52 protein-coding genes (2 of these 52 only partly in view) are annotated in these 56,255 nt (G+C 69.7%); 28 read left to right on the forward strand and 24 right to left on the reverse strand.

What is annotated here, in order from left to right:
• The 4 genes from rmuC to AAFN86_RS04395 all read left to right on the forward strand — a co-directional run.
• Positions 1 to 787, forward strand: partial view of a DNA recombination protein RmuC gene (gene rmuC / locus AAFN86_RS04380; RefSeq protein WP_347542003.1) — the 3' portion only. Its footprint begins 719 nt before the window's first position; 787 of the gene's 1,506 nt are visible here — the last part of the coding sequence; its start codon lies beyond the left edge, outside the window; the stop codon is at positions 785 to 787.
• Complete coding sequence (locus AAFN86_RS04385; RefSeq protein WP_347542004.1) at positions 784 to 2,034, forward strand: nucleoside transporter C-terminal domain-containing protein; 1,251 nt, start codon at positions 784 to 786, stop codon at positions 2,032 to 2,034. Before rmuC ends, AAFN86_RS04385 begins: the two co-directional genes overlap by 4 nt.
• A 36-nt stretch (positions 2,035 to 2,070) precedes the next feature.
• On the forward strand, positions 2,071 to 3,402 hold the full coding sequence (locus tag AAFN86_RS04390; protein ID WP_347542005.1) for an aspartate aminotransferase family protein: 1,332 nt from the start codon (positions 2,071 to 2,073) through the stop codon (positions 3,400 to 3,402).
• Positions 3,403 to 3,465: 63 nt separating this feature from the next.
• Positions 3,466 to 4,635, forward strand: a complete 1,170-nt coding sequence (locus AAFN86_RS04395) for a M20 aminoacylase family protein (RefSeq protein ID WP_347542006.1) — start codon at positions 3,466 to 3,468, stop codon at positions 4,633 to 4,635.
• Between the two features lie 211 nt (positions 4,636 to 4,846).
• Here AAFN86_RS04395 and AAFN86_RS04400 read toward each other — a convergent pair whose 3' ends face one another.
• Positions 4,847 to 5,956 (reverse strand): hypothetical protein, encoded by a 1,110-nt coding sequence (locus tag AAFN86_RS04400; protein ID WP_347542007.1) that lies wholly within the window; start codon positions 5,954 to 5,956, stop codon positions 4,847 to 4,849.
• A 44-nt stretch (positions 5,957 to 6,000) separates the two neighbouring features.
• On the opposite strand from AAFN86_RS04400, the gene leuS reads away from it, so the two are divergent.
• From leuS to holA, 3 genes are read left to right on the forward strand one after another with little or no spacing between them, the layout of a single operon-like run.
• The gene (leuS, locus tag AAFN86_RS04405) at positions 6,001 to 8,622 is read left to right on the forward strand and encodes a leucine--tRNA ligase (protein ID WP_347542008.1); all 2,622 of its coding nucleotides are present in this window, start codon (positions 6,001 to 6,003) and stop codon (positions 8,620 to 8,622) included.
• Entirely contained in the window at positions 8,612 to 9,121 is a 510-nt protein-coding gene (gene lptE, locus AAFN86_RS04410; protein ID WP_347542009.1) for an LPS assembly lipoprotein LptE, read from the forward strand. Before leuS ends, lptE begins: the two co-directional genes overlap by 11 nt.
• Positions 9,122 to 9,127: 6 nt before the next feature.
• Positions 9,128 to 10,153 carry a DNA polymerase III subunit delta gene (gene holA / locus AAFN86_RS04415; RefSeq protein ID WP_347542010.1) on the forward strand — a complete coding sequence of 342 codons (1,026 nt, stop codon included), beginning with the start codon at positions 9,128 to 9,130 and terminating at the stop codon, positions 10,151 to 10,153.
• Positions 10,154 to 10,231: 78 nt separating this feature from the next.
• On the opposite strand, the gene AAFN86_RS04420 is transcribed toward holA, so the two are convergent.
• The 7 genes from AAFN86_RS04420 to AAFN86_RS04450 all read right to left on the reverse strand — a co-directional run bounded on the left by AAFN86_RS04420 (position 10,232) and on the right by AAFN86_RS04450 (position 16,704).
• On the reverse strand, positions 10,232 to 10,693 hold the full coding sequence (locus tag AAFN86_RS04420; RefSeq protein ID WP_347542011.1) for a hypothetical protein: 462 nt from the start codon (positions 10,691 to 10,693) through the stop codon (positions 10,232 to 10,234).
• An 81-nt stretch (positions 10,694 to 10,774) separates the two neighbouring features.
• Positions 10,775 to 11,632 (reverse strand): ParB/RepB/Spo0J family partition protein, encoded by an 858-nt coding sequence (locus AAFN86_RS04425; protein ID WP_347542012.1) that lies wholly within the window; start codon positions 11,630 to 11,632, stop codon positions 10,775 to 10,777.
• Positions 11,629 to 12,444, reverse strand: a complete 816-nt coding sequence (locus AAFN86_RS04430; RefSeq protein WP_347542013.1) for an AAA family ATPase — start codon at positions 12,442 to 12,444, stop codon at positions 11,629 to 11,631. Before AAFN86_RS04430 ends, AAFN86_RS04425 begins: the two co-directional genes overlap by 4 nt.
• Complete coding sequence (gene rsmG, locus AAFN86_RS04435; protein WP_347542014.1) at positions 12,428 to 13,039, reverse strand: 16S rRNA (guanine(527)-N(7))-methyltransferase RsmG; 612 nt, start codon at positions 13,037 to 13,039, stop codon at positions 12,428 to 12,430. The genes AAFN86_RS04430 and rsmG overlap by 17 nt, the downstream gene beginning before the upstream one ends.
• Entirely contained in the window at positions 13,036 to 14,904 is a 1,869-nt protein-coding gene (gene mnmG, locus AAFN86_RS04440; RefSeq protein WP_347542015.1) for a tRNA uridine-5-carboxymethylaminomethyl(34) synthesis enzyme MnmG, read from the reverse strand. The genes rsmG and mnmG overlap by 4 nt, the downstream gene beginning before the upstream one ends.
• 88 nt (positions 14,905 to 14,992) lie before the next feature.
• Positions 14,993 to 16,315: a tRNA uridine-5-carboxymethylaminomethyl(34) synthesis GTPase MnmE gene (gene mnmE / locus AAFN86_RS04445; protein WP_408906586.1), complete on the reverse strand. Its 1,323-nt coding sequence runs from the start codon at positions 16,313 to 16,315 to the stop codon at positions 14,993 to 14,995.
• Between the two features lie 35 nt (positions 16,316 to 16,350).
• Entirely contained in the window at positions 16,351 to 16,704 is a 354-nt protein-coding gene (locus AAFN86_RS04450; RefSeq protein ID WP_347542017.1) for a (2Fe-2S) ferredoxin domain-containing protein, read from the reverse strand.
• A gap of 118 nt (positions 16,705 to 16,822) precedes the next feature.
• Between AAFN86_RS04450 and AAFN86_RS04455 the strand changes: the two genes are divergently transcribed.
• Both AAFN86_RS04455 and AAFN86_RS04460 read left to right on the forward strand, forming a co-directional pair.
• Positions 16,823 to 17,332: a methylated-DNA--[protein]-cysteine S-methyltransferase gene (locus AAFN86_RS04455; protein WP_347542018.1), complete on the forward strand. Its 510-nt coding sequence runs from the start codon at positions 16,823 to 16,825 to the stop codon at positions 17,330 to 17,332.
• The gene (locus tag AAFN86_RS04460; RefSeq protein WP_347542019.1) at positions 17,332 to 18,306 is read left to right on the forward strand and encodes a quinone oxidoreductase; all 975 of its coding nucleotides are present in this window, start codon (positions 17,332 to 17,334) and stop codon (positions 18,304 to 18,306) included. The genes AAFN86_RS04455 and AAFN86_RS04460 overlap by 1 nt, the downstream gene beginning before the upstream one ends.
• Positions 18,307 to 18,520: 214 nt before the next feature.
• Here AAFN86_RS04460 and AAFN86_RS04465 read toward each other — a convergent pair whose 3' ends face one another.
• Positions 18,521 to 19,771: an MFS transporter gene (locus AAFN86_RS04465; protein ID WP_347542020.1), complete on the reverse strand. Its 1,251-nt coding sequence runs from the start codon at positions 19,769 to 19,771 to the stop codon at positions 18,521 to 18,523.
• A gap of 56 nt (positions 19,772 to 19,827) precedes the next feature.
• Here AAFN86_RS04465 and AAFN86_RS04470 point away from each other — a divergent pair, with 56 nt between their 5' ends.
• The 3 genes from AAFN86_RS04470 to AAFN86_RS04480 are packed head-to-tail and all read left to right on the forward strand — an operon-like array spanning position 19,828 to position 21,712.
• Entirely contained in the window at positions 19,828 to 20,658 is an 831-nt protein-coding gene (locus tag AAFN86_RS04470; protein ID WP_347542021.1) for a helix-turn-helix domain-containing protein, read from the forward strand.
• Between the two features lie 42 nt (positions 20,659 to 20,700).
• Positions 20,701 to 21,405 (forward strand): AzlC family ABC transporter permease, encoded by a 705-nt coding sequence (locus AAFN86_RS04475; RefSeq protein ID WP_347542022.1) that lies wholly within the window; start codon positions 20,701 to 20,703, stop codon positions 21,403 to 21,405.
• Positions 21,392 to 21,712, forward strand: coding sequence for an AzlD domain-containing protein (locus AAFN86_RS04480; protein WP_347542023.1), 321 nt, complete (start codon positions 21,392 to 21,394; stop codon positions 21,710 to 21,712). The genes AAFN86_RS04475 and AAFN86_RS04480 overlap by 14 nt, the downstream gene beginning before the upstream one ends.
• 204 nt (positions 21,713 to 21,916) lie before the next feature.
• On the opposite strand, the gene hemE is transcribed toward AAFN86_RS04480, so the two are convergent.
• A complete protein-coding gene (gene hemE / locus AAFN86_RS04485; RefSeq protein WP_347542024.1) occupies positions 21,917 to 22,975 on the reverse strand; it encodes a uroporphyrinogen decarboxylase in 1,059 nt (352 codons plus the stop codon).
• Between the two features lie 299 nt (positions 22,976 to 23,274).
• Between hemE and AAFN86_RS04490 the strand changes: the two genes are divergently transcribed.
• Both AAFN86_RS04490 and AAFN86_RS04495 read left to right on the forward strand, forming a co-directional pair.
• A complete protein-coding gene (locus AAFN86_RS04490) occupies positions 23,275 to 24,177 on the forward strand; it encodes a pyruvate, water dikinase regulatory protein (RefSeq protein ID WP_347542389.1) in 903 nt (300 codons plus the stop codon).
• Between the two features lie 29 nt (positions 24,178 to 24,206).
• The gene (locus tag AAFN86_RS04495; RefSeq protein ID WP_347542025.1) at positions 24,207 to 24,791 is read left to right on the forward strand and encodes a Maf family protein; all 585 of its coding nucleotides are present in this window, start codon (positions 24,207 to 24,209) and stop codon (positions 24,789 to 24,791) included.
• A 331-nt stretch (positions 24,792 to 25,122) separates the two neighbouring features.
• Here AAFN86_RS04495 and AAFN86_RS04500 read toward each other — a convergent pair whose 3' ends face one another.
• The 6 genes from AAFN86_RS04500 to AAFN86_RS04525 are packed head-to-tail and all read right to left on the reverse strand — an operon-like array spanning position 25,123 to position 29,261.
• Positions 25,123 to 25,341: a hypothetical protein gene (locus AAFN86_RS04500; RefSeq protein WP_347542026.1), complete on the reverse strand. Its 219-nt coding sequence runs from the start codon at positions 25,339 to 25,341 to the stop codon at positions 25,123 to 25,125.
• Positions 25,338 to 26,042, reverse strand: a complete 705-nt coding sequence (dnaQ, locus tag AAFN86_RS04505; RefSeq protein WP_347542027.1) for a DNA polymerase III subunit epsilon — start codon at positions 26,040 to 26,042, stop codon at positions 25,338 to 25,340. Before dnaQ ends, AAFN86_RS04500 begins: the two co-directional genes overlap by 4 nt.
• A gap of 19 nt (positions 26,043 to 26,061) precedes the next feature.
• Positions 26,062 to 26,649 carry a dephospho-CoA kinase gene (gene coaE / locus AAFN86_RS04510; RefSeq protein ID WP_347542028.1) on the reverse strand — a complete coding sequence of 196 codons (588 nt, stop codon included), beginning with the start codon at positions 26,647 to 26,649 and terminating at the stop codon, positions 26,062 to 26,064.
• Positions 26,646 to 27,479, reverse strand: coding sequence for a shikimate dehydrogenase (locus tag AAFN86_RS04515; RefSeq protein ID WP_347542390.1), 834 nt, complete (start codon positions 27,477 to 27,479; stop codon positions 26,646 to 26,648). The genes coaE and AAFN86_RS04515 overlap by 4 nt, the downstream gene beginning before the upstream one ends.
• Positions 27,480 to 27,528: 49 nt before the next feature.
• Positions 27,529 to 28,302, reverse strand: coding sequence for a GNAT family N-acetyltransferase (locus AAFN86_RS04520; RefSeq protein ID WP_347542029.1), 774 nt, complete (start codon positions 28,300 to 28,302; stop codon positions 27,529 to 27,531).
• A complete protein-coding gene (locus tag AAFN86_RS04525; protein WP_347542030.1) occupies positions 28,299 to 29,261 on the reverse strand; it encodes a tripartite tricarboxylate transporter substrate binding protein in 963 nt (320 codons plus the stop codon). The genes AAFN86_RS04520 and AAFN86_RS04525 overlap by 4 nt, the downstream gene beginning before the upstream one ends.
• A gap of 142 nt (positions 29,262 to 29,403) precedes the next feature.
• On the opposite strand from AAFN86_RS04525, the gene murJ reads away from it, so the two are divergent.
• The 4 genes from murJ to AAFN86_RS04545 all read left to right on the forward strand — a co-directional run bounded on the left by murJ (position 29,404) and on the right by AAFN86_RS04545 (position 34,829).
• A complete protein-coding gene (gene murJ, locus AAFN86_RS04530; protein WP_347542031.1) occupies positions 29,404 to 30,966 on the forward strand; it encodes a murein biosynthesis integral membrane protein MurJ in 1,563 nt (520 codons plus the stop codon).
• Between the two features lie 698 nt (positions 30,967 to 31,664).
• Positions 31,665 to 33,104, forward strand: a complete 1,440-nt coding sequence (locus tag AAFN86_RS04535; RefSeq protein WP_347542032.1) for a Hint domain-containing protein — start codon at positions 31,665 to 31,667, stop codon at positions 33,102 to 33,104.
• 327 nt (positions 33,105 to 33,431) lie between these two features.
• Entirely contained in the window at positions 33,432 to 34,208 is a 777-nt protein-coding gene (locus AAFN86_RS04540; RefSeq protein ID WP_347542033.1) for a calcium-binding protein, read from the forward strand.
• A 12-nt stretch (positions 34,209 to 34,220) separates the two neighbouring features.
• Positions 34,221 to 34,829: a Hint domain-containing protein gene (locus AAFN86_RS04545; RefSeq protein ID WP_347542391.1), complete on the forward strand. Its 609-nt coding sequence runs from the start codon at positions 34,221 to 34,223 to the stop codon at positions 34,827 to 34,829.
• 92 nt (positions 34,830 to 34,921) lie between these two features.
• On the opposite strand, the gene AAFN86_RS04550 is transcribed toward AAFN86_RS04545, so the two are convergent.
• The 4 genes from AAFN86_RS04550 to AAFN86_RS04565 all read right to left on the reverse strand — a co-directional run bounded on the left by AAFN86_RS04550 (position 34,922) and on the right by AAFN86_RS04565 (position 40,267).
• Positions 34,922 to 35,506 carry a DUF3576 domain-containing protein gene (locus AAFN86_RS04550; RefSeq protein WP_347542034.1) on the reverse strand — a complete coding sequence of 195 codons (585 nt, stop codon included), beginning with the start codon at positions 35,504 to 35,506 and terminating at the stop codon, positions 34,922 to 34,924.
• A 58-nt stretch (positions 35,507 to 35,564) separates the two neighbouring features.
• Positions 35,565 to 37,868, reverse strand: coding sequence for a tetratricopeptide repeat protein (locus AAFN86_RS04555; protein WP_347542035.1), 2,304 nt, complete (start codon positions 37,866 to 37,868; stop codon positions 35,565 to 35,567).
• Between the two features lie 109 nt (positions 37,869 to 37,977).
• The gene (locus AAFN86_RS04560) at positions 37,978 to 39,459 is read right to left on the reverse strand and encodes a porin (RefSeq protein WP_347542036.1); all 1,482 of its coding nucleotides are present in this window, start codon (positions 39,457 to 39,459) and stop codon (positions 37,978 to 37,980) included.
• 175 nt (positions 39,460 to 39,634) lie between these two features.
• Positions 39,635 to 40,267 carry a thiamine phosphate synthase gene (locus tag AAFN86_RS04565; RefSeq protein ID WP_347542037.1) on the reverse strand — a complete coding sequence of 211 codons (633 nt, stop codon included), beginning with the start codon at positions 40,265 to 40,267 and terminating at the stop codon, positions 39,635 to 39,637.
• Positions 40,268 to 40,313: 46 nt separating this feature from the next.
• Here AAFN86_RS04565 and AAFN86_RS04570 point away from each other — a divergent pair, with 46 nt between their 5' ends.
• The 3 genes from AAFN86_RS04570 to trpS all read left to right on the forward strand — a co-directional run bounded on the left by AAFN86_RS04570 (position 40,314) and on the right by trpS (position 42,754).
• Positions 40,314 to 40,997 (forward strand): YggS family pyridoxal phosphate-dependent enzyme, encoded by a 684-nt coding sequence (locus AAFN86_RS04570; RefSeq protein ID WP_347542038.1) that lies wholly within the window; start codon positions 40,314 to 40,316, stop codon positions 40,995 to 40,997.
• A gap of 62 nt (positions 40,998 to 41,059) precedes the next feature.
• Positions 41,060 to 41,695, forward strand: a complete 636-nt coding sequence (locus AAFN86_RS04575) for an isochorismatase family protein (RefSeq protein WP_347542039.1) — start codon at positions 41,060 to 41,062, stop codon at positions 41,693 to 41,695.
• A 57-nt stretch (positions 41,696 to 41,752) separates the two neighbouring features.
• Positions 41,753 to 42,754, forward strand: a complete 1,002-nt coding sequence (gene trpS / locus AAFN86_RS04580; RefSeq protein ID WP_347542040.1) for a tryptophan--tRNA ligase — start codon at positions 41,753 to 41,755, stop codon at positions 42,752 to 42,754.
• A gap of 278 nt (positions 42,755 to 43,032) precedes the next feature.
• Here the strand turns inward: trpS and AAFN86_RS04585 are convergent, their stop codons facing one another.
• Positions 43,033 to 45,852, reverse strand: coding sequence for a [protein-PII] uridylyltransferase (locus AAFN86_RS04585; RefSeq protein ID WP_408906587.1), 2,820 nt, complete (start codon positions 45,850 to 45,852; stop codon positions 43,033 to 43,035).
• A 15-nt stretch (positions 45,853 to 45,867) separates the two neighbouring features.
• Positions 45,868 to 48,573 (reverse strand): DNA mismatch repair protein MutS, encoded by a 2,706-nt coding sequence (gene mutS, locus AAFN86_RS04590; RefSeq protein WP_347542042.1) that lies wholly within the window; start codon positions 48,571 to 48,573, stop codon positions 45,868 to 45,870.
• Between the two features lie 43 nt (positions 48,574 to 48,616).
• Here mutS and AAFN86_RS04595 point away from each other — a divergent pair, with 43 nt between their 5' ends.
• Positions 48,617 to 49,021 (forward strand): VOC family protein, encoded by a 405-nt coding sequence (locus AAFN86_RS04595; RefSeq protein WP_347542043.1) that lies wholly within the window; start codon positions 48,617 to 48,619, stop codon positions 49,019 to 49,021.
• 256 nt (positions 49,022 to 49,277) lie between these two features.
• On the opposite strand, the gene AAFN86_RS04600 is transcribed toward AAFN86_RS04595, so the two are convergent.
• A complete protein-coding gene (locus AAFN86_RS04600; RefSeq protein ID WP_347542044.1) occupies positions 49,278 to 49,925 on the reverse strand; it encodes a glutathione S-transferase family protein in 648 nt (215 codons plus the stop codon).
• A 239-nt stretch (positions 49,926 to 50,164) separates the two neighbouring features.
• On the opposite strand from AAFN86_RS04600, the gene AAFN86_RS04605 reads away from it, so the two are divergent.
• A complete protein-coding gene (locus tag AAFN86_RS04605) occupies positions 50,165 to 51,742 on the forward strand; it encodes an ABC transporter substrate-binding protein (protein WP_347542045.1) in 1,578 nt (525 codons plus the stop codon).
• Between the two features lie 222 nt (positions 51,743 to 51,964).
• On the opposite strand, the gene AAFN86_RS04610 is transcribed toward AAFN86_RS04605, so the two are convergent.
• Complete coding sequence (locus AAFN86_RS04610) at positions 51,965 to 52,939, reverse strand: threonine/serine dehydratase (RefSeq protein ID WP_347542046.1); 975 nt, start codon at positions 52,937 to 52,939, stop codon at positions 51,965 to 51,967.
• Between the two features lie 80 nt (positions 52,940 to 53,019).
• Here AAFN86_RS04610 and AAFN86_RS04615 point away from each other — a divergent pair, with 80 nt between their 5' ends.
• The 5 genes in view from AAFN86_RS04615 to ptsP are tightly spaced (each overlapping or abutting the next) and all read left to right on the forward strand, a layout consistent with a single transcriptional unit that may run on beyond the window.
• A complete protein-coding gene (locus AAFN86_RS04615; protein WP_347542047.1) occupies positions 53,020 to 53,451 on the forward strand; it encodes an aldolase in 432 nt (143 codons plus the stop codon).
• Complete coding sequence (rapZ, locus tag AAFN86_RS04620) at positions 53,451 to 54,431, forward strand: RNase adapter RapZ (protein WP_347542392.1); 981 nt, start codon at positions 53,451 to 53,453, stop codon at positions 54,429 to 54,431. The genes AAFN86_RS04615 and rapZ overlap by 1 nt, the downstream gene beginning before the upstream one ends.
• On the forward strand, positions 54,428 to 54,871 hold the full coding sequence (locus tag AAFN86_RS04625; protein WP_347542048.1) for a PTS sugar transporter subunit IIA: 444 nt from the start codon (positions 54,428 to 54,430) through the stop codon (positions 54,869 to 54,871). The genes rapZ and AAFN86_RS04625 overlap by 4 nt, the downstream gene beginning before the upstream one ends.
• Entirely contained in the window at positions 54,868 to 55,230 is a 363-nt protein-coding gene (locus AAFN86_RS04630; RefSeq protein ID WP_408906579.1) for an HPr family phosphocarrier protein, read from the forward strand. Before AAFN86_RS04625 ends, AAFN86_RS04630 begins: the two co-directional genes overlap by 4 nt.
• On the forward strand, positions 55,220 to 56,255 hold the 5' portion of the coding sequence (gene ptsP, locus AAFN86_RS04635) for a phosphoenolpyruvate--protein phosphotransferase (RefSeq protein WP_347542049.1). It continues 791 nt past the right edge of the window; 1,036 of the gene's 1,827 nt are visible here — the first part of the coding sequence; the start codon lies at positions 55,220 to 55,222; the stop codon falls past the right edge of the window. The genes AAFN86_RS04630 and ptsP overlap by 11 nt, the downstream gene beginning before the upstream one ends.

The raw sequence follows: 56,255 nt of genomic DNA on the forward strand, positions 1-56,255 counted from the left end.
GACGACGCAGATCGTCGACATCAAGCGCCTGTTCTCGAACGTGAAGACGCGCGGCGGCTGGGGGGAGGCGCAACTGCGCGGCCTGATCGAGGATATCCTTCCGGCCGGGACCTACGAGGCCAACAAGAAGCTCTCGGAAGAAAGTGGCGACTTGGTGGAGTTCGCGATCCGTATGCCTGGTGATCGCGGGCGCGAGGTGTTCCTGCCGGTGGATGCCAAGTTCCCGACCGAGGATTGGGACAGGCTCGTGCTGGCCGGTGAAGCGGGCGATGCCGAGGCCGAACGCATCGCCCGCCGCGCGCTGGAGCAGCGCGTGCGCGGTGAAGCGGCAAAGATCGCGGCCAAATACATCCGTCCGCCCCTGACCGTCGAATTCGGCGTGCTGTTCGTGCCGACGGAAGGGCTCTACGGCGAGATCGCACGCATGCCCGGGGTGATCGAGGACATACATCGGGCACACCGCGTTCTGGTCATGGGACCGTCCCTGCTGCCGGCCATGCTGCGCAGCATCCAGATGGGCCATGTCACCATCGCGCTGAACGAGAAGGCCGAGGCGGTCCGCGAATTGCTTGGGGCGACCAAGGCGGAGATGCGGCAGATGGATGAGGTGCTGCGCAAACTGGCGGGGCAGGTGCGGACCATGGGCAACACCATCGAGAAGGCGCAGGTCCGCACGCGTGCCGTGGACCGCAAGCTGCGCAGCATCGACGTCATCGAGGGCAGCCGCGCTGCCGCGCTCCTGGATATCGAGGCAGCCGAGGTCCTCGGCGAAGGCGACGAAGCATGAGCCTGCTCCAACTCCAATCCGCCATCGGCCTGCTGCTGCTGGCGGCGCTCGCATGGGCCCTGGGCGGGTTCCGCCGAGGTGTCGCGCCGCGCGTCATCGTCGCGGGCATCGCCTTGCAGATCGTGCTCGCGGCGATCCTGCTGAACATCCCCCCGGTCCGCGCCACCTTCTTCCTGCTGGGTGACGCGGTCGATGCGCTGGCGACCGCGACGCGGGCCGGCACCTCGCTGGTCTTCGGCTATCTCGGCGGCGGGGCGCTGCCCTTCACCGAGAACCGGCCCGGTTCCTCCTTCATCCTGTTCTTCCAGGCGCTGCCGTTGGTCCTCGTCGTCGGCGCGCTGTCGGCGGTGCTGTTCCATTGGGGCGTGCTGCCGGCCATCGTGCGCGCGATGGCGGGCGTGCTGACACGGCTGTTCGGCATCGGCGGCGCGACCGGCTTTTCCGTCGCGGCCAATGTCTTCGTCGGCATGGTCGAGGCACCGCTGATGATCCGCGCCTGGCTCGCCCGGCTGACGCGATCCGAGATGTTCGTAGTGATGACCGCGGGCCTCGCGACCATCAGCGGCAATACGCTGGTGGTCTATGCGCTGATCATCTCCCCCGTCGTGCCCGATGCGGCGGGGCAGCTGATGACGGCAAGCCTGATCGCGGCGCCCGCATCGATCCTCGCCGCACTACTGATGATGCCGCCCGCGCCCGGCGACGCCATGACCGAGGGTGGCGAGGGCATCCCCGAGAAGCTCTACGACAGCACCATGGATGCGCTGGTACAGGGCACCAAGGATGGGCTCGACCTGCTGCTCGGCATCATGGCGGCGCTGATCGTCTTCGTGTCGATCGTCGCACTGATCAACCTGGCGCTGGAACCGCTGGCCGGCTTCACGCTGCAGAAGCTCGCCGGCTGGGTGCTGTGGCCGGTCGCCTGGGCGATGGGCATCCCGGTGGCGGAATCGGCGACGGTGGCGTCTTCCCTCGGCGTGAAGATGATCATCAACGAGTTCGTGTCGTATCTGGAACTCGCGGCCTCGGGCGGGGCGGGGCTGTCGGACCGGTCCCGGCTGATCCTGACCTATGCGCTGTGCGGGTTCACCAACCTGGGGTCGGTCGGGATCATGGTGGGCGGGATGTCCGCGATGTGCCCGGAACGACGTACCGATATCGTGAAGCTCGGGCTGCCGTCGCTGATCTCGGGGACCATCGCCTGCTGCATGACAGGGGCGGTGGTGGGGGTGCTGACTCCGCCCTGATCAGGGGGCAGGATGGCCCCGCCAAGGAGCCGCCCTATGACCCACATCGTCCACCGCAACCTCCGCGAAGCCCCGCCGATCGCCGTTTCCGGCCGCGGCATCTGGCTGCGCGATGCCTCGGGGCATGAGGTCATCGACGGCTCGGGCGGCGCCGCCGTCGCCTGCCTCGGGCACGGCCACCCGCATGTGGTCCAGGCGATGAAGGACCAGATCGACCGGCTGTGCTACGCGCATACCGCGCTGTACAGCGCCGGCAGCGCCGAACAATTGGCCGAGATGCTGGTCGGCCACGCCCCGGGCGGGCTGACCCATGCCTATTTCGTGTCGTCGGGTAGCGAAGGCATGGAAGCAGCGCTGAAGATGGCTCGGCAATGGGCACTGGAAGCCGGCCAGCCGCAGCGCACGAAGTTCATCGCGCGGCGGCAATCCTATCACGGCAACACGCTCGGTGCGCTGGCGGCCGGCGGCAATGCGATGCGCCGCGCGCCCTATGCGCCGATCCTGTCGGATGCCTTCAGCCATGTCTCGCCCTGCTTCGCCTATCGCGACCGGCGGGATGATGAGACCGACGCCGACTACGTCGCGCGGCTGGCGGCGGAGCTGGAGGCGGAGTTCCAGCGCCTCGGCCCGCAGAACGTCATCGCCTTCTGCGCGGAGACCATCGTGGGCGCCACGCTCGGCTGCGCCACCGCTCTCCCGGGATACTTCCCGGCGATGAAGGCGGTGTGCGAACGGCACGGCGCGCTGCTGATCCTCGATGAGGTGATGTCGGGCATGGGCCGTTCCGGCACGCTGCATGCCTGGGAACAGGAAGGCATCACGCCGGACATCCAGGTGATCGCCAAGGGCCTCGGCGGCGGCTACCAGCCGATCGGCGGCATCCTGGTGCATGGCCGTGTCATCGAGGCGCTGACGAAGGGCTCCGGCACCTTCAAGCACGGCCATACCTACCAGGCGCATCCGGTCGCCTGCGCCGCCGCGCTGGCCGTGCAGGAAGTGATCCGCGACGAGAAGCTGCTCGACAACACGAAGGCGATGGGCGCGCTGCTGGAACAGGGGCTGATCGAACGGCTGGGCAACCACGCGAAGGTCGGCGACATCCGCGGCCGCGGCCTGTTCTGGGCGATCGAGCTGGTGCAGGACCGCGCGACCAAGGCGGTGTTCGACCCCGCGTTGGCGATGAACGAGCGCGTCAAGAAGGAAGCCTTCGCGCGCGGCCTCGCCTGCTATCCGATGGGTGGCACCATCGACGGCAAGCATGGCGACCATGTGATCCTCGCACCGCCCTATGTCGTGACGGACAAGGAAATCGCCATGATCGTCGAGCGCTTCGGCGACGCGGTGGAAGCCGCCATCGCCAGCGTGTGACACGCGCCCCGGCCGCGTCCGGTCCGCCACCATCCTGACGTCCTCAATACGGGAGGAACCCTCGTGCCCATCTTCAACCGCATCGCCGACTTCCACGCCGACCTGACAGCCACGCGCCGCGACATCCACGCGCATCCGGAACTCGGCTTCCAGGAACAGCGCACCTCCGACATCGTCGCGCAGCAGCTCGAATCCTGGGGCATCGAGGTGCATCGCGGCATCGCCGGCACCGGCCTGGTCGGCGTGCTGCGCAACGGCAATTCCGGCCGCTCGATCGGCTTCCGTGCCGACATGGACTGCCTGCCGATGACCGAGACCAACGATTTCGGCTATCGGTCCACCACGCCGGGGAAGATGCACGCCTGCGGGCATGACGGGCACACCACCATGCTGCTTGGTGCCGCGCGCTACCTGGCGGAGACGAAGAACTTCGACGGCACCGTCCACTTCATCTTCCAGCCGGCCGAGGAAGGCGGCGGCGGCGGCCGCGTGATGGTGGAAGAAGGGCTGTTCGACCGCTTCCCCTGCGATGCGGTCTACGCCATGCACAACTCGCCGGAATTGCCGCTGGGCGAGGCGCGCGTCATGCCAGGCCCGGTCCTCGCCGCGGCGGACCGCATCACCATCACCATCCACGGCAAGGGCGGCCATGCCTCCCGCCCTTATCAGTGCATCGACCCGGTGCTGGTGGGCTCGCAGATCGTGGTGGCGGCGCAGTCGATCGTGTCGCGGTCAATGGACGCGCTGGATGCGGCCGTGGTCAGCATCTGCATGTTCAACGCCGGTGAGGCGTCCAACGTCATCCCCGAGACCGCCGAACTGCGCGGCACCGTCCGCACCTTCAAGCCCGCCATCCAGGACAAGGTCGAGGAACGGCTCGGCCAGATCGTGCGCGCCACGGCCGAGGCCTATGGCGCCACCGCCGAACTGTCGTACCAGCGCGGCTATCCGCCCACGGTGAACCATGCCGCGCAGGCCGAACGCGCTGCGGTCGCCGCGGATGCCGTGCTAGGGTCGGGCAAGGTGCATCGCACCGGGTCCCCGCGCATGGGGGCGGAGGATTTCTCCTACATGCTGCTCGCGCGCCCCGGGGCATTCATCAATATCGGCCAGGGCGATGGCGGGCGGCACTCGGTGTCGGTGCACAACCCGCGCTACGACTTCAACGACGAGGTGATCCCGATGGGGTCGTCGCTGTTTGCAAGGCTGGCCGAACAGGAAATGCCGCGCTGAAGGGACGGGGCGGCGCGATCCCATGGGCGTGACGATGGCGCGCCGGGCTGGCGGGGGCAAAGTCCCTTCCGTGGCCCCGCGCCACCCCCTGGCGGGGCGCGACCCGGGCTTGCGAGCCCAATCCGGCCTTTGACGCCGTGGCGACGCGGCGTGCCCCATCGGCCGCCTGCCGGGGGTCGGGTGGCAGCACGCCCCTGCGGTCTTGGCCGCGTCACCCCCCGCCGCAGGGGCTACGCCGCACGCCGCGGGGTGCCGCGGTCGCCGGCGCCTGCACCAGCGTCAGCAGGCAGGGCCCCTGGCTGCGGGTGAAGCGCCAATCGGTGACGCCGCCATGGCCGCGGATCGGTGGCTCCGGATACAGCGCCAGCGTCGGGACGCTGCGCCGGGCGGCGGTCTCTCGCACCATCACCGCGCGGGCGGCCGGGTCGGGATCGAAGGGATCGTCAACGAAGACCACGACCGCCAGGCGCGGGCCGTCCGCCGGCAACCCGGCCAGAAGGCGGCGGAAATCCTCGCTGGCCGCTGCCAGGTTGTTGGGGCGGGCGGCCTCCCCATGCGCGGCGGGGGCGATGGCGATCGCGGCATGGACCCATTCGGGCCGCTCGGCCGCCGCCATGATGGATTGCCAGCCGCCGCGCGACTGTCCGGCCAGCACGATGCGGCGATACCCGGCCTCGCGCAGCAGCGGCAGGCCGCGGCGCAGGGTGCCGAGCGCCGCCGGCAGGTCATCCTCGGCCGGATCGCGGTCGAAGCGCAGCACATCCCAGCCGGCATCGTTCAGCAGCGCCATCGCCCCCGGCACGTTGCGCTGGCGCTGGTCGGCGGCCGGCCCGCCATAGCCATGCGACCAGACCACGGCGCCTTCGGCCGCCGCCGGGCCATGGCGGAACATCAGCGGTGCCGCGCGGAACGGCCCGATCGTGGCCTCCACGGGGCGGAAGGCGGGCCTGTCGAGCGACGGCACCGCGCCATCCTGGGCCACGACCCGGCATGCCTGCCCGGCGCCGAATGCCGCCGCGGCATCGCGGTCGCAGGCCGCCTGCAGGGTGGTGCGCGCGACCTCGGAGCCCGGCTGGCCGCCGACGAAGCGCCAGATCGCCCGGCCATCGGGCAGGGATGCCAGGGCGAAGGCGGAACTCGGCATGGCGCCGCGATAATGCAGCGTATAGCCGGTCACCGTCGCGGCCCCGCGCGCCCCGCCCAGGGCGGCGACGGAGAACAGCGCGCGGTAGGCGGTGAAATCGGTATTGGGGTCCTGCGCCCATGCGGGGGCTGCCAGCACCGCCAACCCTAGGAATCCGGCGCGCCAGCGCTTATGCATCCGTCTCCCTTTCCGCCCCGCATGGCACGAGACGCGCGCGCGCAATGAACGACAGCATCCCATCCCCCGACAAGGCGGCGCACGAACCGGTTGCGCCCCGCTACAACTTCCGCGCCGCCGAGCCGCGCTGGCAGAAGGCGTGGGACGACCGCGCCTGCTTCGCCGTGCCGGACGTGCCGCCGCCCGGTGCCGCCAAGTACTACGTTCTGGAGATGTTTCCCTACCCCTCCGGCAAGATCCACATGGGGCATGTGCGCAACTATACGCTGGGCGACGTGGTCGCGCGGTACAAGCGGGCGCGCGGCCATCTGGTGATGCACCCGATGGGCTGGGATGCCTTCGGCCTGCCGGCGGAAAATGCGGCGCGCGAGCGCGGCGTGCATCCCGCGGCGTGGACCTACGCCAACATCGCCAATATGCGCGATGAGCTGAAGCGCATGGGCCTGTCGCTGGAATGGGCGCGGGAATTCGCCACCTGCGATGCGGAATACTACGGCCAGCAGCAGAAGCTGCTGCTGGATTTCTGGAAGGCGGGCCTGGTCGAACGCAAGGAATCCTGGGTGAACTGGGACCCGGTGGACAACACCGTGCTGGCCAACGAGCAGGTGATCGATGGGCGCGGCTGGCGATCCGGCGCGCAGGTCGAGAAGAAGAAGTTGTCCCAGTGGGTCCTGGCGATCACGAAGTATGCGCCGGATCTGCTGCAGGCGCTGGGTGGACTTGATCGCTGGCCCGAGCGCGTGAAGCTGATGCAGTCCAACTGGATCGGCCGCAGCGAGGGCGCGCGGGTACGCTTCGCGCTGTCCCAGCCGGTGGATGGCATCGCCGATGTCGAGGTGTTCACGACCCGTCCGGACACGCTGTTCGGCATGTCCTTCCTCGCCGTCGCCGCCGAGCATCCGCTGGCCGCGGCTGCCGCCGCGCGTGATGCGAAGGCTGCCGAATTCGTCGCCGAATGCCGCAGCATGGGCACGTCCGAAGCGGTGATCGAGCAGGCCGAGAAGAAGGGCTTCGACACCGGCTTCCGCGTGAAGCATCCCTTCACCGGGGAAGAATATCCGGTGTGGATCGCCAATTTCGTGCTGATGGAATACGGCACGGGGGCGATCTTCGGCTGCCCGGCGCATGACCAGCGCGACCTGGATTTCGCGCGGAAATACGCCCTGTCGGTGGTGCCCGTGGTGCTGCCCAAGGGCGCGGATGCCGCGACCTTCGCCGTCGGCACCGAGGCCTTCACCGATGATGGCGTTGCCTTCAATTCCGGCTTTCTCGACGGGCTGGACGTCGCCGCCGCCAAGCGCGGCGCGATCGAGGCCCTGGAAAAGCAGGGTACCGGCACCGGCGTGGTGAATTGGCGCCTGCGCGACTGGGGCGTGTCCCGCCAGCGCTATTGGGGCTGCCCGATCCCCTTCATCCATTGCGACGATTGCGGCGTGGTGGCGGTCCCGGACGATCAGCTGCCGGTGCGGCTGCCGGAGGATGTGGATTTCTCGAAGCCCGGTAATCCCCTGGATCATCATCCGACGTGGAAGCATGTCGGTTGCCCGACATGCGGCAGGCCGGCGCGGCGCGAGACCGACACCTGCGACACCTTCGTCGATTCATCCTGGTATTTCGCGCGCTTCTGCTCGCCGCGCGCCAAGGTTCCGGTCATCAAGGCCGCGGTCGATGGCTGGCTGCCGGTGGACCAGTATATCGGCGGCATCGAGCACGCGATCCTGCACCTGCTGTATTCGCGCTTCTTCTCCCGCGCCATGAGCGCGACGGGGCACCTGTCGGTCGCCGAGCCCTTCGCCGGGCTGTTCACCCAGGGCATGGTGCAGCACGAATCCTACAAGGGTGCCGATGGCCGCTGGCTCTACCCCGAGGAGATCGATTTCTCCGCAACGCCCGAGGGCGTGCGCACAGCGACCGTGAAGGGCGGCAATGAGCCCGTGACGATCGGCCGCGTCGAGGCGATGTCGAAGTCCAAGCGCAACACCGTCGATCCCGGCGCGATCATCGCGAAATACGGGGCGGACACGGCGCGCTGGTTCATCCTGTCGGACAACCCGCCCGACCGCGACATGGAATGGACGGAATCGGGCGTCGCCGGCGCCTATCGCTTCACCCAACGCGTATTCCGCATGGTCGAGACGGCGCTGCCGTCCCTGCCGCCGCCGGGCACCACCCCGGAAGCCGAAGGCCGCGCACTGCGCCGCGCGACGCATCGCTGCATCGCCGCGGTGACCGACGCGCTCGAAACCTTCGCCTTCAACGTCGCCGTGGCGCGGCTGTACGAATTCGCCAATGCCATCGAGGCGGCGAAGGACGCACCGGGCGGCGCGAAGCGCGAGGCGCTGGAGATCCTCGCGCGGTTGTCCGCGCCGATGATGCCGCACCTGGCCGAGGAAGCCTGGTCCCTCCTGTGCCCGGGCCATGCCGACCTGGTGGCGCTGCTGCCCTGGCCGGAGCCCGACCCGGCGCTGCTGGTGGCCGAGAGCATCACGCTCGCCGTGCAGGTGCTGGGCAAGCTGCGCGCGACGATCGAGGTGCCGGTGGGCGCCAGCGAGGAGGCCATCTTCGCCGCCGCCGAGGCGGAGGAGAACGTGCAGCGCGCCGTCGCCGGCAAACCCATCCGCAAGCGGATCCATGTGCCTGGGCGGGTGGTGAACCTTGTCGTCTAGGCGCGCGATCCTCCGTTTGGCACCGCTGTTCGGCCTGGCCGGCTGCGGCTTCCGCCCGATGTACGGCCCGCGCCCGGATACGATGACCGCCGGGCTGGAGACGGTGCGTGTCGGACTGATCACCGAGCGCAACGGGCAATTGCTGCGGCGACACCTGGAACAGCGGCTCGGCCGTGGCGGCGCGCCGGCGCGCTACGACCTGCGCGTCGGCCTGTCCTACGGCATCGAGGTGCAGGGCTTCGAACGCGACGGCACGCCATCGCGCGTGCGCATCACAGCGACGGCGAATTGGTTCCTCTACGACACCAACCTGCCGCCGCGCCTGGTCGCCCAGGGCACCGATCGCACCTTCGATGCCTACAACGTGCCGGAGAATCAGTTCTTCGCGGCCGACACCGCGCGCAGCGCGGCTGAACAGCGGCTGATGGAGCAGTTGGCCAGCGACGTTGTCCAGAATCTGGCCGTGCGTTTCGAATCCGGGCCGCCGCGGGCGGGCTGAGGCGGCATGGCGAAGCTCGACGCGCGCCGTATCCAGGCCTTCCTGGCCGATCCGGGTGCCGCGCGGGTCGTGCTGTTGTTCGGCGAGGATACCGGCCTGGTGCGCGAGCGCGGCGATATGCTGACGCGCGCGATTGCGGGCGATGATCCGTTCCGCCTGGTCGAGATTCCGCGCGACGTGGCGGCGAAGGACGCGAGCCTGCTGGCGGCGGAAGCAGCGACACCGGCGCTGACCGGCGGGCGACGCATGGTCCGCGTGCACGACGCGACGGATGGGCTGGCGAATGCCGCCAAGGCGGCGCTCGCCGGCAACGGGCCGGGCATCGTGCTGCTGGAGGGCGGTTCGCTCGACGGCCGCAAGGGGCTCCGCGCGGCGTTGGAGAAGGCCGGGCCGGAAGCCGCGGTGATCGCCTGCTACACCGAGACGGGCGCGGCGCTGGAAGCTTCCATCATCGGCGTGCTGCGCGAATACGGCGTGACCGCCGAGCCGGGCGCCGTCGCCTGGATGGCGCAGCGCCTCGGCGAGGACCGGCTGGTCATGCGCCGGGAATGCGAGAAGATTGCGTTGTATGTCGGCGCCGGCGGGCGGGTGAGCGAAGAGGAAGCGCTCGCCTCGCTGTCCGAGGGATCGACGCTCGATCTCGATGCCGCGCTGCTGGCGGCGACGGAAGGCGACGCACCGCGCACCGACCGCGCGCTGGATGCCGCCTTCGCCGAGGGCGCGGCGGCGGTGCAGGTTGTGCGCGGCGCGCTGCGGCATGTGCAGCGGTTGGAAGTCGCCGCACTGGCGGTGGCGCGCGGCGCCAGCCCCAAGGATGCGCTGGACGGGCTGCGGCCGCCGGTTTTCTTCAAGTCCCGGCCTTCGTTCGAACGCGCGCTGCGGCTGTGGCGGCCGGAGACACTGGCGGCGGCGGGCGCGGTGCTGCTGGAAGCCGAGCGGGCGACCAAGACGACGGGGATGCCGGATGTCTCGGTGGCACGGGCGGCGGTGATGGGGCTGGCGCGGGAAGCGGTAAGGGCGAAGCGGGGGTGAAGGGCGACGGGGCTCCGCCCCGGACCCCGCCAGGGCGCTGCCCTGGACCCGCCAAGGGCCCGAGGCCCTTGGATCCCGTCACCTTCGGGTGGCGAGGATAGCGTCGGTATCCGTCAGGATGAGAAGGGGCAGAACCAAGACAGGCCTGCGCATCGGCCGAGCGCCTGACCACGGCGTCGCGCAGGCGCACGCGATCCAGGACGTGATCCGGCCTTGCGACCGCCGGGCGGCGGTGAAGTCTTCCAGCACCAGGCCGAAGGGACGGCCTCCACGGGCAAGTGTGCCCGGCGCATGCGCCTCCAGCATCCCGGACCGGCCAAGATGGTCAGTGATCAGACGGCGCTCGGGATCGATTGCGAACCGGCCGTCGGCGTCGCGCGGAGAAGCACAGGGAGAAGGATGGTGACCACATCCAGCCCCATCAGTCCTGGTCCAGGTGATAAAGATGGGGACACCAAACACCGCCACGCCGAAGGCGAGCAGGCCCGAGAGCCCGGCCAGCATCGCGCCCCTGATCCGCAGGATCACGATCTCCCTCACCAGGATCGTCCCTCCAGAAGTCCGAAAGTCCTGGAAATTGAGTTTCCTGGTGGGAGAGCGCGAGAGGGCGGCGCTCTCTCGCTACGCCATATCCGGGTCGAGCAACCGCAACACACCCTCGAGCTGATCGAGGTCGCGGTAGCTGATCAGCACCTGCCCGCCCCTGCCGGCCGTCTTGATCCCGACCTTCAGCCCCAGCCGTTCCGTCAGCCGCCGTTCCAGCGCGGCGACGTCCGCATCCTGCTTCGCCGTGCGCCGGGCCGCCGGGTCGCGCGGGGCGGCGGCGGCCAGTGCCTCGGTCTGGCGCACCGACAGGCCGCGCACCACAACGACGCCTGCCAGCCGCTCCGGGTCCTCGGCACCCAGCAATGCCCTGGCGTGACCCGCCGACAGCGTCCCGCCGCGCAGCATGTCCCGTACGCGGGACGGCAGGTTCAGTAGGCGCAGCGTGTTCGCGACATGGCTGCGCGACTTGCCGACCGCCTGTCCGAGCCCTTCCTGCTTCAGCCCAAACTCGCTGAGCAGGCGCGCATAGCCCTCGGCTTCCTCGAGCGCGTTGAGGTCCTCGCGCTGGAGGTTCTCGACCAATCCGGCAGCCATCGCGGCGCGGTCGTCGAGGTCGCGGACGACGACTGGCACGTCGTGCAGCTTGGCCTGCTGGGCGGCACGCCAGCGGCGCTCGCCGCCCAGGATCTGGAACATGCCAGCCGCACCGGGCTTCGGGCGCACCAGGATGGGCTGCAGGATGCCGTGTTCCTGGATGGACGCGGCGAGTTCGGCGAGTGCCGCCGGATCGGGCGTCGAGCGCGCCTGGAAGGGGCTCGGTTCCAGCGCTTCGATAGGCAGGCTGCGCGGCGCACCGGCGGAGGCCCCGGTCGGCGCCTGGGTGTCGCCCATCAGGGCCGAAAGGCCCATGCCGAGCCGCGTGGGCTTCTTCATGCGGCGGACTTCCTGGCTTTGCGTTCGCGCTTAAGTAGCTCCGCGGCGAGGTTGATATAGGCCTGCGCCCCGGCGGAACGATGATCGTAGAGGATGACAGGCAGGCCGTGCGACGGCGCCTCACTGATGCGGACATTGCGCGGGATGATGGTGGAATACACCTTGGCGCCGAAGAACGCGCGCACATCGGCGGCCACCAGTTCCGACAGATTGTTTCGCTTATCGAACATCGTGAGCACGATGCCTTCGAGCTCCAGCCCGGGATTCAGACCGCGCTTCACCCGTTCCACCGTGCGCGTGATCTGCGAGACGCCTTCGAGGGCGAAGAATTCCGTCTGCAGCGGCACCAGCACGGCGTTCGAGGCCACGAGGGCATTGAGCGTCAGGAGACCGAGCGAGGGTGGGCAGTCGATCAGGATGATCTCGGTGCCGTTCAGCGCGTCCCGCTGCGTCTCCAGCGCGTCGCGCAGACGCCGTTCACGGTTTTCGAGGCCGACCAGTTCGATTTCTGCGCCGGCGAGTTCGGGATCGGCCGGCAGCAGGGTCAGGTTGGGGATCTTTGTCGGGCGCAGCAGGTCGCGCAGCGGTCGTTCACCGGTCAGCAGCGCATAGGTCCCGGCACCACGATCCTGACGGGCAAGGCCAAGCCCGGTCGAGGCATTGCCTTGCGGGTCCATGTCGACCAGCAGCACGCGCCTCTTGGTGGCCAGGGCCGTGCCGAGGTTGATCGCGGTTGTGGTTTTCCCGACGCCACCCTTCTGGTTGGCAAGGGCGATGATGCGAAGGGGCGCGCGGTCAGTCGTCGCGGGCACGGCGGATCTCACTCAGGCGGAGGATGGTGGCCTCCGGGTCCGTGCGGCTTTCGAACCGCTCGGCCTTGAAGTGCCAGTGTGCGGTCGCACTCGTCAACTCCTGCTCTGCCATCCGGCCTTTCGGCAGGATTGCCGTGCCGCCGGGTGCCAGGAAGCGGGCGGCGAATCCGAGCAGCACATCGAGCGGCGCGAGTGCGCGCGCGGTCACGGCCGCCACCGGCGGCAGTCGCGCCTGTTCGATCCGCTGCGCATGCACGGTCACCCGGGGCAGTTTCAGCGTCCCGGCTGCCTCGATCAGGAAGGCAGCCTTGCGGCGGTCCGATTCGACAAGGTGCATCTCACGGTCCGGCAGCGCGGCGGCGATCACGATGCCAGGCAACCCGCCGCCGGAGCCAAGGTCGGCGATCGTCCCTTCGGCAGGCAGCAGGGGCACGAGCTGCAGGCTGTCGGCGATGTGCCGCTGGTCCAGTTCCAACGCCGTCCTGGCTGACACCAGGTTGATGGTCGCATTCCACCGCAGCAGCAACTCGGCAAAGGCGGCCAGCCGAACGTCCCGCGCGGCATCTGCCGGCAATGCCGAAATAGTGTGTTTCACGTGGAACACGCAGCGTCACGCCGGAGCGCCACCGCCAACGCGACGATGGCCGCTGGCGTGACGCCCGGCAGCCGCCCAGCCGACCCCAGCGTTGCCGGGCGCGCGGCGGTCAACCTCTGGCGCATCTCCGAGGACAGGCCCGGCACGCCAGCGAAGTCGAGCCCTTCCGGGATCATTGTCCGCTCCTCCCGCTCCAGCAGGCGCATTTCGGCTTCCTGCCGCCGCAGATAGGGGGCGTAGAGTGCTTCGGCCTCCAACTGGGCCCGCATCGCCGGCGTCAGGTCCCGCAACCAGGGGAAGGCCTGGTCGATCAGGGCGGCATCGACACCAGGCAGGGCGAGCACCTCCAGGACAGAGCGCCGCTTGCCGTCCTGGTTCACCGCGATACCGCCGGCGGCCAGCGCCGCAGGGCTTGCACCTTCTGAGCGCGCGCGGGCCAGGGCATCCGCTGTCGCCTGCGCGAAGGCAAGATGCCGACCCGCCCGCTCCGGCCCGACACAGCCCCAGGCGATACCCGTCTCGGTCAACCGCAGCCCGGCATTGTCGGCCCGCAGCGCCAGCCTGTGTTCGGCGCGCGCCGTCAGCATCCGATAGGGCTCGGAAACGCCCTGCAGGACCAGGTCGTCCACCAGCACGCCGACATAAGCCTCCGCCCGTGTCAGCACGCGGTCCGGGCGCGCGCCCGATGCCCGCATCGCGGCATTGAGCCCCGCCATCAGGCCCTGCGCGGCTGCCTCCTCATACCCGGTCGTCCCGTTGATCTGGCCGGCCAGGAACAGGCGGGGGACCGATCGAACCTCGAGCGCCGGGGTCAAGGCGCGCGGGTCCACATGGTCGTACTCGATCGCGTAGCCCGGCCGGACAATGCGCGCCTGCTGCAACCCGGGCATCGACGCGATCATCGCCGCCTGCACATCCGCAGGCAGGCTGGTCGATATCCCGTTGGGATAGACGGTGTCGTCGTCCAGGCCCTCCGGTTCCAGGAAGACCTGATGCCGCTCCCGCTCCGCGAAGCGTACCACCTTGTCCTCGATGGATGGACAGTAGCGAGGCCCGACTCCCTGGATGCGGCCGCCATAGACGGCGCTCTGATGCAGGTTCGCGCGGATCAGGGCATGGGTCGCCGGGGTCGTTGAAGTGATGCCGCAGACCACCTGGCGGTTCGTGATCCTCGCCGTCATCCAGGAAAGCGGCTCGGGCGGTTCGTCCCCAGGCTGGGACTCAAGCTCATCCCAGGCGATGGTCCTGCCATCCAGACGCGGCGGCGTGCCGGTCTTCAGTCGCGCCAACGGAAGGCCCAGCCGCTCGAAGGCCAAGGCCAGGCCGATCGCCGGCGCATCGCCGACACGCCCGGCCGGGATGCGCTGTTCCCCGATATGGATCTCGCCGCGCAGGAATGTGCCGGTCGTAACCACCAGCGCCCCGCAAGTGAAGCTTCGGCCATCGCCCGTCACCACCGCGGCTATTCCACCATCAGCGGTCGTCTCGATGCCCTCAGCGGCGGCGGCCAGGATGGTCAGACCGGGCTGCCCTTCGAGCAGGCCTCGAACCGCGGCGCGGTACAGCTTCCGGTCGGCCTGCGCGCGGGGACCGCGCACTGCCGGGCCCTTCGACCGGTTCAGCGTCTTCACATGGATGGCGGCGGCATCGGCAGCACGGGCCATGATGCCGTCCAGCGCGTCCACCTCCCGCACCAGATGGCCCTTGCCCACCCCGCCAATCGCGGGATTGCATGACATCTCGCCGAGGGTCTCGATCCGATGCGTCAGCAGCAATGTGCGCGCGCCGCAGCGCGCTGCGGCCGCGGCCGCCTCGGTGCCGGCATGGCCGCCGCCGATGACGATGACGTCGAACATCTGGTCCATGAGGGGTCGTATAGGACAGGCACGAAGGTCGGGGGAGAGAACTCCCCCGATCCCCCTCCTTCTTTTGCTGTTCCGCCCTCGCCGGGGGTCATTTCCCAATGCAGAAATCTCGGAAGACAACGTCCAGGATCTCCTCGACACCGACCTGGCCGGTCAGGCGGCCGAGGGACCGTAGGGCAGCGCGCAGTGCCTCCGAGGCCAGTTCGGGCAGCGGCGCTGTTGCCGCCTCGCCCAGCCAGGCAGCCGCTTCGATCAATGCGGCGCGATGGCGCGGTCGCGTCAGCAGGGCGGTCTCGCCGGTCCCGGCGAGCCGTGCGGCCGCCGCGGCAAGCTCCTCCCGCAACGCCGCCAGGCCTGATCCGGTGCGGGCTGATATCGCCAGCGGCGCAACCCCACCGATCGCCACAGGCACGGGCGCCAGGTCCGACTTGTTCGCCAGCACCAGCGTGCCCGGTACCACCCAGGCCAGGGTTTCGGGATCGGGCGCCGCATCAGCGGCAAAGACGGCCAGCACCAGGTCCGCTTCCTCAGCACGGCGTCGCGCCCGGCGAATGCCTTCCTGCTCGATCTCGTCCCGAGCCTCCCGAAGCCCGGCGGTATCGGCCAGCGTCACCGGCACGCCGCCGAGATCGAGCCTCACCTCCACGACATCCCGCGTGGTTCCTGCACGGGCCGAGACGATGGCTGCCTCCCGCCCTGCCAGCGCGTTCAGAAGCGATGATTTGCCGGCATTCGGCGCCCCCAGGATGGCGACAACCAGCCCCTCCCGCAGGCGCTCACCCTTCCCGCCATCGGCAAGATGCGTTTCGATCTCGGCCCGCAGGGCGGCGGCACCCGTCCGCGACTGGTCCGCGAGATCCGTCGGAAGATCGTCCTCGGCGAACTCGATCGCCGCCTCCTGATGGGCCAACAGCCGCGTCAGGCGCGCGGCCCAGCCTCCGGTCAGCGCCGCGAGCGCCCCATCCGCCTGGCGCAAGGCTTGGCGCCGCTGTGCCTCGGTCTCTGCCGCAATCAGGTCGGCAATCCCCTCCGCGGCCGTCAGGTCCATTCGTCCGTTGAGAAAAGCGCGCCGCGTGAACTCGCCCGGTTCGGCCGGTCGGGCGCCCCGCGCCGCAAGGACCCCGCCCACCGCGGCGATCACCGCCGGTCCACCGTGCAGATGCAGCTCCGCGCCATCCTCCCCGGTGTAGGATCCGGGCCCCGGGAACCAGAGCACGACGGCCTGATCGAGCACCTCGCCACCATCGGGGTCGCGCAGCCGGCGCAAGCTCGCTGTTCGGGGCCGCGGCAGCCCGCCGGCCACGTCCGCCAGGATCGTCCCGCTTGCCGGCCCTGACACACGAAGGACCGCGATGGCGCCGCGCCCCGCTCCGCTGGCAAGCGCGAAGATCGTATCGGTCGTCGTCACCAGCCCACCTTCGCCTGGTGTTTCACGTGGAACACCCCTCAGCCCTTCGGCGGAGGCACGTCCTTTTCGGTCAACATCAGGCGTCGGACACGTCCCCCGCCGATCACATGGGTCTGGAGGATCTCCTCCACATCCTCGATCGTTGTCGGCCGGTACCAGATGCCGTCGGGGTAGATCACCATGGCCGGGCCGAACTCGCAGCGTTCCAGGCACCCGGCGGTATTGACCCGGATATCGGGGATCTTCAGCTCCTTGGCGCGTGCCTTCATGTAGTCGCGCAGCTTCTCCGACCCCCGCGCCGCGCAGCAGCCGCGCGGGTGGTTATCCGGCCGGCGGTTGGTGCAGACGAAGATATGCGCGGCGTAGAACGGTGGTGGATCGGTGTCGGTCACGCGGACCTCCGGCAGGGGGCAGCCAAGCCCTCATGTAGCGGCGGTTCCGGCCGCGTCCAACCCGCCCGCGCTATGCTTGACGCGCACCCGCCTCCGGGTGTCTGTCGGTGTTCCAACCATGCCCCAGCTCTCCCTTCATACCCCCCTCGGCGACCTCACACTCTCCGAGGAGGATGGCGCCATCGTCGCGCTCGACTGGGGGCGAGGGCGAGACCAGGATTCAACGCCGCTCCTCCTGCGCGCGCGTGCCCAGTTGCAGGATTATTTCGACGGCACGCGCACTGCCTTCGACCTGCCGCTTGCTCCGCATGGCACCGCCTTCCAACGCAAGGTCTGGGATGCGCTCTGCACCATCCCCGCCGGGCAGACGCGTTCCTACCTTGATATCGCGCGACAGGTCGGCTGCCGCGCACCGCGCGCCATCGGCCAGGCCAATGGTTCCAACCCGATTCCCATCCTGATCCCGTGCCATCGCGTGGTGGCGGCCAATGGCGCCCTCGGCGGCTATTCGGGCGGCGAGGGAGCGGCTACCAAGCGATACCTTCTCGACCTCGAGCGACCCGCATCCGAGGCCGACACACTTTTCACGGCCGCCGCCAGGCCGGCCCAGCGACGGAGCCGTTCGTGATGACCCACGCCATCCGCATCCATGAGACCGGCGGCCCCGAGAAGATGATCTGGGAGGACATCCCCCTTCCATCGCCCAAGCCCGGTGAGGCGCTGGTCCGCCACAAGGCGGTCGGGCTCAACTTCATCGACGTCTATTTCCGCACCGGCCTGTACAAGGCGCCCGCCCTGCCCGCGATCATCGGCATGGAGGCTTCCGGCGTGGTCGAGGCGATCGGCGAGGGTGTCACCGAGGTCGCCGTCGGCGATCGCGTGGCCTACGCCACCGGCCCGATCGGCGCCTATGCCGATGCCCGCTGCCTCAAGGCCGATCGCCTGGTGAAGCTGCCCGACGCGATCGGGTTCGAGCAGTCCGCGGCGATGATGCTCCAGGGCATGACCGCCGCCTTCCTGATCAGGAAATGCTACCAGGTACAGCCTGGGCAGACTGTCCTGGTCCATGCCGCGGCCGGCGGCGTCGGGCTCATCATGTGCCAATGGCTGAAGCACCTTGGCTGCACCGTGATCGGCGTTGTCAGCACCGAGGAAAAGGCGGCGCTGGCCAAAGCCCACGGCGTGACCCACGCGCTGCTGACGAAGGATGACGTGCCGGCCAGGGTCAAGGAGATCACCGGCGGCGCGATGCTGCCGGTCGTCTTCGACAGCGTCGGCCGCGACAGCTTCAACATCTCACTCGACTGCCTCGCCCCCTTCGGCATGCTGGTGTCCTACGGCAATGCCTCCGGGCCCGTGGCGGTGCCGGACCTCGGCATCCTGGCCGCGAAGGGGTCGCTGTATCTGACGCGCCCGACACTCGCCACCTACACCGCCAAGCGCGAAGACCTGATCGCCCGCGCCAACGACCTGTTCGAGGTGGTCGGGTCCGGCGCCGTGCAGATCCGTGTGAACCAGACCTTCGCGCTGAAGGATGCGGCCGACGCGCATCGCGCGCTGGAAGCGCGCCAGACGACCGGCAGCACCGTGCTGCTGCCGTAGAGTAGATCGCGTCCAGATGGAATCACCTGGGCGCGTGAAGATGCTCTCAAAACAATGGGCCGGAGCATGTGGCGTGAGCGCATGCGAACGCAGCATGACCTAGGCGCGGTCGGGGGAGAGAGTTCCCCTGAACCCCCTCCTCCTTTGATCGGTCACCAGGGCGGGCGGAATTCGGAGCGCTCAGCCCACCTGCCCTCGGGAAGGAAAGCCGGCGTTACTCCGCCGGCTGTGGCACGGCTCCGCGCTCCCGTTCGAATTCGGGCGCCCGCGCCCACAATTCCGGCTTCAGCTCCTCCGGCCGGTCCGGAAAGGCGAACGCGCAGATCAGCGTGATCACCGCCACCCCCGCCAGCACCATCATGGCAACGGCGAGCGACCCTGTTGCCTCATGCAGGTAACCCACCAGTGGCGACGCCACGGCCGCACCCATGAAGCCGATCGTGAAGCGGATGGAATACAGCTTGGCCCGCAGTTCCGGCGCGACATAGCGCGCCGTCATGGTCTCGTTCACGGTCACCTGGCCGAACACGCAGGCTGCCACCAGCCCGGCAACCGGCAACACCAGCCAGCCATCGAGGAATGACAGGGCCAGCAGGCCCGGCACGACGGCAATGCCCAAGGGCAGGAACACCGTCTTCAACGTGCGCTTGTCGATCATGCGGCCGACCGTGAATTGGGTCGCGCCGCCGCAGATCGTCGCCAGGAAGGCCAGCAGCCCCACCACCGGCAGCAGGTCGGGGCTGTTCGCCAGCCTTTCCTGCATCAACTTGGGGATCAGCAGCGTATAGGCGTTGAACACCAGCCCCGAGACAGCGGCGATCGCAAGCAGGATGACGACGGCCCGTCGAACGACGGCCCTCGGGATCTCCGGAAACGGCCGCGCTCCACCACCGGCCTTCACTGCGTCGAACTCCGGCTCGCGCACATACAACAGCCCGGCCGCGAAGCAGACGATACCCGGCAGTATGAAGGCCCAGCGCCAGCCGAGCGACGCCGCCACGAAGGCGGTCACGATCGGCGCCGTCGCCACCCCGAAATTGCCGAAGACCCCGTTGATGCCCATGGCGCGGCCGACCTTCTCGCCCGCCGCTTCCACCAGCACTGCCGTACCGATCGGGTGATAGACGGCGGCGAAGCAACCCATCAGCCCCAGCGCGATGCCGATCCCCGCCGGACTGTTCATGAAGCCCGCCAAGGCCATGAAAAATCCTGTGCCCAGAAAGAAGGCCGTCATCATGGCGCGCCGGCCGAACTTGGCCGCCAGCCAGCCCATCGGCAGCGCGCCGAGGCCATAGGTGACGAACATCGCCGTACCGAGTGTGAGAACCGGTCCGAAATCTCCGCCGAACATCGCACGATCCTGGGTGACCATCGCAAGCACCGCCGTGGCAAGGATCAACAGGCAGTAATGCGTGAAGGTATGGGCGGCGTTGATGAACACCACCTGGCGCTGCGCCGGTGTCATGGCTTTTCCTCTCGCCGGGCTTCCCCCTGGCATGGGCCAAGGTTACCTTCGGCCATATGGCAACGTCAGGCCAAATTCTGTCTGCAGACGGCCAAGTCGCGGCACCGCGACGCAACCTGCCGCAGGATCGCGTCGACCGGCCCCTCGCCGCCTTCGCGCGCGACTACCCGGAAGGCGATGCCGTCCCCCGCCACAGCCATGACCGCGCACAGTTGCTCTACGCGACCGAGGGGATCATGCGCGTGACCACCGATGCCGAGCGCTACACCGTCCCGCCCGGCCGCGCGCTATGGTTGCCGGCGACCTTGCCCCATGCGGTGGCGATGCCACGGGGCCTCGCCATGCGGGCATTGTTCCTGCGCGCCGATGCAGCGCAGGACCTGCCGCCGCACCCAGCCGCGCTGTCCGTATCGTCGCTGCTGCATGAGCTGATTCTCGCCGCCTGCGCAGAACCTCTCGAATGGGACGAGCATGGTCGAGGCGGCCATCTCGCCGCCCTGATGCTTGAGGAAATCCGCCGTGCCCCGCGCCTTCCCATCGCGGTGCCCCAACCAAGGGACGCACGCCTGGTCCGGCTGGCCGCTGCCCTTGCCGCCGATCCAGCCAGTCCTTTGACGCTGGATGACTGGGCCATCCACTCGGGTGCCAGCCCGCGCACGCTTCGCCGTCTGTTCCAGGCGGAGACCGGCATGGGCTTCGTCCGTTGGCGCCAGGCTTTGCGACTTGCCGAGGCGGCGGCCCTCCTCGCAACCGGCGCCACACCGGCGCGAGCCGCTCAGGCCGTCGGCTATGCCAGTGCCCCGGCCTTCGGCGCCGCCTTCCGCGCCGCCTTCGGGACGACGCCCGGCGGCAGGGACATGGCCGCCAGGACGCCTTCGCCACCCTGACGGCTCCAGGGCTGGTTCCCGAGCGGCCTCGATACCCCCACCATGCTGGCCGTGTCCTCCGCTCTCCTTCCCGGCCTTCGTGAAGCCCTCGGCGCCGCCGGCGTCGCGATGGCAGCCACCTTTCTCGCTTTCGGTGCGGCGGTGCAGGAGGCCGGTTTGTCGCCAGGATGGGCGTTGCTCGCGTGCTGGGGCATCTACGGCATGCCTGGGCAGCTGGTTCTGGTGCAGGCAGCCGCGACAGGTTGGTCCGGCGGCCTGGGCGCCGCCGTTATGGGTGCAGTCGCGGTCAATGCACGCTTCCTGCCCATGGCCGTTTCCCTCGCGCCAGTTCTGGCCACCGGCCAGCGCCGACGCCTGCTGCCGGCCGTGCCCTTCATCGCCATCACGCCCTGGGCAGCCGCCATGCGTTCCCTGCCGGCCATCGAGCGCAGCTTGCGCATCGGCTGGTTCGTCGGCTTCGGCTTGACCTCCTGGCTGGTCGCAGGCTCCGCGGCGCTGTCGGGCTTCTACATCGGCGGTGCGCTTGGCCCCGAGGCTCGTGCGGCGCTGCTCTTCGTCAATCCGCTCTACTATGCGCTGCTGTTGACGGCCGATCTCGACAAGCCAGCGCCGCGGCGTGCCGTGCTGTGCGGCGCGGCCGCAGCAGGGCTGGCAGTGCTCCTGCCCGCCGCTATGGCCTTGCTCGCCGCTGGGCTGCTGGGTGGCTCCGCCGCCTTCCTGCTGGGGCGCCGCCGTGCCGCCCGCTGACCTTGCCCTGCTGGTGACGGCCCTGGCCTGTCTCGGGCTGCGTCTGGCCGGTGTGCTGCTGGCTGGCGGGCTGTCGACGGATCACCCGCTGATTGCCTGGGCAACGGCGGTAGCGCAGGCAACGCTCGCAGCCTTCGTCACCCTGGCTATCGTCGCGCCGAACGGCGCCTTGGCCGAGATTCCGCTCAACGCTCGCCTGGCTGGTCTGGCGGTGGGCATGGTGATCTGCCTGACGGATCGCCGTCGGCTATTGCCGGCTTTGTTGGCCGGCCTTGGGACCATGCTGGTCATGCGTGGGCTGCTGTAGGAGGGAACCAGGCCACCATCGGCACCGATCATGCCGCCAGCGATGGACTGGGCCTTCAACGACAGTGACGACAGGGTTCCGCGACGCCATGAGCCACCTCCCGGTGACATCCCTGCCTGCACAGCACCGGCCGAAGGCAACTGGTCGTCGTCGGCATGTCCACCGTGAAGGCTTCAAGGCGCCGCGAATGCCGCTGCGCGCCCGTCACGCCGATCGCAGGATCCGCATTAGCGCCGTGACGTGTTCGGGTGGTGTCTGCGGCACGATGCCGTGCCCCAGGTTGAAGATGTAGGGCCGACCACGCATCGCCGCGAGGATGGACCTCGCCTCGGCTTCCAGCGCAGCCCCACCGGTGACCAGGGCCAGGGGATCAAGGTTGCCCTGCAACGCCATGGTCGGCGGCACGGCCTGCGCGGCCCAGCGAGGGTCCATCGATGTGTCGAAGGCAGTGGCATCCACCCCCGCCCGTGCCGCGTAGTCCGCCAAAAGCGGTCCGGCGAGGCGTGGAAACCCGATCAACGGGATGCCCGGGCAACGCCGGCGCAAGGTGCGTGTGATGGCCGCCGTCGGTTCGATCACCCAGCGGCGGAACTGACCCGGCGACAGCATCCCCGCCCACGAATCGAACAGCATCAGGGCCTCGGCCCCAGCTTCGACCTGGGCGACCAGGTATTCCACCGTGGCATCCTGCAAGGTCCGGATCAGCCGCCCGAACAGCGCCGGATCCGCATAGGCAAGGCCGCGCGCCACGGGGAACTCCTTGCTGCCCCGCCCTTCCAGCATATAGCAGGCGACGGTGAAGCAACCGCCGGCGAAGCCGATCAGCGTCGTCCGCGGCGCTTCGGCCGCGAGACCCTCCCGCACCCGCGTCACCGTCTCCAGGATCGGTGCGACACGGGCCACGAGATCGGCCGGGTCGAGCGCCGCGATCGCCTCGGCTCCGCGCAGCGGCTCGAGCAGCGGCCCCTCGCCTTCCGCGAAGCGCAACGGTTGCCCGAGGGCCCAGGGCACCATCAGGATGTCGGAAAACAGGATCGCGCCTTCCATGTCGTAGCGGCGGATCGGCTGCAACGTGACTTCCGCCGCGAGTTCCGGCGTCGTGCACAGGCTGATGAAGTCGCCCGCGCGCGCGCGGACCTCGCGGTATTCGGGCAGGTACCGGCCGGCCTGCCGCATCAGCCATGCGGGCGGCGGCCAGACGGCTTCACCGCCGAGGGCACGCAGAAGAGGCTTGGCCGATATCGGCGGGACGGTGCGTTCCATGCCTCTCCCTTAAACAAGAAATAAGGATTCTTAGATAGGCTGTGAGAGTAGTAGGGCCTGTGGATGACGGGGACGCAGCCTCTCCGCCATCCATCCACAGCCTGGCCCACAGGTCCCGATGCGATCGCTGCCTTGGGGCAACGGGATCTTCGCCGCTTGTCCGCAGGCGGCACACGCGGCACGTGATTCCATACGGTGATCCGCCATTGTGGCGGTGCCACCCGACTTGTCCCGGTCACCTCGCGAAAGCGCTGATTCCATCCCCGTCATCCACAGTGATTCACGCTATCCTCCCCGCGATGCAGAACCGTCAGATCAACCTCCATCTTGTCTCGGATTCGACCGGCGAGACGCTGAACTCGATCGCCCGGGCCACCCTGGCGCGGTTCGACGATCATCACGTCATCCACCATCGATGGTCGCTCGTGCGCTCGCGCCTTCAGCTCGACCGCGTGCTGGAAGGCATCGAGCATGAGCCGGGGCCGGTGCTCTATACCCTGGTCGATTCCAGTCTTCGCCTGGCCCTCGAGGAAGCTTGCGGCCGGCTCGGCGTGACCTGCGTGTCGCCGCTCGACCCGGTCATGGACCTGCTGCAAGGGACGATCGGCGCGCGGGCCAAGGAAAAGCGCGCGGCGCAACATGTCATGGACGCCGACTATTTTCGTCGTATCGACGCCATGCACTACGTGCTGTCCCACGATGACGGCCAGGGCACGCAGGGCATTCGCAATGCCGATGTCGTCCTTGTCGGCGTGTCGCGGTCGTCGAAGACGCCGACCTGCTTCTACCTGGCCAATCGGGGCATCAAGGCGGCCAACGTGCCCCTGGTGCCCGGCGCCGCCTTGCCCACGGCACTTGAGGAACCGCCCTGCCCGGTGATCGGGCTGCATATCGACATGAATGCGCTGATCGACATTCGACGGCACCGGCTGAAGATCATCGGCGCCTCGGGCGTGCGGCAGGATGCGACCGACTATATCGACCCCGAAGCGGTCAAGGCGGAGATCGTTGCCGCCCGGCGTCTTTGCACGTCCCGCGGGTGGCCGGTGATCGACGTGACCCGGCGCAGCATCGAGGAAACCGCCGCCACCATCCTCCAGCTCATGGAATCCTGGCACGCCCGTCGCAAGGATGCGGCGACCCTGCAGGCACCCGAGGACCCGGCCGCCTCGGTGCTCGGTTCTTCCAACGCGTCCATATGAGGGCGTTGCAGGCGGAACAACCGCGTCTCGTGCTGGCTTCGGCCTCGACCGCCCGGCGGGCCGTGCTGGAAGCTGCCGGCCTGCGGTTCGAGGCTATCGCCGCGGCGGTGGATGAAGGCGCCATCAAGGAGTCGGCCCAGGCTGAGGGCATTCCCGCGCCGGATGCGGCCCTGATGCTAGCCGACGCCAAGGCTGAACGCGTCGCGCGGCGCAATCCCGATGCCCTGGTGATCGGTTGCGACCAGTTGCTGGTCTGCGGCGAGCGCTGGTTCGACAAACCGGCCGACGTTGTGGCGGCACGACAGCATCTCCAGGCATTGCGCGGCCATACGCATCAGCTGGTGACGGCGATCGTCTGCCACCGTCACGGCCAGCGCATCTGGCAACACGTCGCCGTGCCTCGGCTCACCATGCGGGATGTATCGGACGCCTTCGTCGATGCCTATCTGGAGGCCGAGGCGGCGCATGTAACGCAGTCGGTGGGTGCGTATCGGATAGAAGGCCCGGGCGTTCAGTTGTTCAGCAAGGTGGAAGGCGAGCACGCGGCGATCCTGGGCGTCCCGTTGCTGCCCCTGTTGGGCTTCCTGCGGCAGCACGGAGTGCTGGCGACCTAGCTTCGCAGGCCATGTGCTTCGTCGTGAAATGCTGGAGAAGGCTTTGGGCCTGCCTGGTCGTAGCCGTCCGAGTTGCCGGCGCGCGGTTGGAAATCGCGTCTTCGCGCCGGCGGCGAGCCCGTTTCGGGGTCCTGGCTCGTGGGTCGGCGGCAGGATGATAGGAAACCGGCCTTCATTTCGGCTTCCGGCAAAACGCCGAAGTGACCGTTTTCAAAAACATCGAACCTTTGGTGACGACGCTCAGCGGGCAGGCAACGCCCTGCCAGCACTCCACCTTCGACACGACTTCCCACGTCCCGAAGATCAGCGCCGGGCGTAATTCGGCAGCGCCTCAGCCGGCAACACGCCGCCGCCACCGCGCGCCGAGAATTCCTCCCACCACTGCCCGCACGATCCCGCCAGCCGGTCCCATCAGGAAGATCGCTCCCATGGCGAAGCCTCCTTCGGCCTGGCTGACATGTGCCAACTCGCCATAGGCGAGCGCCGCCGCGCTGGTGCCGACCCATCCGAGGATGAAACCAAGGACGATGCCGAGCAGGATCCGCATCATTCGACCCCGGGCACCGCGAAGGGAGGCTTCAACCAGAGCGCATCCTTGATCTTGCCAGCGACGAAGGCTGCGTGCGCCGCGTCGCGGTCCTGCGGCACGGTGATCGGGCGTGGTGTCCATGCCACCGCCTCGATCGTCGCCAGCGCGGGACCCCGGCCGGCCAATGCCGCTGCCAGTTCGAAGCCCGGCTGCTTGCCGCCCATCAATTCCAGATAGACCTGGGCGAGCAACGTGCAGTCGAGCACGGCATTATGCGAGGAGCGCATCGAATTATCGACGCCAAGCCGCCGACACAGTGCGTCGAGGCTGTTCGGCATGCCGGGATAGCGTTGCTTTGCCAGCACCAGGCTGTCGATCATCCGGCTCCGGTCAAGCTTCGACCTGCCGCAACGCAGCAACTCGGCATCCAGGAAGCCGAAATCGAATGGCGCGTTGTGCGCGACGATCGGGGCGTCGCCCAGGAAGTCGAGCATGTCAGCCGCGACCTCGGCGAATTTCGGCTTGCCCGCCAGGTCGCCATTGGTGAAGCCGTGCACCCGCGTTGCTTCAGCCGGGATATCGCGTTCCGGGTCCACCAGCCGGTGGAAGGATGCACCGGTCGGCAACAGGTTCACCAGTTCGACGGCGGCGATTTCGATGACGCGATCGCCCTGCAACGGGTCAAGGCCGGTGGTTTCGGTATCCAACACGATCTGGCGCATGGCGGCGACTATACGCGATCTACGCCAACAGTCGCCGCACCAGCCGGAGGATCGCCGCCTGGGCGACGCGGCGGCTCAGGCCGGTGGGCACGACATGATCGGCGCGCCGCCGCTTCTCCGCATCAGGCATCTGCCGTGCCCGGATGGACGCCAGGCGTTCAGCCGTCATGCCCGGCCGGCGCAGAACCCGAACGGCCTGGATCGTAGCGGGGGCGGAGACCACGACCACCTGGTCCACCCGATCCTGCCCACCGGTCTCGAGCAACAGGGGAACGTCCAGCACCGCCACGCGGCGGCCATCACGGCGGGCACGGGCCAGGAAGCGTCGTTCCTCATCACGTACCAGCGGATGGATAATGCGTTCCAGTCGCTTCAGCGCCGTGGGATCGCCCAGCACGGCGCGGCGCAAAGCCTCCCGATCGACCCGGCCATCCACCACGCTGCCGGGGAAGGCGATGCCGATCGGCCTGACGGCCCGCCCACCATGGCCCTGCAGCCGGTGCACCGCCGCATCCGCGTCGAATACGGGTATGCCGAGCCGCCGGAAGGTGATGGTGGCCGTCGACTTGCCCATCCCGATGCTGCCTGTCAGGCCGAGCACGATCATCGATGCGGGATATCCGCGGCAACCAAGGCCCGCAGCGCCTCATCGACATGCGGAGCGAGGCCGAACCATGCCTCGAAACCGGGCCGCGCCTGGTGCAGCAGCATGCCGAGCCCATCCACCGCGCGCAGCCCGCGCGCCCGCGCCGCGGCCAGCAACGGCGTCTCGAGCGGGACATAGACGATGTCCGCCACCACCGCCTCGGCCGGCAGAGGCGCGAGGTCGATGGCCAGCGGCGGATGCCCCTGCATGCCGAGCGAGGTGGTGTTCACCAGCAGCGCCGCATCGGCCATGGGTGGCGCATCGGCGACGGCGATCGGCCCGCCGAGATCCTGCGCCAGGGCTTCGGCGCGGCCGCGCGAACGGTTCACCAGCGTCACCAGCGGACAGCCCGCATCGAGCAGGGCCGCCGCGATGGCCCGCGCCGCACCACCGGCGCCGAGCAGCACCGCCGGGCCATCGGCTGGCTGCCAGCCCGGCGCCTGATCCCGCACCGTCTCGAGGAAGCCGAAGCCGTCGGTGTTCGATCCTTCGATCCGCCCATCGCGGAACACCAGCGTATTCACCGCGCCGGCACGCCGGGCGGTGGCGTCTACCACGTCGCAAACCTCGAAGGCGGCCTGCTTGTGCGGGATAGTGACATTGGCGCCACGGAAGCCCAGCGCCGCCAGCGCCCGCACGGCATCGGCGAAGCCCCCGGGATGCACCGGCAAGGGCAGGTAGGCCCCATCGACCCCCAGGGTTTCCAGCCAATAGCCGTGCAGCCGCGGGGAGCGGGAATGGGAAACGGGCCAGCCGAGGACGCCGGCGAGACGAGCATGTCCGGTGAGCAGTCGCATGGGCGTAGAAAGCCGCTTCAGCCTGTGGCGCGCAAGGTCACCGTCAGCCGAAGGCCAGCGAAGCCACCCCATCCTGCGGCCGCACCCAATAGGTGTAGCGATAGGTTTCGCGCAGCCCGAGCGCCGCATTGAGCGCGAGCGAGGCACCATTCGTCGCCGCCACCTGGCAGTACAGCCACGACGCGCCCTGGCTGCTTGCCCAATGGGCGGCGGCCCGGACGGCACGGGCGGCAAGCCCCCGCCGGCGGAATTCCGGCCGCACGGCCAGGTCGAAATACCCCGCCACGGCACCGGCCACGACGACCGAGGCGACCGCCGCGGCCGCACCATCCTCGCGCAAGGTGATCCAGGCGCCGGGCACTGTCAGCAGCGGCGGCGAGCCTTCCTTTTCCAGGCGACGCTTCGGGCTTTGATGCTCGGCGGTCGCCGTCACCGCCATCCAGTCGGCATCGGGCGCTGGGCGCGCCTCCGCCGCCGGATCGGGCGCGGCGATGGTGGCGATGGGGGCGAGCAGGATCGCGGTCTCATCCTTCGGCACATAGCCGCGTGCCGCGAGGTGTTCGACCAGGCCGGGCGGATCGAGCGGCGTGGAACGGAAGCGCACCGGCAGGCCGAGTGCGACATAGCGCGCCTCGATGCGGGCGATCCGCGCCGGCAATTCCGGATCCACCGATGGATCGAGGGAGGAGGCGGCATTGGCGCGGCCGGTGCCGCCCGCGAAGGCCCGCACGACGAAAGGGCCATCGAAGCCCGTGCGCGGCGCCGGCACGGTGGTCAGCGTTGCCCGTTCAAGCGCCGGAACGTCCGGCGGCGTCATGGCTGCAGGCCCAGCCGGCCGATCAGCATCTCCTCCATGCGGGCGGATTCCGCCAGGAACGCGCCATAGGTGGCGCTGTCGCGATAGTCCTCGGTCATGTCGAGCCGTTCGAGCAAGCTGCGGAAATCCTCGGTCTGCATGGTGGCCAGCACGGCCGCGCGGATGGTGTCGCTGATCTCGGCCGGCAAGGCGGGCGGGCCGACGATGCCGAAGGGTGTCGTCACCACCAGCCGGTAGCCGAGTTCGCGCAGGGTGGGCACGTCCGGCCAGCGACGCAGGCGCTGCGCGCTCCAGACATTCAGCCAGGCTGCCTCGCCGGCGGTCACGGCCTCGCCGATGCGAATGGTGCCGGCCAGCACGTCGATATCGCCCGCGGCGAGCGCCCGCGCGCCGTGCATGGCACCGCGGAAGGGGACGTGGACCACCTGGACATGCTCGCGCAGCAACAGTCGCGCCATGGTCAGGTGGGCGGTGGAATTCATTCCCGAGGAGCCATAGGACAGTGTCCCGGGCTTCTCCCGCGCTTCGCGGATGAAGCCGGCCCAGCCATCGGGGAAACGACCCGTCTTGGCGATGCTGCCATAGGCGCTGCCGGCGACGCCCAGGATGGGCGTGGTGTCACGCGTGACATCGAAGGCGATGTTGCCCAGCAACGCGGAGCGGATGACCTGGACCGGCAGCTGCGCCAGCAATCGCCCATCCGGCCGCGCATTGGCCAGCGCGGCGATGGCGCGAACCCCGGCCGCGCTGGCCTTGTTGTGGATATCGACCGGCTGGCCGAGCCGTGCCGACATGCCGGCAGCCAGGGCACGCATGACATCGTCATTCGTACCGCCCGCGGCGAAGGGCACGATCATCGTGACGGCGCCGGCCGGCACCCATGCGGCGCGGCCTGCCCTCGTGGTCACGGGCAGGGTGAGGGCGCTGGCCAATACGGCGCGGCGCGCGATCCCCGGCATTTGGCTGCAGTCTCCCAAAAGCACGAAAGCGCGAGTTTGCGCCATCCCGCTGCGCGGCGCCAGCACCCAGGGCGTGCAGCAACGACGTCCACCGCGCCCGGACGCCTTGCGCTGCACCATCAGGGCAGGCACAGCATGCGCCATGCTGCGATCTGTCCTTACCGTCGGCGGCTGGACCATGGCCAGCCGCATCCTCGGCTTTGCGCGCGACATGCTCGTCGCGGCGCGGTTGGGCGCGGGGCCGGTGGCAGATGCCTTCTTCGTCGCACTGAAACTGCCCAACCTGTTCCGCCGCCTGTTCGGCGAGGGCGCCTTCAACGCCGCCTTCGTGCCCGGCTTCGCCGGAACGCTGGTGAAGGACGGCCGCGCCGCCGCGCAGGACCTGGCGGAACGCATGGGCGCGCTGCTCGGCCTGTGGCTCGGGCTGCTGACGATGCTTGGCCTGGTGTTCATGCCGCAGGTGCTGGTGGTGCTCGCCCCCGGCTTCCGGGCAGAGCCCGAAAAATTCGAACTCGCCGTCGAACTGACGCGCATCACCATGGGCTACCTGCCGCTGATCTGCCTGACGGCGTTGGTCTCGGGGGTCTTGAACGGGCTTGACCGGTTCGCGGCGGCGGCGGCGGCGCCGGTGTTCTTCAACCTGCTGCTGATGGCGGCCCTGGTGGGGCTGGCGCCATATGTGGCCACGCCCGGCCATGCGCTTGCCTGGGGTGTGCTGGCTTCCGGCTTCGTCCAGTTGGCGATGGTGTGGCTGGCGGCGCGGCAGGCCGGCATGGCGTTGAATCTGTTGCGTCCGCCGGCGATCACCCCCGCAGTGATGCAGGTGCTGCGCCGCATGGGCCCGGGGCTGCTCGGCGCCGGGGTCACGCAGATCAACCTTGCTGTGGATGTGGTGATCGCCTCGCTGCTGCCCTCCGGGGCGGTGTCGTTCCTGTATTACGCGGACCGGGTGGCGCAATTGCCGCTTGGGGTGGTGGGCGCCGCGCTCGGCACCGCCATGCTGCCGCTGCTGTCGCGGCAGTTGCGGGCGGGCCAGACCCTGTCGGCGCATCGGTCGATGAACCGCGGCACGGAACTGGCGCTGCTGCTGACCCTGCCATCCGCGGTGGGACTGGCGGCAGCGGCCGGGCCGATCGTCGCCGCCCTGTTCCAGCGTGGCGCCTTCGGGGCCGAGGCGGCCCACGCCAGTGCCACGGCGCTGGTCGCCTATGCCTTCGGCCTGCCGGCCTTCGTGCTGGTGAAGGTCTTCGCCCCGGGCTTTTTCGCGCGCGGCGACACCGCGACGCCGGTCCGGATCGGTATCGTCACGGTGGCGCTGAACCTGGCGCTGAACCTGCTGTTCATGAGCTGGCTGGCGCATGTCGGCATCGCGCTGGCGACGGCCTGCGCAGCCTGGGTGAATGCCGGGCTGCTGGCCTGGATGCTGGCGCGGCGGGGGCACTTCGTGCCGGATCGCCGGTCACGCCGGCGCGTACCACGCATCCTGGTAGCGAGCCTGGTGATGGGGGCGGTGGTGGGCGGTGTGGCGCTGCTGCTGCCGCCCGCGGAAGGATCCGCTGCGCGAGCGATGCAGGCCGCCATGCTAATCGGTGCGGGCGCGGCGGCCTATCTCGGGGCCGGCATGGTGCTGCGGGCCTTCAATGTGCGCGAGGTGCTCGGCATGCTGCGCCGGCGCGGACGAGCCGGGGTCGGCAGCCGCACCTAGACTCACAGGGCCCGCGCGCGCTGTCGGATCGGCGAGATAGAGCTACCTGCCTGAGCGAAGGGAGGAACGACGCCGCATATGCGCCCTGGAATTCCTCCGTTGCAAAAAGAGAACATGGATCCCCCGATGCTGATCGCTCTCAATTTCGTTGCTCTCAATCTCGTGAATCGGTAAACAGATTGTGAGCAACGTGGTGTCGAAAGCGGATGGACGTGGGCGTGATCCTGGTCGCGCAGCATTTGCGGGGATCGATAGAGGGCCGTAGAGGCCTTCTGTGCGCTGCCGCGACCGCGCCAGGAAACGGGCCGCACGGTTCCGCCCGCGCGGCCAGCACCTTCGCCCTCATGCCGGATGCGGCCTTTGCGCCGACATTGACGTCGGACCTCGCCGTGGCGGCGGACCCGGCCACCACCTCGACACACCCGGCCACCATACGGACCGGCAGTCGAGCGCGGACGCGCCGGCCGGCCACCCGCCGACCGGGCGGTGCCAAGCGCCCGGCCGCCAAGGGCGGCCGAGGCCGAAGTCACAGACCACACCACCACGAACTGACGGGCGTCGCGCATCGCAGGCCAATGGCCGCGGCGCTGCTCGCACCGACCATTCCTCCCCCGTCGGCGATGCCCGGGGCGATGACGCTTGTTCCCAACCCTTTCCCGGCCAAGCGGCCTGGACCCAATTCCCCCTAGGAGACCACGATGTCTGGAACCTGGACCCCCGGCCCCGGCGCTACGAGCGGCAATGACAGCTTCGCCGGGTCTGCCGGCAACGACACGGCCGCCGGCCTCGCCGGCAACGACACGCTGGTCGGCAACAACGGCAATGACAGCCTGGTCGGCGGCGACGGCAATGACAGCCTGGTTGGCGGCGCAGGCAACGATACCATCCTGCCGGGCGCCGGATTGGACCACATCGACGGCGGCACCGGCACCGGCGACCTCGTCTCTTATGTGGATGCGACAGGGCCGGTTGGCATCACGGTGCAGGGCGCGAGCAACATCCAGCTCGGCGGCGCAGCGGCCGGCGATACGATCACCAATGTCGAAGGCTTCGTCGGTTCCAATTTCGACGACACGATCATCTCGCCGAATGGCGGCTTCGGCCTCTATGGCGCCGGCGGCAATGACATCATCGTCGGCGGCCAGCAGAAGGACACCATCGTCGGCGGCGCTGGCTCCGACACCATCTACGGCGATCAGCAGGACGATTCACTCTTCGGCGGCTACTGGGACCCGACCACGGGGGAAGCCTTCGAGGATCTGCAACGGGATTACATCATTGGCGGCGGCGGCAGTGATACGGCCTATGCCGGGCAAAATGACGTCATGGTCGGCGGCACCGGCCAAGGTGACGTCGCCTATTTGCCTATCGGCTATAGCCACGTCAGCGGCAATGACACGATCGTCAACTACCCGACCAGTGGCGGCGGCACCGTTTCTGCCACCTTCGAGATCTGGACCAGCACCGTCCCGGGCGCGGCGCCGATCTACCTGAACAGCTTCGAGTCCGTGAACTTCTACGCCGGCGCCATCTGCTTCGCCTCCGGCACCCGCATCGCCACCGCGCGCGGCGAGGTCGCGGTCGAGGATCTGCGCGTCGGTGACCTTGTGGTCGCGGCCCATGGCGGCGCGCCGTTGCAGCCGGTGGTCTGGCTCGGCCACACCCGCGCCAATGTGGCCCGCCATCAGGACCGTGCGAAAGTCGCCCCGATCCTGATCAAGGCCGGCGCACTGGCGGATGGCGTTCCGTTCCGCGACCTTCGGATTTCGCCAGACCATTCGATCTTCGTCGACGGCCATCTGGTACCGGCGAAGCACCTGGTGAACGGCAGCTCCATCATCCAGGAACTGTGGTGCCCCGAGGTGACCTACTGGCATGTGGAACTGCCGGCGCATGGCCTGCTGGTGTCGGAAGGCGCGGTGACCGAAAGCTACTTCGACGACGGCAACCGCAAGCACTTCGACAACTACGGCATCACCACGCTGTTCAAGGACTTCGAGAGCGAGCGCCACAATGGGCGCTACGCGGCGAACACCTGCTATCCGCTGCTGCAGGATGGGCCGGGGCTGGATCGCATCCGCGCCCGCGTTGCCGCGCGGGCCGAAGCGGTCGCCCTGGCGGTCCGCCAGACCGCCTGAAGGTCCGGAGCGGCTTGCGCGATCGACGGCGCTCGCGCAACCGCTCCAGGCCACTGTTCGAAAAGCATGCGCCGCCCGGGTGACTCCACCCGGGCGGAACTTTGCGTAGCACCTGGCCGATGCCGGGCGCGGCGGGTTCCAGTGTCAGGCCTGCCCCTGCCCCACGCACCCGCTGACCCTGTTGCCGACACCCAGCCGTTTCATTAACTTTCCGAAAAATATGCAGTTTCGGAGGAATGCCGGGTGACCAGACCATATCCGTCCGCGCTTCGGTGCGGTGCGCATCCGCGCGCCGTCGCAGCCAGCCTCTCGCGATAGGGCGCCATCATGTCCGGTACGACACTGGGTGGCGGCGATGATGCCTATGCCGACACGACGGCCGGTGCCGCCTCGATCTTCGGCGGCGCAGGGAACGACACGGTCCTCGGCGGGCCCGGCGACGACACGATCGACGGCGGCGCGGATGACGACAGCCTGGTCGGCGGCACCGGGCTCGACCTTGTCTTCGGCGATGACGGCAACGACACGCTGGACGGCCGGGATTCCGACGGCGGCACCGACCCCGACCGGATGATCGGCGGCGGTGGGAATGATTCGATCATCGGCGGTGCCGGCGGCGACGACCTCATGGGCGGCGACGGCGACGACACCATCCTCGGCGGCGACGGGGATGACAACATCGCCCTGGATGCCGGGCAGGACCTCGGGTTTGGTGGCGCCGGGAACGACTACATCAATGGCGGCCCGGACTACACCGACACGATCCTCGGCGGCACCGGCGCGGACACCATCCTGACCGGCGATGGCAGCGACAGCGTGAACGGCGGCGATGCGCTTGGCGGGCCGGATGGGGCGGACAGCATCATCCTTGATGGGGTGATGTTCGACGACACGCTCAACGGGCCCGCCCCACAGATCGGCGGTCACGACACGATCAGCTGGGGCGACGGCCAAGGCAACGACACCGTCTATGGCGGGATGGGCCACGACGTCGCGCAGATCGACAAGCCCGAGACCTATACATACGAACGGATCGGGCGCGGCCATCCGCTGGGCCGCGACGGCATCAACGACTGGCTGGTCTATCGAACCCAGGGGGCGTAGGACACGCTGACCCTGTATGATTTCGAGGTCGCCTGCTTCCTCGCCGGCACGCTGATCGCGACACCCATGGGCGAGGTGCCGGTCGAGAGCCTGCGCGCCGGCGACCTGGTGCTGACCGGCCCGGGGCGCGACGTGCCGCAGGGGCTGCTCTGGGTCGGCCGGACCCGCACGCGTATCGCCGGGCATCCGGACCCGTCACGCGTCGCACCGATCCTGGTGCGCGCCGGGGCACTCGGCGGCGGGCGCCCGGTGCGCGACCTGCGCGTCTCGCCGGAACACGCGCTGCTGCTGGACGGCAGGCTGGTGCCCGCCGGGCTGCTGGCGAACGGCACCACCATCGTCCAGGAGGATTGGCGGCCCGAGGCCTTGTACTGGCACCTTGAACTGCCGGCGCATGGCATTGTCTGGGCCGAAGGCGCGCCTGCGGAATCCTATTACGACGACGGCAACCGCGATCAGTTCGACAACCACCCGGTCACCGCGCTGTTCCGCGACTTTTCGCCGCATCAGCCGCGCCCACGCTACACCGCCGCGGTCTGCTTTCCGCTGCTGCGCGACAAAGCGGCGCTGGACAGGCTGAGGGCCCGGCTGGCCGGCGAGGCGATGCGGCGCAGCGCCTGAGCGGGTACCCGTATGCGCGTCAGGCCCGGTAGGGGCCTGGCCCCCCAATTCATCGGCGAACGCCGCGCTGCTGGGCGCGGTTGAAAGGGGCTCTATCGCCCCGCGGTGGATTGGCTGCGCAATTCCCGTGCGCGGGCCAGCACCCGGTCTTCCAGTTCCGCCGAGGTCGCCGGTGTCACCAGCGCATCCAGCCAGTTGTTGCCCTGGCGGACCTGGCGGAACACCGACACGCGGATGCCATCCGAACGCAGCTGGCGCCCCATGACATAGGCCGTCGCCTTGAAGCGTTCGGTCGTCGTGCCGGGGGGCGAATACCAGTCGGTGATGATCACGCCGCCGAACGGATCGGCCGAGGCCAGCGGCATGAAGGCCAGCGTGTCGAGCGTCGCCCGCCACAGATACGCATTGACGCCCAGGCCGGCGCCGCCGCCCGGGGACCCGGCATCGGCCGACCCAGAACCGCCGGAGCCGGACCGGGAGGTGCCGAACAGCACGATGCCGTCGTCCTGCCCGGTCAGGCGCCCGCGCACGCGGTCACGGCCGGATTGGGACGTGTATTCATCCCGGCCGACATTGCGGACTTCGTTGGAATCGCCGCAGGCACCCGCCAGCGAGGCGATGCCAAGAGCGCAGATGAGGGCCGCGGGGCGGCGCCAGGGGGGGGCGGCTCGGGTCATTGGGGCGTCTTGTAGCCCCTGAACGGTGTCACTGAAAAGGCAAGGCTGCTGAAACGCTTCACAGCGCCTGCGGATCGGCCGCCGCGAAGGCGACCGGCGCGCTGCCGGACCGGTTCCGGTCCCGCATGGTGCGCAGGGCGTCCTCCAGCCCGCGCGCGTAGCGAGGCGTGTCGAACAGCCGGCCCTCGGCGAGCCCGGCGGCCAGCCTGGCACGCAGATCAGCGCGGGCTGCCGCATCCTTGGCCAGCGCGATGGCACGCGCCTCGAACGCGGCGTCGCTGTCCACCACCAGGTCGGGCAGGCCCACCGCATGCAGCAGGCTGGCGGCGACCCGCCCGGCGAAGGCCTCGCCGATCCGCGTGAGCACGGGCAGCCCGGCACCCAGCGCATCGCAGGCCGTGGTGTGCGCATTGTACGGCAGGGTATCGAGGAACAGGTCCGCCAGGGCATGCCGGCCGAGATGGTCGGCATGGTCCACCCGCAGGGCCATCACCAGCCGCGCCGGGTCGATGCCGCGGGCCGCGGCGGCATCGCGCAGGTTGCTGGTGGCCACCGCGCTCTCCTCACGCAGCCACAGCACCGAGCCGGGCGTGGCGGCAAGGATGCGCATCATGCCGTCGAACGCCTCGGGCAGGATCTTGTGGGTGTTGTTGAAGCAGCAGAAGACGACGGCGTCCTCGGGCAGGCCGAACTGCGCGCGGGTCAGCCCGGCGATGGTGATCTCCCGCTGGTCGTCGGTGGGCATGAAGCAGCCGGGCAGGCGGACCACCTTCTCGGCGTAGAAGCGGTCGGCGCCGTCGGGCACCGTGACGGCGTCGGCCAGCACGTAATCCATGAAAGGCGCGCCCATGGTGCCGGGATAGCCGAGGAAGACCGCCTGGACCGGCGCGATGCCCTGGGCGAACAGCACTGTGCGGGAATCCCCAGTATAGCCGTTCAGGTCGATCGCGATGTCGAGGCCAAGGCCGCGCACATGCGCGACAGCGGTTTCATCCGGCATCGTCGAGATGTCGTGGAAGCCGTCCACGGCCGCGCGAAGCCGTGCCTGCACCGCATCCCCGGTCAGTCGGCCGAGCGAGATGGCATGCACTTCAAAGGCCGAGCGATCGTGCAACTCCAGCAGCCGGGCCATCAGGTGGCCAACCGCATGTTCGCGCAGCTCCCCGCTGACATAGCCGATGCGGATCGGGCCGCCATCGGTGCGCGCGGGCAGCGCGGTGCGGCGCGCGCGCTGGTTCTCCCGCGCATGCAGGCTGGCACAGTGCAGGTGAAGGCCAGGATCGTCGGCGATGCACAACGCCTCGAATGGCGGCAGGCGCAGGCTGCCATCGGTGGCGCCGGCCAGGACGGCGCGGCGCGTCGGCGCGAAATCCGACCAGTCACATAGCCGCATCCGGTTGAACAGAAGCATGGCCTGGGCGGCATCGGGGATGCGTCCCGGCGGCAGGGCTGCGGCGCGCGCAAAGGCTGCGATCGCCCCTTCGGTATCCTTGCCCGCCAAACGGATATTGCCGCTGATCAATTGCACCGAGCGCGAGGCGGGGTAGAGGGCAACCGCGCGATCGAGCACTGCCACGGCGTCCGCATCGCGGCGGAGGCCGCTCAGGGCCAGGCCGCGGCCGGTCAACCCGCGTTCGAGCTCCGGCTGGAGGCGCAGGACCTCATCGAAGATCTCAAGCGCCGGAGCGTAGTCGGTCAAGTTGAGCAATCCCTGGCCCAACGTGGTCAGCAACTGCAGCGTGGCGCCGTGGGTGCGCGCCGTGTGGCGCAGGAACTCGATGGACTCGCGGTTGCGACCGAGCCGTTGCAGTACCGCGCCGGCATGCGCCGCGGCCGCGGCATGCGCAGGATCGGCCGCCAGGGCAGCGCGGAAGGCGGTGAAGGCCTCCTCCACGCGGTCCAGCGCCATCAGGCAGGTGCCGAGGTTGTTGTGGAAGTCGGCGTCGATGCCCGCGAACCGGCGGATCAGGATCGTGCGATAGGCTTCCATCGCCTCCGCATGGTGGCCCATCTCGAGCAAGGCATCGGCCAGGTTGAAATGGGCGAAGGCGAAGCCGGGATCGGCCCCGATGGCGCGGCGGAAGGCCTGCACCGCTTCGGGCCGGCGGCCGAGGGCGCGCAGCACATTGCCCAGGTCGTTGAGCAGCGTTGGATCGTTCGTAACGCGCGCGACCGCGGCCTGGACGTGCTTCAGGGCCTCGGCGGCATCGCCCTTGGCGAACAAGGCGAGGCCGAGCAGCCGGTTCACCTGCGCGTCGCCATGGTCCTGTGGCAAGACACGGCGATAGCAGCGGATCGCCTCATCCAACTGACCGTCCTGGTGCAGCGCGATGCATTGGCGGAGATCGAGGTTGGCCGCCATCGGCAGTTCCTTCGTTGGTGACCTTCTGCGGGGACTTGAAGCGGCCCCCGCAAAAAGCGAAGGGCGGCAGGGTTTCCCCTGCCGCCCCCGTTGCTTCCGATCCGATGGATCAGAAGGCCAGGCGGATGCCCACGATGCCGATGTTGATCGTGCGCGTGTTGCTGCCGTTGAAGGAGGCAAGGGTCGTGCCCGAGCCGCCGTAGCGAGCATTGGTCGGCTGCACAGTCGGCACGTTCTCGTCGTTGATGTTGTTGTACATCCCGAAGAGCACCAGGCCCGGAGCCAGGTTGTAGGCGACGCCCACGCCCCAGAGGGTCTGGGTGCGGTCGGCGAGGTCGCGGAACACCGGCGACCGGGCGCCCGTGCCACCGGCGACGCCGCTGACCAGCTGCGCACCGTTGCCCTGCGTGCCCTGACCGTAGACCGCACCGAACACCAGCGGGCCCATCGTGTAGGTGGCGCCGAGCAGCCAATGCTGCGAGCCATCCACACCCGGGTTGACAGCGGTGCGGCCAACCGAGGCGCCACGATACTGGCCCCAGGTGTATTCACCACCGATCGAGAAGCCGTAGCCGGTCAGCACGAGGCCGCCGGTGTAGGCGTAGATCGACTGCGCGCGCGGGAGAGCGACCGAGCCGAGCGGCTGACCAGCGCCGTTCTGCGAGCCGGAGCTGCCCCACATGCCGCCGAGGCCGGCGATCACGCCCACCGGGCCGAAGGTGCCGCGGTAGCGGACGGCCGCCGACATTTCGTTCTCGATGCCGAGGCGGTCGCGCTGCGAGGCGGTCAGGCTGCCTTCGTTGTTCGTGCGCTCGCCCTCGCCAGCGTTCGAAGCGTAGGACAGGCCGAAGTCAAAGCCGGCGAACTGCGGCGACAGGTAGATGATCTTCGTCGCGTCGTTGCCGTCGTTGATGCCCGACATGATGTACGGGGCGGTGTCGGCCAGACCGGTCTGGACGATGAACTCGTCCCACTCGGCGTCGCCGCCGAGGGCCTGGGAGGCCGGAGCGCGAACCTGCAGCAGCGAGGCGGCGCTGTCTTCCTGACCGAAGCGGAAGGTGCCGAGGCCGTCGAAGCCGAGGTAGCCGTACAGTTCGTCGAAGGACACCGTCGTGCCGTCACCCGTGGTGACGACGACGTTGTCCATCTGGAATTCGAACACGGCGCCGTAGGTGATGCCGTTCGAGGTGCGGCCGTCGACGAAGACGTTCAGCTCGGCGTCGTTGCGCTGGTCATAGCGCGAACGCGCTGCGGCGTTCGGGCCCTGGCCGGCGGCACCGTTGCGGCTGCGCGCGCGGTCCCAGTCGTCCTGCACCGCTGCCATCGTCCAGGCGAAGTAGCCGCCCAGGCGGATCGACAGACCACCGGCACCGGCCATCGCCGGCGTCGGCGCGGCCGTCACCTGCGTGGACGGGGCCGCGGGGCCGACGTTCAACGGGGTCGGGGCAACGCCAACAGCGCCAGCCGGCGCGGGCGTCGGAACGCCCTGGCCGACGGCCCCACCACCGCCACGCGTCGTCTGGGCGAAAGCCCCCGGCGCCAGCAGGGCGGCGCCGACAACAGCGGTCGTCCCCAGCAAAATCTTGCGCATTCTAGTCCTCCTCATCGCCGGCAAACCGGCAGTTCCGACGGCCGCCCTGCCCCCCCGGACAGGGTCCGCCGCCGCTTTCCCCCCAATAAGGGCGGAAGGGCGGCGTCGTGGCCTGACCCGGACTATGTCCTGGCGGCGCGCCGGGCGGCAACCGCCCATGAACCCCCGACGCGACTTACCTGAGACACTGTGGCGGGGGGGCCACAGCCTGTGGCGCCAGCCCGTCGATGGCCGCGAGCCCCGCCGCCCGGCGCGGCACCTGCCCCGCGGTGCCCGCCGCAACCCCCCCAAGAGCGATCGCCGGAACGCCCAGGCCGCGCGCGGCTGCCAGCCAGCGCAACGGCCCGAGGGCGGGCGCACCCGGGTGGCTGCGCGTCGCGAAAAGAGGCGACAAGAACGCCAGGTCGGGACGCAGCCGCCGTGCCCGCGCCGCCGAGGCCGCTCCGTGATGGGCGGCGATCGTCAGCATCGCGCCCGGCGCCCCCGCCCGCCGTGCCAACAGGAAGGGCAGCACCCCGTTCGCGGCGCGCCGGTCGGGCAGGTGCAGCCCGGCGCGCGCCGCCAGGGCGTCCCGTCCATCTGCCCCGACCAGCAGGACCAGGCCGCGCCGTCGCGCCAACGCCGCCAGCCGGGCCCGCATCGGCGGCGCCAGGCCACGCGCCAGCACCCCCGACCCGCGCGCCAGGGCCGCCGCCGCCGCCAGCGGGTCGGGCAGGCGCACCGGGTCGGTGACCAGCCACAGCACCGGATGCCGCCCCGCGCGCCGCAGGCGCCGGGCCCGCATGGCCAGACGGGCGGCATCAACCATTCGATGGATTCCGGTTCGCGCCGATCTGCCCTAGCCTTGCCATGCCATGTCCTACGCCACCGAGATTCCCGCCAGCCTGGCCGCCATCCGCGCCAGGATCGCCGAGGCCTGCATCCGCGCCAACCGGGCGCCGGAGGCCGTGACCCTCGTCGCCGTCTCCAAGACCCATCCGCAGGAGGCGGTGATCGCCGCGCTCGCCGCCGGCCAGACCGTGTTCGGCGAAAACCGCGTACAGGAGGCGCAGGCCAAGTTCCCCGGCCTGCGCGCCGCCCACTCGGCGTTGCGCCTGCATATCATCGGCGGGCTGCAGACCAACAAGGCGCGCGATGCCGTGGCGGTGGCCGATGTGATCGAAAGCATCGACCGCCCCAAGCTGGCCGCCGCGATCGCCGCGGCCATGGCCAAGGAGGGTCGCCGGCCCGATTGCCTCGTGCAGGTCAATACCGGGGACGAGGCGCAGAAATCCGGCATACCGCGTGCCGAGGCGGACGCCTTCATCCGCGCCGCGCGGGATGAGTACGGGCTGCCCGTTACCGGGCTGATGTGCATCCCGCCGGCCGAAGGCGACCCGCGGCCGCATTTCGCCCTGCTGCGGGACATGGCGGCGCGCCATGGTCTCGCGGTCCTGTCCATGGGCATGAGCGGGGATTTCGAGGCAGCGATCGCCGAAGGCGCCACCCATGTGCGGATCGGCACGGCGATCTTCGGACATCGGCCTGCCCCGGCCTGACCCGCCAGCCCCCGGGCACGCCGATTGCTGGCATGGTGGTGCGATGGAACGGGGTATCGGCCATGTCGGACATCTATGCGGCGCGCGGCTATGGCAGCCGGAAGCAGGGTTTCGGCGGCAAGCCGGGGCTGGTGGTGGTGGATTTCCAACGCGGATTCATCGACCCCGAATTTCCGATGGGTGGCGCGCCGATGGTGGATGCGGCCGTGCGCCGCACCGTGCCGCTGATCGAGGCTGCCAAGCGTGCCGGCCTGCCGGTGGTCGCCTGCGTCAACGGGTATTTCAGCCCCCGCGCCGCGCCGCATTGGAAGGCCGACCCGGTCTATGACCTGCTGGCGGGCACCCCATCGGTGGAACTGGACCCGCGCATCGCCGCCGCCGGCCCCGATGTGGTGCTGATGAAATCGGCACCCTCCATCTTCTTCGGCACCCCGGCCGGCGCCATCCTGACCAGGGAACGGGTGGACACGGTGATCGTGACGGGGTGCATCACCTCGGGCTGCGTCCGCGCCAGCGTGATCGACGCCTTCTCCCTGGGCTTCCGCGTCATGGTCCCGGCCGATTGCGTGGGCGACCACGACCAGGCCGCGCATGACCAGAACCTGCTGGATGTGGACCGCCGCTACGCCGATGTGATCGACGGCGCCGCGGCGATCGCCGCCATCGAGGCCTGGCGCCGGGCCAACGACCGGCCTTGACGCGCCCGCCCCGGCGCGGGATCACCCGCGCCCCACACCTGTGAACGGTCCTGTGCGATGAGCCGCGTCTTCTCCGGCATCCAGCCTTCGGGCGTGCCCACCCTCGGCAACTACCTCGGCGCCATCCGCAACTGGGTGCCGCTGCAGGACACGCAGGAGGCGATCTATTGCGTCGTCGACCTGCACGCCATCACGCAATGGCAGGACCCGGCCGACCTGCGCCGCCAGACGCGGGAGATGGCCGCCGCGCTGATCGCCTGCGGGCTCGACCCCAAGCGCTGCATCCTGTTCGTGCAATCGCATGTGCGCGCCCATGCCGAACTGGCCTGGATCTTCAACTGCGTGGCGCGGCTGGGCTGGCTGAACCGCATGACGCAGTTCAAGGACAAGGCCGGCAAGAACCAGGAAGCCGTGTCCTCGGGGCTGTATGTCTATCCCAACCTGATGGCGGCCGACATCCATGCCTATCACGCCACCAAGGTGCCGGTGGGCGACGACCAGAAGCAGCATCTGGAACTGGCGAACGACATCGCGCAGAAGTTCAACCATGACTACGGCGTCGATTTCTTCCCGAACATCGAGCCGCTGATCCAGGGGGTCGCCGCCCGCGTGATGTCGCTGCGCGATGGGTCGAAGAAGATGTCGAAGTCGGACCCGTCCGACCAGTCGCGCATCAACCTGACCGACGATGCCGACACCATCTCCCAGAAGATCAAGCGGGCGAAGACCGACCCAGAGCCGTTGCCCGACCACATGGCGGGCCTGGAAGGCCGGCCCGAGGCGCGCAACCTGGTGGGCATCCTGGCCGCCATCACCGGCACCCTGCCGGAGAACGTGCTGCGCGAGCATGGCGGGCAGGGCTTCGGCGCCTTCAAATCCACCCTGGCGGATGCGCTGATCGCGCATCTGTCGCCGATCGCGGCGGAGATGAAGCGGCTGCTGGAAGATCCGGCGGCGCTGGATGCGGCGCTGCGGCTGGGCGCAGACCGCGCGGGCGCGATCGCCGAGCCGATCGTGGCGAAGGCGCGGGATATCGTGGGGTTTCTGCCGGCGAAGTGATCCGGCGGGGGCGGGAGCGGTCGGCGTTCTACCGGGCGCCCCAGCGCCGCGCCCCGCGCGGTCCTCCCTGCGACGGGATCGTTCTCACCGTGTGTGATCGATTACCCTTGCCCGCCCGGGCGATGCCAGCCGGACGGGGCCTGCTCCGGCCAGTGCGGGAGCAGGCATACGTCCCGCTCGCCTGAACGCATGCGACCGGTCGTGCCGGCGCCGAGCTAAAGCGTGATCGCCGCAGATGGAATCACCGGAGGCGTGAGCAAGAGCGAACGGATCCTGCTCTATGCGCGCCCGACCGTCGCCCGCGTCGCCACGCCACCGCCGCCGGGCACTTCCGCCAGTTCCAGCGCCGCCTCCAGCGCGCGGCGCAGCGTGACCAGCTTGCGCTCGTTCTCCACCTTCAGCCCGAACACGTCCTTCACGTAGAACACGTCCACCGCCCGCACGCCGTAGGTGGTGATGTGCGCTGACGCGATCTGCAGCCCCTGGTCGCTGATCGCCGCCGTCACGTCGTGCAGCAGCCCGGGCCGATCGCGGCCATTCACTTCGATGACCGTGTAGGTATTGGAGGCGTGGTTGTCGATCACCACGCGCGGCGGCACCGTCACCGCGCGCAGCCGCGCGGGCTCGCGCTTCAGCTTGCGGATTTCCTCGCGCAGCCGCAGCCGGCCGGACAGCGACTGTTCCACCAGCACCGACAGTCGGGCCAAGCGGTGCGGTGCCTCGAAGGCGCCGCCCTGGGCGTCCTGCACCCAGAAGGTGTCCAGCGCCATGCCATCCGTCATGGTGTGGATACGCGCATCGACGATGGTGGCGCCGGCCATCGCCAGCGCGCCGGCGATGCGGCTGAACAGGCCGGGATGGTCGGTGCAATAGACCGTCACTTCGGTCACCGCGCGTGATTCCAGCACGCGGGTGCGCACGGTCAGCGGCGCCTTGGCTTCCTTCGCCTCCTGGATCATGGCGGCGTGGCGCGCATGCGTCTCGGGGTCGAAGGACAGCCAATATCCCGGGTAGCCGAGTTCGAGGAAGGCATCGACCTCCGGCTTCGGCCGGTCGGCCAGGAGCAGCGCCGCGGCTTCCTTGGCGCGGGCCACGCGCACGTCGCGTTCGGGCACCGACAGCCCACCAGCCAGCACTTCCGCTACGCGCCAGTAAAGTTCGCGCAGCAGCGTCGCCTTCCAGCCGTTCCACACCTTGGGGCCCACCGCGCGCATGTCGGCGACAGTCAGCACCAGCAGCAGGCGCAGCCGTTCGGGGGACTGCACGACTTCCGCGATGTCGAGGATCGTCTTGGGGTCCTCGATGTCGCGCTTGAAGGCGGTCTGGCTGATCATCAGGTGATGCAGCACCAGCCAGGAGACGGTCTCCGTCTCCTCGGGCGTCATGCCCAGCATCGGGCAGATCGCCTGCGCCAGTTCCGCGCCGAGTTCCGAATGATCCCCGCCGCGCCCCTTGGCGATGTCATGCAGCAGCACGGCGACATACAGCGCGCGGCGGGACTGCAACTGGCCGATCAGTTCGGAGGCGACGGGCGCGACCTCGTTCAGCTCGTTGCGTTCCAGCGCGCCGAGTACGCCCACCGCCTCGATCGTGTGCTCATCGACCGTGAACACATGGTAGGTGTCGAACTGCATCAGCCCGACGATGCGGTGCCAGTCCGGCAGCAGGCGGGAGATGAGGCCCGCCTCGTTCAGCAGTCGCAGCCAGGTGGCCGGGTCGCGCCCCGACAGCAGGTCGAGGAATTCCGCACTGGCATCCTTGTCGCCTCGCAGCCGCGAGACGTGTCGCGCATGGCGGACGATGGCCCGGAAGGCGAGCGGATGGATGTCGAGCCCGCGGTCGCGCGCCATGCGGAAGATCCGCAGCATCAGCACGGGATCGATGGTGAAGTCGTGGCCGGGTGCGGCGATGATCTTGCCGTCGGCCAGCGCGAAGCCGGCTTCGGTCAGCGCCTTGTCGGATGCCGGCACCACCGCGGGCGGGCCGAGCGAGGCGCGCTCGATCGCCGGTTCCAGGATGCGGGTGAAGCGGGCGACGTCGCGCACCATCAGGAAGAAGTGCTTCATGAAGCGCTCGACGCCGTCCTGCAGGCCGTGGCGCGTATAGCCCATGCGGGCGCCGACGACGGGCTGCAGGTCGAAGGTCAGGCGTTCCTCGGCGCGGCCGGTGACGATGTGCAGGTGGAAGCGGACGGTCCAGAAGAAGTCCCAGGCGCGGCGGATGGCGCGCGCCTCATCGGCGGTCAGCAACCCGCCGCCGGGCGTAGCCGGGCCGACCAGTTCAGGCATGCGCTGCACGTTGAAGGCATAGCGTGCGAGCCAATACAGCGTCTGCAGGTCGCGCAGGCCCCCACGGCCTTCCTTCACATGCGGCTCGACCAGGAAGGGGCTTTCGCCATAGCGCGCATGGCGCTGGTGGCGTTCGGCGCGCTTGGCCACCAGGAAGGGCGTGAGGCCCCATTCCGCGCGCGCCTTGCGGAAGGCCTCGGCGAAGCGCTGGAAAACCGCGTCCTCGCCGGCGATGAAGCGGGCGTCGAGCAGCGCGGTCAGCACCGTCGCATCGCCCTTGGCATCCACCAGGCAGTCGGCGCGGGACCGCGTCGCGTGCCCGACCTTCAGCCCCAGGTCCCACAGCAGGTAGAGCATGAACTCCACCGACTGCTTGCCGCGCGCGCCCATGCCCGCATCGGTCAGGAACAGCAGGTCGATGTCGGAGAAGGGCGCCAGCACGCCGCGCCCGTAGCCGCCGGTCGCGACCAGCGCCCAAGGCTTTTCCCCCGGCGCGGGCGGCAATGTGGCATCGGTATAGGCGCGGATGCCGACCATCACCGTGTCGGTCAGGGAGGCCAGCCAGCGCGCCGCCGGCAGGCCGGTGATCTCATGCGCCTCGAAGACCTGCTGCACGCGGTTCTGGATGCGGCCGAGATGCCGGCGCAGCAGCGTCACCGCCTCGTCGCGCGGCAGCGGCCGGCCGTCGGGGATCAGGTCCGCGAGCAGGCCGGCGAGCAGGACAGGTGGTTCGCCCGCCACGGGCGCGGGCCGGCGGGCCGGGCCCTCGGCGGGTCCGGTATCGGGTCCGGCGTCGTCCAGGGATGTCATCGGGCTGAACACTATCTATTCCCTGCCGCCTGTGACAGGCCCCAGCAACGTTTTCAGGCGGTAGAGAAATTCAAGTGCCTCTCGCGGACTGAGCGAGTCGGTGTCGAGTTCCGCCAGCGCCGCCAAGGCAGGGTGTTCCGACGGTGCCGCTTCGGCCACCGCCGGGGCCGGCCGGGCGAACAGCGGCAACTCGTCCGACAGCGGGTCGAGGCCGCGCGCGCGGGCCTCGAGTGCCTTCAGAACCTCCTGCGCGCGGGTCAGCACCGGGCGCGGCACGCCGGCCAGGCGGGCGACGTGCACGCCCCAGGATTTCTCCGCCGCACCGGGCCCGACGCGGTGCTCGAACACCACCTCCCCGCGCCATTCGCGCACCTGCATGGTGGCGGGTGCCAGTTCCGGCAACTTGCCGGCGAGCGCGGTCAGTTCATGGAAATGGGTGGCGAAGATGGTGCGGCAGCGGATGCGGTCGTGCAGCGCCTCCAGCACCGACCAGGCGATCGCCAGGCCATCCCAGGTCGCGGTGCCCCGCCCGACCTCGTCCAGCACCACCATGGATCGCGCGGTGGCCTGGTTCAGGATGGCGGCGGTCTCGGCCATCTCGACCATGAAGGTGGACCGCCCGCCGGCGATGTCGTCGGCCGCGCCGACGCGGGAGAACAGCCGGTCCACCAGCCCCAGCCGCGCCGTGTCGGCCGGCACGAAAAGCCCGGCCTGGGCCAGGATGACCAGCAGCGCGTTCTGCCGCAGGAAGGTCGACTTGCCGGCCATGTTCGGCCCGGTGAGGAGGCATAGCCGCCGCCCGGGCGACAGGTCGCAGTCATTCGGCACGAAGGCCGGCCCGCGCGCGCGCGCCAGTGCCGCCTCCACCACCGGGTGGCGGGCCGCGACCACGGCGAAGTCCGCGCGGTCGGTCATCTCCGGCCGGCACCAGCGGCCATCGGCGGCCAGCTCCGCCGCCGCGGCATGGACATCCAGTTCGGCCATCGCCGTCGCCGCGGCCGCGATCCCCGGCGCGGCCGCCAGGCAAAGCCGCCGCAGATGCTGGGCAATGACGCGTTCCCGCTTGCCGGCCAGTTCCCCGGCCTCGGCCACGCGACGGTCGAGATCGGCGAGTGCGGTGCAGGTGAAGCGCATGGCGTTCGCCATGGTCTGGCGATGCACCGGCGCCTGCGGACCATCCTTCGCACCTTCGCGCAGCAGTTTCTCCCCGGCGGCGGCAGGGACTTCCGCCAGGAAGCCGAATTGCTGGTGGTGCCGGATCTTCAGGCTGGCCACACCCCAGGCCTGGGCGAGGTCCATCTGCAACGCCGCGATCGCCCCCCGCGCGCCGTCGCGCAGCGTCCGCAGGGCATCGAGTTCGCCATCATAGCCAGCCGCGACCAGGCCACCGTCTTCGAGGCGCGCCGGCAATGGGTCGGCCAGCGCGCGCAGCAGTTCGGCGCGCGGGCTATCGGCCGGACGCAGGGCGTCCCGCGCCGCGGCGACCAGGGACGGAACCGGCGGCACGCCCGCGGCACCATCGAGTGTCGCTTCCATCGCTTCGGCCCGCGCCAGCCCGTCACGGATGGCGCCCAGGTCGCGGGGTGCGAAACGGTCCACCGACAGCCGCGCCAGGGCGCGCGACATGTCCGGCGTGCCCTTCAGCGTCGAGCGCAGGGCGTCGCGCACCGCGCCGGCCGCCAGCAGGAACCCCACTGCGTCATGCCGCGCGGCGATCGGTCCGGCCTCGGCCAGCGGGGAGGCAAGGCGTGCCGCCAATTCCCGCGCCCCGGCGGGCGTGACGGTGCGGTCCACCGCGCCCAGCAGGGCGTGGCGCGGGTCGCCGCGCTCGCTGCGCAGGATCTCAAGGCTGCGGCGCGTCGCGCCATCCATCTGCAACACGCCGTGCCCGCCGGCCGGCACCGGCGGCGACAGGCGCGGCAGGCCGCCGGCCTGGGTCAGGCGGACATAATCCACCGCCATGGCGGCGGCGGCGACCTCCTCGGCGCTGAAACTGCCGAAACCGTCGAGGGTGGCGACGGCGAAGGCCTCGGCCAGCCGGCGCGTGCCGTCGCGCGGCGGGACGACATGGGCGACGCGGTCGACCAGCGGCAGCAGCGCGGGGGAGCGGGCGAAGTCCTCCGGGGCCAGGATCTCGGCTGGTTCCAGCCGCGCGAGCAGCGCCGGAAGCTCGGCGACCGCCAGGTGTTCCGTGGCGAAGGCGCCGGTCGTGACGTCGAGCCACGCCGCGCCCAGCGCATCGCCGGCCGGCGCCAGGGCCAGCAGCCAAGCCGGGCGCGTGGCTTCCAGCAACGCTTCTTCGGTCACCGTGCCGGGGGTGACCAGCCGCGTGACCTCCCGCCGGATGGTCGGTGCCTTGCGGCGCTTCTGCTCCTCGGGCGTCTCGGTCTGGTCGCAGATGGCGACGCGGTGGCCCTGGCGGATCAGCCGCGCCAGGTAGAGATCGACCGCATGGGCGGGCACGCCGCACAGCGCGACCTTCTCCCCCTGGTGCTCGCCGCGCGAGGACAGCGCGATGTCGAGCGCGGGCGAAGCGACCTCCGCATCCTCGAACAGCATTTCGAAGAAATCGCCCATACGGAAGAAGATCAGCGCATCGGGATGGGCCGCCTTGGCGGCGAACCACTGGGCGATCGCGGGGGTCGCGCCGGCGGCGCGCGGGTCCGATCCCCCTTCGGGGGCGCGAAGGGGCTTGCGGTTCTGCGTCGGCGCGCCTGTCATGCCCACGGCTCTAGACCGGAAACCGGCACAAGGGGAGGGAGTGATGCACCTCGAAGGACTCGACCACGCCAATGTACGCCTGCGCCCGCAGGACCTGCCGGCCGCGCTCGCCTTCTACCGCGACCTGCTCGGCCTGACCGAAGGGCCGCGGCCAGCCTTCGAATTTTCCGGCGCCTGGCTGTACGCCGGCGGGCGGCCGATCGTGCATCTCGCCTGCCGCGACACGGTGGAGGCCCCGACCGGCCCTTCCCCCAGCGTGTCCTTCGAACACATTGCCTTCCGCGCGCGCGGCCTGCCGGAGGTGCGCGCGAAGCTTGCCGCCGATGGCGTGCCCTATGCCGAGGCGCCGCTGCCCGGTTTCCCGTTGCACCAGCTGTTCCTGACCGATCCCTTCGGGCTGCGGGTGGAACTGACCTTCGACATGAACGACAGCGCCAACAGCGGCTGACCCGTCGGATCGCGGCCGCGCCGCGGTCCGCGAGCGCGCGGCGCGCAAGCCAGGCATGCGGCTGGCCTTCGACATGAACGATGCGGCCCGCCGGGAGGCCGGCGTCACGCCGAAGGCGTGCCTCCGGCACGAAGCCAAGCAAACCGGAGGTTTGCGCGTCATGCCATAGGCGTGCCTTCGGCACGACGCGTCTGAGGGCATGAAAAGACTGATACCAACGGTCGCGAATAGCGGCCGCTGGTATGCGGCACGGCAATCACGCCGCGTAGCAGCGCATCCGTTGGCCGGGCAGAAGGTCATAGGGGGCCTGCCAGCCCGGCAGCGCCGCCACGCGCCCCAGCCAGGCTTCCACCGCCGGATGCGTGGCGGCCAGGTCGTAGCCTGCCTCGGGCTTCGGGAACATCAGGTAGCCGATCATCGAGATGTCGGCGACGGTCGGCCCTTCGCCGGCAACGAAGGCGCGCGCCTGCAGGTGGCCTTCCAGGATGGTCAGGTAGTCGTCGAGGCGCTTGCGCAGGAAGGTCATCACCGCCGGGTCCGGCGACGGCGTGAAGGCCCGCATGAAGCGGTAGCTCGCCATTGTCCCGGTCAGCTTGTGGTTGTCCCAGAACAGCCAGCGCAGCACCTCGAAGCGCTCCGCTTCGTCGCGGCCCTGGAAGCGGCCGAAGCGGTCCGCCAGACGGAGCAGGATCGGCGCGGTCTGGGTGAAAGCGACGCCGTGGTCGATCAGCACCGGGATCTCGCCCATCACGTTGACGGTGCGGCGCCACTCCGCCGTGCGCGTCACGCCGGCGGCGAAGTCGGTCCAGACCGGCTCGAAATCCTGTCCGCACAAGGTCAGCATCAGCGCGAGCTTGTAGCTGTTCCCGGACTCCGGGAAGTAATGCAGCCGGTAATCGGCCATGATGCGTGCCTCCGCGCGTGGACTTCTTGGCACTGCGCCATCCGGTGCCGGTGCGTGCAAGCCCCGCGCGCCGCAGGCCCGTCTTGAGTTGCGCGCCATCTGGTCGCGCGCGGTTCCCCGAGGGCCGGACCGCCCTCGCCCCGTTCAAGCAGGCAGCGTCTCCTGCCCGGGTGATTCCACCCGTGCGGGTTCTGCTCTAGCCTCCGCGCCCGGCGCACAGACGCCGCTGGAGGAACACCATGATCCCACGCCGCCACCTGCTGGCCGCCGGGACTGCCGGGCTGATCGCCGCCCCGGCAGTCGCGCAGAACACCCGCGCCGCCACCCTGCGCTTCGTGCCCCAGGCCAACCTCTCGGTGCTCGACCCGATCGTCACCACGGCGACCGTCACCGGCAACCACGGCTACTACATCTTCGACACGCTCTACGGCGTCGATGCGCAGCTCGCGCCGAAGCCGCAGATGGTCGAGGGGCATGAGGTTTCCTCCGATGGCCTCACCTGGTCCTTCCGCCTGCGCGAAGGCCTGCGCTTCCACGATGGCAGCCCGGTGCGCTCGGCCGACTGCATCGCCTCGATCAAGCGCTGGTGCGCGCGCGAGCCCTTCGGCCAGCTGCTCGCCCGCGTGGTCGAGGAATGGTCCGCCACCGACGACCGCAATTTCCGCGCGCGGCTCAAGCGGCCCTTCCCGCTGATGCTGGACGCGCTCGCCAAGCCGGATTCCTCGACGCTGTTCATCATGCCCGAACGGCTGGCCGCCACCGACCCGGCCCGCGCGGTGACCGAGATGATCGGATCCGGCCCCTTCCGCTTCGTCCCCGGCGAATACAATTCCGGCAGCCGCGTGGTGTATGAGAAGTTCGACGGCTACCGGCCGCGCCCCGAGGCGCCGTCCTGGACCTCGGGCGGCAAGGTCGCGAATTTCAATCGCATCGAGTGGCATATCCTGCCCGACGCCGCGACCGCTGCGGCGGCGCTCCAGGCCGGCGAGGTCGATTGGTGGGAACGCCCGCATCCCGACCTGCAGCCGCTGCTCGCCCGCGCCCGCGACGTGCGGCGGGAGATCACCGACCCGAATGGCCGACTGGCCGTGATGCGCATGAACAGCCTGCACCCGCCCTTCGACAACGCCGCGGTGCGCAAGGCCGTCCGCCTGTCGGTGGCGCAGGAGGAATACATGCGCGCGTCCCGCGGGGACGACCGGACCGAATGGTTCATCAACCGCAGCCTGTGGCCGCGCGGCACGCCCTACAACCGCGACGAGGGCGAAGCGATGATGCCGGGCGACCTGGATCGAGCGCGCGCCGCGCTGCGCGAGGCCGGCTATGGCGGGGAGCGCGTCGTCGTCATCAACCCGACCGACTTCCCCGATATCGGACCGCTCGGCCAGGTCACCGCCGACCGGCTGAAGCGGATCGGGATGAACGTCGATCTCGCCGAAAGCGACTGGGGCACCGTGGTCCAGCGCCGCACCAACCGCGAAACGGTCGACAAGGGCGGCTGGTCGATCCTGCACACGACCGGCGGCGCCACCGCCTGGGCCAATCCCGCCCTGTCGTTCCTGGTTCGCGGGCAAGGCACGGATGGCTGGTTCGGCTGGTGGCGCAACGCGCGCGCCGAGGAACTGGCGGAGGCCTGGCTGTTCGCCACCGACCCGGAACGGCAGAAGGCGCTGGCAACCGAACTGGGCCACCTGGCGCTGGATGATGTGTCGTTCCTGCCGCTCGGGCAGTTCGTGATCCGCACGGCATTCCGGCGGGACATCACGGGGATGCTGGAGGGGTCGTCCCCCTATCCGTGGAACGTCCGGCGGGGGTGAGCAGCAGGCCGGAGGGCGCCGCCCCTCCGGACCACCCCGCCAGGGGGCAACGGCCCCCTGGACCGCGGGGAATTGGCGCCCCGCGCCGCCAGCCGCAAGACAAGACCGTGGACAGCGGTTGCCGGTGCGCCACTCGTGCAGATCGCCGGGAATCCGCGGTCCAGGGACCCGCTGGTCCCTGGCGGGGTGGCTTGGAGGGGCGGCGCCCCTCCAATCTCCCGTTCACTCCACGACCGACCCCGGATCGCAATTCGCCCCGCACACCACCACGCCGATGCGCGCGCCCTTCGGAGGTGTCCAGGCATCCCCCAGCACGGCGGCGAGCGCCGTCGCGCCGCCCGGTTCGGCGACGATGCGCAGCTTGTCCCACAGCCAGCGTTGCGTGTTGCGGATCACCTGGTCCTGCAGCACCACGGAACGGCCGCCGACGGCCATCATCACCTCGAAGGGCAGCTCGCCGACGCGGCGGGCACCCAGGCTGTCGGCCGCGATGCCGCCGGATGGCGCGTCGATAGGCTGGCCGGCGAAGCCCGCCATGAACAGGGTCGGGCATTCCTCCGGCTCGGCGATCACCATCTGGACGCGGTTGCGGTACCAGGAGGCGATGCCGCCATAGAGGCCACCGCCGCCGGCCGCGACCACGACATGGGTCAGGTCGGGGGCATCGGCTTCGAACTCCATGCCGACCGTGCCCTGGCCGGCGAGGACTTCGTCCTGGTCATAGGCATGGACCATCAGCGCCCCGGTCTCGGCGGCGCGGGCTTCGCAGGCCAGGCGCGCCTCGTTGTAGGACGCGCCGCCGACGACGAGCGTCGCGCCGGTGGCGGCGATGCGGGCGCGCTTGGCTTCGGCGGCGATCTCGGGGACGAAGATCTCGGCCTTGATGCGCAGCACCTGGGCGGCATGGGCCACGGCCAGGCCGTGGTTGCCGCCCGAGGCGGCGATCACGCCGGCCTTGGGGACCTCGGCCGACAGGATGCGGTTGAAGGCGCCGCGCGGCTTGAAGGACCCGGTGACCTGAAGCTGTTCGAGCTTCAGGGTCAGCGGGTTCTCGAGCCCGGTCTCGGCCGGGGAGAGCCGGAGGACCGGGGTGCGGCGGATATGGGGGGCGATGCGTTCCGCGGCGGCGCGGATGGCGTCCTGGCTGGGCATGATGGGCGGCAGGGTGGCATCGGCGTGGCCTGCGGGCAACGCCACGGGCCGCTCCGTCCCGCGGCGCTTTCCCCCCTGCCCCATTTCTGCCACTGTCGGCCGTTGATACGGATTGTCACGCTGGGATGTTGCTTCACGGAAGCTGTGTTTCGCGCGACGCGGCGGCGGTGCTGCTGCTGGGCCCGCCCGGGTCCGGCAAGTCGGACCTCGTGCTGCGGCTGCTTGCGCGGGGCTGGGTCCTGGTGGCGGATGACCAGGTGACGATCGATGGGGTCGCGGTTTCGGCACCGCCCGCCTTGCGGGGGATGCTGGAGGTTCGGGGCCTGGGCATTTTCGAGGGGTTGGCGGTGGCCGAGGGGGCTCGTCTGGCGCTGGTGGTGGATCTGGTGGCGCGTGAAGCCGTGACGCGGCTACCCGCGCCTGCGCTGTGGGCGCCGGCCGCCGTGCCGCGGGTGGCGCTGCATGGCTTCGACGCCGCTGCGCCCGAAAAGGTCGCGCTGGCGCTCGACACCGCTCTCGGGCGCGCCACCCAGCGCGCCGGGGCTTTCGCGGCGTGATGGACGTTCCCACGCCGCCGCGCCGGCAGGTGGTGCTGGTCACCGGCCTGTCCGGCGCAGGCAAGGCCTCGATCCTGCGGGTTCTCGAGGATCTGGGTTACGAAACCGTTGATAACCCGCCGCTCAGCGTGCTCGAGGCGGTGGTCGGCGATGGCGAGCAGCCCTTGGCGGCCGGGGTGGACAGCCGCACCCGGGATTTCGACGCGGCAGCGGCGATGCGGCTTCTGGAACGGCTGCGGCTGCACCCGGACATCGTCGTGACGGTCGTCTTCGCCACCGCCGAGCCCGACGTGCTGCTGCGCCGCTTCACCGAGACGCGGCGGCGCCATCCGCTCGCCCCCGGCGGTCCGCTCGGCCACAGCGTCGCCGAAGGCATCGCGCGGGAGGCGGCGCTGCTGGCCCCCCTGCGCGAGACGGCGGAGATGGTCGTCGATACCTCCGACCTGCCGCTGCCGGAACTGCGCCGGATGATCGAACGCCGCTTCGGCATGGAAGGCGCGCCCGGGATGGGCGTTTCCGTGCTGTCCTTCGCGTTCCCGAAGGGGCTGCCGCGCGAGGCCGACCTGGTGTTCGACCTGCGCTTCCTGCGCAACCCGCACTACGTGGACGCATTGCGGCCGCTGACCGGGCGGGAAGCGGCGGTGGCTTCCTATATCGAGGCCGACCCCGACTTCGCGCCGTTCTGGCGGTGCATGACGGATATGTTGCGCCCGCTCTTGCCGCGCTACGCGCAGGAGGGGAAGAAGTACCTGACCATCGCGGTCGGCTGCACCGGCGGAAAGCATCGCTCGGTCCTGGCAGCGGAACGACTGGCACACCATCTTCAAACAGGCGGCTGGCGGGTGGAATTGCACCACCGGGAGCTTTCGGCCGGCGCGACGCCGGGGACGCAGCGCGGCGATGCCGCGGCGGCGCTCCAGGCAGGATCGCGCTTCGCCAGCCACGAAGCGGGGCGGGAGGCCCTGACGCAGGTATCATGATCGGGATGGTTCTGGTCACTCACGGCCGTCTGGCCGAGGAATTGCGGCACGCCATGGAACATGTGGTGGGGCCGCAGCAGGGCGTCGAAACCGTTTGCATCGGCCCCGATGACGACATGGAGCATACCCGCGCCGATATCCGCCGGTCGATCGAGGCGGTCGACCAGGGCGATGGCGTGGTGGTGCTGACGGACATGTTCGGCGGCACGCCATCCAACCTCGCGATGCAGATCGCCGGGTCCGACCGACCGGTGGAAGTGCTCGCCGGGGTGAACCTGCCGCTGCTGGTCAAGCTGGCGAAGGTGCGCGGCAGCGAGCCGCTGGCCGAAGCGGTGGACCACGCCAAGGCGGCGGGACGGAAATACATCGCCAGCGGGCGGGAAGTCGCAGCGGGTGCGCAGGTGACCCCGCCGGTCCCGGCCAGGAGGAACGGCGCGTGAACGAATGGCCAGATGAGCCGGGCGGGCGGGTTTTGGTGGAAACCATGCCGGCGGCCGGTCCGTGCGGGTGCGATCCGGGGGATTCCGGCATGGTGTTGCGGCGCAACGTGGTCATTCCGAACAGCCGGGGCCTGCATGCGCGCGCCGCGGCCAAGCTGGTGTCCATGGCCGAACGATTCTCCGCCTGCGTCAACGTCGTGCGCAACGGGGAAACCGTGCCCGCCTGCTCCATCATGGGACTCATGATGCTGGGCGCCGGCCAGGGTGCCGAGGTTATGATCGAGGCCGAGGGCTGGGACGCCAAGGAGGCGCTCGAGGCGGTCGCCGGCCTGGTCGAGGCCGGCTTCCATGAAGACTGAGACGACGAAGGCGAAGACGAAGGCGAAGCAGCCGGAGGTCGCGGTTCCCGGGATCGCGGTGTCCCATGGCGTTGCGGTCGGGCTGGTCTACGACACCACCGAACCGGTGACCGATGTGACGCGGCGGACCATCGCCGCCGATGCGGTGGATGACGAGAAGCAGAAGCTCGCCGTCGCCGTTGCCTTTTCCCGCAAGCAGATCGGCAAGCTCAAGACCCGCATCGGCATCCTGCCCGAGGAAGCGCAGGAGGAGATCGCGCCGCTGCTCGATGCGCATCTGATGATGCTGGGCAATTCGCGGCTGATCCGCGGCGCGCGCAAGCGCATCGAGGTCGGGCTGGTCGGCGCCGAGACTGCGGTGCTGGAGGAAGCGGAGGAGATCCGCGCCGTCATCCTGGCTGCCCGGGACGACGACAAGGCGGGTCTCGCGCGTCGCGCCAACGAGATCCGCGACATCGGCCGAAGGCTGATCCGCAACCTGACCGCCACGCCCTTCCGGTCCTTCAAGGATCTGCCCGAGGGCTGCATCCTGGTCGCCGAGGAACTGACGCCGGCCGATGCCGCGCTGTTGGACCCGTCGCGCGTCGCCGGCGTGGCCACCGAGGAGGGCGGGTCGGATGGCCATACCGCGATCATGCTGCGTGCGCTCGGCATTCCCGCGGTGCTGGGTGCCCACGGGCTGACCGAGGCCGCCCAGCGCGGCGACCAGGCGGTGCTGGACGGCACGGCGGGCGTGGTTTCCGTGCATCCGTCCGCCGCCACGCTGGCGATGGCGAAGGACCGGTTGGCCGCCTTCGCCAAGGAACGGACGAAGCTGTCCAAGCTGCGGCGCCTGCCGGCCGAGACGACCGATGGCGAGATGGTCGAGCTGCAGGCCAATCTCGAGATTCCGCAGGAGTTGCCGCTGATCGCCCAGGCCGGGGCGATGGGCATCGGCCTGCTGCGCACCGAATTCCTGTTCATGAATCGCGAGGACCTGCCCGACGAGGATGCGCAGGTCGAGGCCTACACCCAGGTTGTCGAGG

Origin of the sequence: Roseomonas sp. CAU 1739 (assembly GCF_039839775.1) — a bacterium.
GTDB lineage: Bacteria > Pseudomonadota > Alphaproteobacteria > Acetobacterales > Acetobacteraceae > Neoroseomonas.

Bases quoted from the DNA above. Each gene is read 5' to 3' on its own strand.
- AAFN86_RS04390 (WP_347542005.1), top strand. From the start codon at position 2,071: ATGACCCACATCGTCCACCGCAACCTCCGCGAAGCCCCGCCGATCGCC.
- AAFN86_RS04565 (WP_347542037.1), bottom strand. From the start codon at position 40,267: ATGGTTGATGCCGCCCGTCTGGCCATGCGGGCCCGGCGCCTGCGGCGC.
- AAFN86_RS04470 (WP_347542021.1), top strand. From the start codon at position 19,828: ATGGCAACGTCAGGCCAAATTCTGTCTGCAGACGGCCAAGTCGCGGCA.
- holA (WP_347542010.1), top strand. From the start codon at position 9,128: ATGGCGAAGCTCGACGCGCGCCGTATCCAGGCCTTCCTGGCCGATCCG.
- murJ (WP_347542031.1), top strand. From the start codon at position 29,404: ATGCTGCGATCTGTCCTTACCGTCGGCGGCTGGACCATGGCCAGCCGC.
- AAFN86_RS04525 (WP_347542030.1), bottom strand. From the start codon at position 29,261: ATGCCGGGGATCGCGCGCCGCGCCGTATTGGCCAGCGCCCTCACCCTG.
- AAFN86_RS04605 (WP_347542045.1), top strand. From the start codon at position 50,165: ATGATCCCACGCCGCCACCTGCTGGCCGCCGGGACTGCCGGGCTGATC.
- AAFN86_RS04595 (WP_347542043.1), top strand. From the start codon at position 48,617: ATGCACCTCGAAGGACTCGACCACGCCAATGTACGCCTGCGCCCGCAG.
- AAFN86_RS04575 (WP_347542039.1), top strand. From the start codon at position 41,060: ATGTCGGACATCTATGCGGCGCGCGGCTATGGCAGCCGGAAGCAGGGT.
- leuS (WP_347542008.1), top strand. From the start codon at position 6,001: ATGAACGACAGCATCCCATCCCCCGACAAGGCGGCGCACGAACCGGTT.
- trpS (WP_347542040.1), top strand. From the start codon at position 41,753: ATGAGCCGCGTCTTCTCCGGCATCCAGCCTTCGGGCGTGCCCACCCTC.
- mutS (WP_347542042.1), bottom strand. From the start codon at position 48,573: ATGACAGGCGCGCCGACGCAGAACCGCAAGCCCCTTCGCGCCCCCGAA.
- AAFN86_RS04585 (WP_408906587.1), bottom strand. From the start codon at position 45,852: ATGACATCCCTGGACGACGCCGGACCCGATACCGGACCCGCCGAGGGC.
- AAFN86_RS04550 (WP_347542034.1), bottom strand. From the start codon at position 35,506: ATGACCCGAGCCGCCCCCCCCTGGCGCCGCCCCGCGGCCCTCATCTGC.
- rapZ (WP_347542392.1), top strand. From the start codon at position 53,451: ATGGACGTTCCCACGCCGCCGCGCCGGCAGGTGGTGCTGGTCACCGGC.
- mnmG (WP_347542015.1), bottom strand. From the start codon at position 14,904: ATGGACCAGATGTTCGACGTCATCGTCATCGGCGGCGGCCATGCCGGC.
- AAFN86_RS04615 (WP_347542047.1), top strand. From the start codon at position 53,020: ATGTTGCTTCACGGAAGCTGTGTTTCGCGCGACGCGGCGGCGGTGCTG.
- AAFN86_RS04540 (WP_347542033.1), top strand. From the start codon at position 33,432: ATGTCCGGTACGACACTGGGTGGCGGCGATGATGCCTATGCCGACACG.
- AAFN86_RS04555 (WP_347542035.1), bottom strand. From the start codon at position 37,868: ATGGCGGCCAACCTCGATCTCCGCCAATGCATCGCGCTGCACCAGGAC.
- AAFN86_RS04460 (WP_347542019.1), top strand. From the start codon at position 17,332: ATGACCCACGCCATCCGCATCCATGAGACCGGCGGCCCCGAGAAGATG.
- AAFN86_RS04570 (WP_347542038.1), top strand. From the start codon at position 40,314: ATGTCCTACGCCACCGAGATTCCCGCCAGCCTGGCCGCCATCCGCGCC.
- AAFN86_RS04560 (WP_347542036.1), bottom strand. From the start codon at position 39,459: ATGCGCAAGATTTTGCTGGGGACGACCGCTGTTGTCGGCGCCGCCCTG.
- AAFN86_RS04475 (WP_347542022.1), top strand. From the start codon at position 20,701: ATGCTGGCCGTGTCCTCCGCTCTCCTTCCCGGCCTTCGTGAAGCCCTC.
- AAFN86_RS04425 (WP_347542012.1), bottom strand. From the start codon at position 11,632: ATGAAGAAGCCCACGCGGCTCGGCATGGGCCTTTCGGCCCTGATGGGC.
- hemE (WP_347542024.1), bottom strand. From the start codon at position 22,975: ATGGAACGCACCGTCCCGCCGATATCGGCCAAGCCTCTTCTGCGTGCC.
- AAFN86_RS04385 (WP_347542004.1), top strand. From the start codon at position 784: ATGAGCCTGCTCCAACTCCAATCCGCCATCGGCCTGCTGCTGCTGGCG.
- AAFN86_RS04400 (WP_347542007.1), bottom strand. From the start codon at position 5,956: ATGCATAAGCGCTGGCGCGCCGGATTCCTAGGGTTGGCGGTGCTGGCA.
- coaE (WP_347542028.1), bottom strand. From the start codon at position 26,649: ATGATCGTGCTCGGCCTGACAGGCAGCATCGGGATGGGCAAGTCGACG.
- AAFN86_RS04500 (WP_347542026.1), bottom strand. From the start codon at position 25,341: ATGATGCGGATCCTGCTCGGCATCGTCCTTGGTTTCATCCTCGGATGG.
- AAFN86_RS04600 (WP_347542044.1), bottom strand. From the start codon at position 49,925: ATGGCCGATTACCGGCTGCATTACTTCCCGGAGTCCGGGAACAGCTAC.
- AAFN86_RS04455 (WP_347542018.1), top strand. From the start codon at position 16,823: ATGCCCCAGCTCTCCCTTCATACCCCCCTCGGCGACCTCACACTCTCC.
- AAFN86_RS04625 (WP_347542048.1), top strand. From the start codon at position 54,428: ATGATCGGGATGGTTCTGGTCACTCACGGCCGTCTGGCCGAGGAATTG.
- AAFN86_RS04535 (WP_347542032.1), top strand. From the start codon at position 31,665: ATGTCTGGAACCTGGACCCCCGGCCCCGGCGCTACGAGCGGCAATGAC.
- AAFN86_RS04520 (WP_347542029.1), bottom strand. From the start codon at position 28,302: ATGACGCCGCCGGACGTTCCGGCGCTTGAACGGGCAACGCTGACCACC.
- dnaQ (WP_347542027.1), bottom strand. From the start codon at position 26,042: ATGCGCCAGATCGTGTTGGATACCGAAACCACCGGCCTTGACCCGTTG.
- AAFN86_RS04490 (WP_347542389.1), top strand. From the start codon at position 23,275: ATGCAGAACCGTCAGATCAACCTCCATCTTGTCTCGGATTCGACCGGC.
- AAFN86_RS04465 (WP_347542020.1), bottom strand. From the start codon at position 19,771: ATGACACCGGCGCAGCGCCAGGTGGTGTTCATCAACGCCGCCCATACC.